Origin of the sequence: Bizionia saleffrena (genome assembly GCF_008086175.1) — a bacterium.
GTDB lineage: Bacteria > Bacteroidota > Bacteroidia > Flavobacteriales > Flavobacteriaceae > Bizionia > Bizionia saleffrena.
In genome coordinates this window covers 173,014-230,684 of sequence record NZ_VSKM01000003.1, presented here as the reverse complement: position 1 = coordinate 230,684, position 57,671 = coordinate 173,014, and the positions used below count along the sequence as shown (strand labels likewise).

The 57,671-nt window shown below is 34.6% G+C and carries 47 protein-coding genes and 1 riboswitch (2 of these 48 only partly in view); of the genes, 18 read left to right on the top strand and 29 right to left on the bottom strand.

Features of this window, described 5'->3' with window-relative positions:
* Positions 1 to 262: the 5' portion of a superoxide dismutase family protein gene (locus ES676_RS03955; RefSeq protein WP_148368745.1), read on the bottom strand. 320 nt of this gene lie to the left of the window's left edge; 262 of the gene's 582 nt are visible here — the first part of the coding sequence; it begins with the start codon at positions 260 to 262; its stop codon lies beyond the left edge, outside the window.
* Positions 263 to 478: 216 nt separating this feature from the next.
* Between ES676_RS03955 and ES676_RS03950 the strand changes: the two genes are divergently transcribed.
* Positions 479 to 1,606: a vWA domain-containing protein gene (locus ES676_RS03950; protein WP_148368744.1), complete on the top strand. Its 1,128-nt coding sequence runs from the start codon at positions 479 to 481 to the stop codon at positions 1,604 to 1,606.
* Between the two features lie 111 nt (positions 1,607 to 1,717).
* Complete coding sequence (locus tag ES676_RS03945; RefSeq protein WP_148368743.1) at positions 1,718 to 3,184, top strand: sigma 54-interacting transcriptional regulator; 1,467 nt, start codon at positions 1,718 to 1,720, stop codon at positions 3,182 to 3,184.
* A gap of 171 nt (positions 3,185 to 3,355) precedes the next feature.
* Here the strand turns inward: ES676_RS03945 and ES676_RS03940 are convergent, their stop codons facing one another.
* From ES676_RS03940 to ES676_RS03930, 3 genes are all read right to left on the bottom strand, one after another.
* Entirely contained in the window at positions 3,356 to 4,567 is a 1,212-nt protein-coding gene (locus tag ES676_RS03940) for a bifunctional alpha/beta hydrolase/OsmC family protein (RefSeq protein ID WP_148368742.1), read from the bottom strand.
* Positions 4,568 to 4,584: 17 nt separating this feature from the next.
* Positions 4,585 to 6,228: a M1 family metallopeptidase gene (locus ES676_RS03935; protein ID WP_148368741.1), complete on the bottom strand. Its 1,644-nt coding sequence runs from the start codon at positions 6,226 to 6,228 to the stop codon at positions 4,585 to 4,587.
* Positions 6,229 to 6,351: 123 nt separating this feature from the next.
* Positions 6,352 to 7,269 carry a helix-turn-helix transcriptional regulator gene (locus tag ES676_RS03930; protein ID WP_148368740.1) on the bottom strand — a complete coding sequence of 306 codons (918 nt, stop codon included), beginning with the start codon at positions 7,267 to 7,269 and terminating at the stop codon, positions 6,352 to 6,354.
* A gap of 151 nt (positions 7,270 to 7,420) precedes the next feature.
* On the opposite strand from ES676_RS03930, the gene ES676_RS03925 reads away from it, so the two are divergent.
* Positions 7,421 to 8,512 carry a hypothetical protein gene (locus tag ES676_RS03925; RefSeq protein WP_148368739.1) on the top strand — a complete coding sequence of 364 codons (1,092 nt, stop codon included), beginning with the start codon at positions 7,421 to 7,423 and terminating at the stop codon, positions 8,510 to 8,512.
* A 41-nt stretch (positions 8,513 to 8,553) separates the two neighbouring features.
* Entirely contained in the window at positions 8,554 to 9,186 is a 633-nt protein-coding gene (locus ES676_RS03920) for a hypothetical protein (protein ID WP_148368738.1), read from the top strand.
* Positions 9,187 to 9,271: 85 nt separating this feature from the next.
* Here ES676_RS03920 and ES676_RS03915 read toward each other — a convergent pair whose 3' ends face one another.
* The 5 genes from ES676_RS03915 to ES676_RS03895 form a co-directional block, all read right to left on the bottom strand.
* Positions 9,272 to 11,080: an acyl-CoA dehydrogenase family protein gene (locus ES676_RS03915; protein WP_148368737.1), complete on the bottom strand. Its 1,809-nt coding sequence runs from the start codon at positions 11,078 to 11,080 to the stop codon at positions 9,272 to 9,274.
* A gap of 174 nt (positions 11,081 to 11,254) precedes the next feature.
* Positions 11,255 to 12,445, bottom strand: coding sequence for an acetyl-CoA C-acyltransferase (locus ES676_RS03910; protein WP_148368736.1), 1,191 nt, complete (start codon positions 12,443 to 12,445; stop codon positions 11,255 to 11,257).
* A 118-nt stretch (positions 12,446 to 12,563) separates the two neighbouring features.
* Complete coding sequence (locus ES676_RS03905; protein ID WP_148368735.1) at positions 12,564 to 14,972, bottom strand: 3-hydroxyacyl-CoA dehydrogenase/enoyl-CoA hydratase family protein; 2,409 nt, start codon at positions 14,970 to 14,972, stop codon at positions 12,564 to 12,566.
* A gap of 5 nt (positions 14,973 to 14,977) precedes the next feature.
* On the bottom strand, positions 14,978 to 15,427 hold the full coding sequence (locus tag ES676_RS03900; RefSeq protein WP_148368734.1) for a MarR family winged helix-turn-helix transcriptional regulator: 450 nt from the start codon (positions 15,425 to 15,427) through the stop codon (positions 14,978 to 14,980).
* A 118-nt stretch (positions 15,428 to 15,545) separates the two neighbouring features.
* Positions 15,546 to 17,315 (bottom strand): AMP-dependent synthetase/ligase, encoded by a 1,770-nt coding sequence (locus ES676_RS03895; protein WP_148368733.1) that lies wholly within the window; start codon positions 17,313 to 17,315, stop codon positions 15,546 to 15,548.
* 667 nt (positions 17,316 to 17,982) lie between these two features.
* On the opposite strand from ES676_RS03895, the gene ES676_RS03890 reads away from it, so the two are divergent.
* Together ES676_RS03890 and ES676_RS03885 are read left to right on the top strand one after the other, a co-directional pair.
* Complete coding sequence (locus tag ES676_RS03890; RefSeq protein ID WP_246130292.1) at positions 17,983 to 18,396, top strand: hypothetical protein; 414 nt, start codon at positions 17,983 to 17,985, stop codon at positions 18,394 to 18,396.
* A complete protein-coding gene (locus ES676_RS03885; RefSeq protein ID WP_148368731.1) occupies positions 18,396 to 18,842 on the top strand; it encodes a hypothetical protein in 447 nt (148 codons plus the stop codon). Before ES676_RS03890 ends, ES676_RS03885 begins: the two co-directional genes overlap by 1 nt.
* A 224-nt stretch (positions 18,843 to 19,066) precedes the next feature.
* On the opposite strand, the gene ES676_RS03880 is transcribed toward ES676_RS03885, so the two are convergent.
* The 3 genes from ES676_RS03880 to ES676_RS03870 form a co-directional block, all read right to left on the bottom strand.
* The gene (locus ES676_RS03880; protein ID WP_170234420.1) at positions 19,067 to 19,870 is read right to left on the bottom strand and encodes a helix-turn-helix domain-containing protein; all 804 of its coding nucleotides are present in this window, start codon (positions 19,868 to 19,870) and stop codon (positions 19,067 to 19,069) included.
* Between the two features lie 198 nt (positions 19,871 to 20,068).
* Positions 20,069 to 23,734, bottom strand: coding sequence for a phosphoribosylformylglycinamidine synthase (purL, locus tag ES676_RS03875; RefSeq protein WP_148368729.1), 3,666 nt, complete (start codon positions 23,732 to 23,734; stop codon positions 20,069 to 20,071).
* Between the two features lie 946 nt (positions 23,735 to 24,680).
* A complete protein-coding gene (locus ES676_RS03870) occupies positions 24,681 to 25,886 on the bottom strand; it encodes an RsmB/NOP family class I SAM-dependent RNA methyltransferase (RefSeq protein ID WP_148368728.1) in 1,206 nt (401 codons plus the stop codon).
* A gap of 174 nt (positions 25,887 to 26,060) precedes the next feature.
* Between ES676_RS03870 and ES676_RS03865 the strand changes: the two genes are divergently transcribed.
* A complete protein-coding gene (locus ES676_RS03865; RefSeq protein WP_148368727.1) occupies positions 26,061 to 27,167 on the top strand; it encodes a WD40/YVTN/BNR-like repeat-containing protein in 1,107 nt (368 codons plus the stop codon).
* Positions 27,168 to 27,209: 42 nt separating this feature from the next.
* Here the strand turns inward: ES676_RS03865 and ES676_RS03860 are convergent, their stop codons facing one another.
* The 7 genes from ES676_RS03860 to ES676_RS03830 all read right to left on the bottom strand — a co-directional run bounded on the left by ES676_RS03860 (position 27,210) and on the right by ES676_RS03830 (position 34,064).
* Positions 27,210 to 27,659 (bottom strand): hypothetical protein, encoded by a 450-nt coding sequence (locus tag ES676_RS03860; protein WP_148368726.1) that lies wholly within the window; start codon positions 27,657 to 27,659, stop codon positions 27,210 to 27,212.
* 1 nt (position 27,660) lies between these two features.
* Entirely contained in the window at positions 27,661 to 28,140 is a 480-nt protein-coding gene (locus tag ES676_RS03855) for a hypothetical protein (RefSeq protein WP_148368725.1), read from the bottom strand.
* Positions 28,141 to 28,173: 33 nt separating this feature from the next.
* Entirely contained in the window at positions 28,174 to 28,716 is a 543-nt protein-coding gene (locus ES676_RS03850; protein ID WP_148368724.1) for an RNA polymerase sigma factor, read from the bottom strand.
* A gap of 192 nt (positions 28,717 to 28,908) precedes the next feature.
* Complete coding sequence (locus ES676_RS03845; protein ID WP_148368723.1) at positions 28,909 to 30,750, bottom strand: ABC transporter ATP-binding protein; 1,842 nt, start codon at positions 30,748 to 30,750, stop codon at positions 28,909 to 28,911.
* The gene (locus tag ES676_RS03840) at positions 30,751 to 32,481 is read right to left on the bottom strand and encodes a phospho-sugar mutase (RefSeq protein ID WP_148368722.1); all 1,731 of its coding nucleotides are present in this window, start codon (positions 32,479 to 32,481) and stop codon (positions 30,751 to 30,753) included.
* 86 nt (positions 32,482 to 32,567) lie between these two features.
* Positions 32,568 to 33,515, bottom strand: a complete 948-nt coding sequence (locus ES676_RS03835; protein ID WP_148368721.1) for a glycosyltransferase family 2 protein — start codon at positions 33,513 to 33,515, stop codon at positions 32,568 to 32,570.
* 39 nt (positions 33,516 to 33,554) lie between these two features.
* The gene (locus ES676_RS03830) at positions 33,555 to 34,064 is read right to left on the bottom strand and encodes a DUF4199 domain-containing protein (RefSeq protein ID WP_148368720.1); all 510 of its coding nucleotides are present in this window, start codon (positions 34,062 to 34,064) and stop codon (positions 33,555 to 33,557) included.
* A 158-nt stretch (positions 34,065 to 34,222) separates the two neighbouring features.
* Between ES676_RS03830 and ES676_RS03825 the strand changes: the two genes are divergently transcribed.
* From ES676_RS03825 to ES676_RS03815, 3 genes are all read left to right on the top strand, one after another.
* The gene (locus ES676_RS03825) at positions 34,223 to 34,474 is read left to right on the top strand and encodes a type B 50S ribosomal protein L31 (protein ID WP_148368719.1); all 252 of its coding nucleotides are present in this window, start codon (positions 34,223 to 34,225) and stop codon (positions 34,472 to 34,474) included.
* Between the two features lie 102 nt (positions 34,475 to 34,576).
* Positions 34,577 to 35,752 carry a GlmU family protein gene (locus ES676_RS03820; protein WP_148368718.1) on the top strand — a complete coding sequence of 392 codons (1,176 nt, stop codon included), beginning with the start codon at positions 34,577 to 34,579 and terminating at the stop codon, positions 35,750 to 35,752.
* Positions 35,753 to 35,839: 87 nt separating this feature from the next.
* Positions 35,840 to 36,487 (top strand): lysoplasmalogenase, encoded by a 648-nt coding sequence (locus ES676_RS03815; protein ID WP_170234419.1) that lies wholly within the window; start codon positions 35,840 to 35,842, stop codon positions 36,485 to 36,487.
* Here the strand turns inward: ES676_RS03815 and ES676_RS03810 are convergent.
* Positions 36,484 to 38,049, bottom strand: coding sequence for an ABC transporter substrate-binding protein (locus tag ES676_RS03810; RefSeq protein ID WP_246130291.1), 1,566 nt, complete (start codon positions 38,047 to 38,049; stop codon positions 36,484 to 36,486). The genes ES676_RS03815 and ES676_RS03810 overlap by 4 nt on opposite strands.
* A gap of 551 nt (positions 38,050 to 38,600) precedes the next feature.
* Between ES676_RS03810 and ES676_RS03805 the strand changes: the two genes are divergently transcribed.
* A complete protein-coding gene (locus ES676_RS03805; protein WP_148368715.1) occupies positions 38,601 to 39,455 on the top strand; it encodes a T9SS type A sorting domain-containing protein in 855 nt (284 codons plus the stop codon).
* A 62-nt stretch (positions 39,456 to 39,517) separates the two neighbouring features.
* Here the strand turns inward: ES676_RS03805 and ES676_RS14920 are convergent, their stop codons facing one another.
* Together ES676_RS14920 and ES676_RS14915 are read right to left on the bottom strand one after the other, a co-directional pair.
* On the bottom strand, positions 39,518 to 39,796 hold the full coding sequence (locus tag ES676_RS14920) for an integrase core domain-containing protein (RefSeq protein WP_262712301.1): 279 nt from the start codon (positions 39,794 to 39,796) through the stop codon (positions 39,518 to 39,520).
* A 143-nt stretch (positions 39,797 to 39,939) separates the two neighbouring features.
* Positions 39,940 to 40,599, bottom strand: a complete 660-nt coding sequence (locus tag ES676_RS14915) for a hypothetical protein (protein ID WP_215731633.1) — start codon at positions 40,597 to 40,599, stop codon at positions 39,940 to 39,942.
* A gap of 334 nt (positions 40,600 to 40,933) precedes the next feature.
* Between ES676_RS14915 and mtaB the strand changes: the two genes are divergently transcribed.
* Positions 40,934 to 42,262 (top strand): tRNA (N(6)-L-threonylcarbamoyladenosine(37)-C(2))-methylthiotransferase MtaB, encoded by a 1,329-nt coding sequence (gene mtaB, locus ES676_RS03795; RefSeq protein WP_148368714.1) that lies wholly within the window; start codon positions 40,934 to 40,936, stop codon positions 42,260 to 42,262.
* A 36-nt stretch (positions 42,263 to 42,298) separates the two neighbouring features.
* Here mtaB and ES676_RS03790 read toward each other — a convergent pair whose 3' ends face one another.
* Positions 42,299 to 42,595: a GNAT family N-acetyltransferase gene (locus ES676_RS03790; protein ID WP_148368713.1), complete on the bottom strand. Its 297-nt coding sequence runs from the start codon at positions 42,593 to 42,595 to the stop codon at positions 42,299 to 42,301.
* Positions 42,596 to 42,709: 114 nt separating this feature from the next.
* Here ES676_RS03790 and ES676_RS03785 point away from each other — a divergent pair, with 114 nt between their 5' ends.
* The 3 genes from ES676_RS03785 to cls are packed head-to-tail and all read left to right on the top strand — an operon-like array spanning position 42,710 to position 45,811.
* Positions 42,710 to 43,372 carry an alpha/beta hydrolase gene (locus ES676_RS03785; RefSeq protein ID WP_148368712.1) on the top strand — a complete coding sequence of 221 codons (663 nt, stop codon included), beginning with the start codon at positions 42,710 to 42,712 and terminating at the stop codon, positions 43,370 to 43,372.
* A gap of 52 nt (positions 43,373 to 43,424) precedes the next feature.
* Positions 43,425 to 44,354, top strand: a complete 930-nt coding sequence (locus tag ES676_RS03780) for a lytic transglycosylase domain-containing protein (protein ID WP_148368711.1) — start codon at positions 43,425 to 43,427, stop codon at positions 44,352 to 44,354.
* Positions 44,351 to 45,811: a cardiolipin synthase gene (gene cls / locus ES676_RS03775; protein WP_317130818.1), complete on the top strand. Its 1,461-nt coding sequence runs from the start codon at positions 44,351 to 44,353 to the stop codon at positions 45,809 to 45,811. Before ES676_RS03780 ends, cls begins: the two co-directional genes overlap by 4 nt.
* 56 nt (positions 45,812 to 45,867) lie before the next feature.
* On the opposite strand, the gene ES676_RS03770 is transcribed toward cls, so the two are convergent.
* On the bottom strand, positions 45,868 to 46,440 hold the full coding sequence (locus ES676_RS03770) for a DUF2892 domain-containing protein (RefSeq protein WP_148368710.1): 573 nt from the start codon (positions 46,438 to 46,440) through the stop codon (positions 45,868 to 45,870).
* Between the two features lie 302 nt (positions 46,441 to 46,742).
* Between ES676_RS03770 and rpmH the strand changes: the two genes are divergently transcribed.
* Both rpmH and carB read left to right on the top strand, forming a co-directional pair.
* A complete protein-coding gene (gene rpmH, locus ES676_RS03765; protein ID WP_092133229.1) occupies positions 46,743 to 46,904 on the top strand; it encodes a 50S ribosomal protein L34 in 162 nt (53 codons plus the stop codon).
* Between the two features lie 97 nt (positions 46,905 to 47,001).
* On the top strand, positions 47,002 to 49,854 hold the full coding sequence (gene carB, locus ES676_RS03760; RefSeq protein WP_148368709.1) for a carbamoyl-phosphate synthase large subunit: 2,853 nt from the start codon (positions 47,002 to 47,004) through the stop codon (positions 49,852 to 49,854).
* A 790-nt stretch (positions 49,855 to 50,644) separates the two neighbouring features.
* Here the strand turns inward: carB and ES676_RS03755 are convergent.
* The 5 genes from ES676_RS03755 to ES676_RS03735 all read right to left on the bottom strand — a co-directional run bounded on the left by ES676_RS03755 (position 50,645) and on the right by ES676_RS03735 (position 55,689).
* Positions 50,645 to 51,199 carry an acyl-CoA thioesterase gene (locus ES676_RS03755; protein WP_148368810.1) on the bottom strand — a complete coding sequence of 185 codons (555 nt, stop codon included), beginning with the start codon at positions 51,197 to 51,199 and terminating at the stop codon, positions 50,645 to 50,647.
* Between the two features lie 50 nt (positions 51,200 to 51,249).
* Positions 51,250 to 52,641 carry a DNA recombination protein RmuC gene (gene rmuC, locus ES676_RS03750; protein WP_148368708.1) on the bottom strand — a complete coding sequence of 464 codons (1,392 nt, stop codon included), beginning with the start codon at positions 52,639 to 52,641 and terminating at the stop codon, positions 51,250 to 51,252.
* 69 nt (positions 52,642 to 52,710) lie between these two features.
* The gene (locus ES676_RS03745; RefSeq protein ID WP_148368707.1) at positions 52,711 to 53,505 is read right to left on the bottom strand and encodes an ABC transporter ATP-binding protein; all 795 of its coding nucleotides are present in this window, start codon (positions 53,503 to 53,505) and stop codon (positions 52,711 to 52,713) included.
* A 1-nt stretch (position 53,506) separates the two neighbouring features.
* Positions 53,507 to 54,538, bottom strand: a complete 1,032-nt coding sequence (locus ES676_RS03740) for a FecCD family ABC transporter permease (RefSeq protein ID WP_148368706.1) — start codon at positions 54,536 to 54,538, stop codon at positions 53,507 to 53,509.
* A 2-nt stretch (positions 54,539 to 54,540) separates the two neighbouring features.
* Positions 54,541 to 55,689, bottom strand: coding sequence for an ABC transporter substrate-binding protein (locus ES676_RS03735; RefSeq protein WP_148368705.1), 1,149 nt, complete (start codon positions 55,687 to 55,689; stop codon positions 54,541 to 54,543).
* 68 nt (positions 55,690 to 55,757) lie between these two features.
* A riboswitch (cobalamin riboswitch) is annotated at positions 55,758 to 55,986 on the top strand.
* A gap of 31 nt (positions 55,987 to 56,017) precedes the next feature.
* Here ES676_RS03735 and ES676_RS03730 point away from each other — a divergent pair.
* On the top strand, positions 56,018 to 57,671 hold the 5' portion of the coding sequence (locus ES676_RS03730) for a TonB-dependent receptor plug domain-containing protein (protein WP_148368704.1). 197 nt of this gene lie beyond the right edge of the window; only the first 1,654 of its 1,851 coding nucleotides appear in the window; its start codon is at positions 56,018 to 56,020; its stop codon lies beyond the right edge, outside the window.

Below are 57,671 nucleotides of genomic sequence, written 5' to 3'. Positions count from 1 at the left end.
TAGCGTGTGTTCCTTTATCTAACCCTTCTAAAATGGCAACCATTTTTACTTTACCATCTACTTGGGTAAAGACTGCATTACCAGTTACCTTACTGTCACTTTTAGACTCTAAAATTACTTTTACTTTTATAGCCGTTTCAGTTTTTGTTACCATTTCTGTTTCTTTCTCCATTTCTGGTGCAGCTGGTGTTTCTTTTTTCTCTTTACAACTTGCAGCAAAAATGAAAGTTAATGCTAATGCTAATTGAGTTATTTTTTTCATTGTATGTTCTTTTTAGTTTATTAAAATACCTTTTAAATGTAAGTAGATATTAATCGTTATGCAAGTTCTAAATCTATAAATCCATATTGTGGATGCAAACCGATGTATAACACGGTCATTTTTAAAATAAAACAATGTTGTTAGCGTAGTGTTAAAAGTACAGTTTTAACGAAACTTTACTTATTTTTTGCTTTAAAAGTCTTATTTTTATAAGGTATGAAAACACATCATAATTTTAAAAAAGGCTTTGTTTTTAAAACGTACGAAGCTCCTACACAGTCACCATTCGATAAACTTTTCGAAATTTTTAAAGAACTTATAACACATACTTCCGGAGATTTCGATGAGGCGATAGAATGGTTACGAGAATTAGACAAAGAATATAAACTAACAACTTCTGAGTATACCATAGACGATTTTATTGAAGATTTAAAGACGAAAGGCTATATCCGTGAGGAAATTAAACCGGATGGTAAAGGCGGTATGGCAATTACGGCAAAAACCGAGAGAGCGATACGGCAGGCAGCATTAGATCAGATTTTTGGAGCAATAAAACGTAGTGGTTCTGGAAATCATAAGAGTAAACAAATGGGTCAGGGTGATGAACATACGGGCGATTTTAGAAATTATCAGTTTGGTGATGGGTTAGACAAAGTATCAATGACCGAGAGCTTAAAAAATGCACAGATTAATAACGGTATTGGCGATTTTAGTTTAACCGAAGACGATTTGGTAGTCGAAGATACTATGCATAAATCGCAAATGAGTACGGTGTTAATGATAGATATTAGCCACAGTATGATTCTCTATGGTGAAGACCGAATCACGCCAGCCAAAAAAGTAGCGATGGCGTTGGCCGAATTAATTACTACCAGATATCCAAAAGACACCTTAGATATTTTAGTGTTTGGTAACGATGCGTGGCCAATTAAAATTAAAGATTTACCCTATTTAAACGTTGGCCCCTATCACACAAACACAGTGGCAGGCTTACAATTAGCGTTGGACTTATTACGCCGAAAGCGAAATACTAACAAACAAATTTTTATGATTACCGATGGAAAACCGAGTTGCTTACGACTTAAAGACGGAAGTTATTATAAAGATAGTAATGGATTAAATCCGCATATTACCAACAAGTGCTATGCAATGGCACAGCAAGCTCGTAAACTACATATTCCAATAACCACGTTTATGATTGCGGAAGATCCTTATTTAATGCAGTTTGTTCAAGAATTTACGAAGGCTAATCAGGGAAAAGCCTTTTATACCGGGATTAAAGGTTTGGGTGAAATGATTTTTGAAGATTACGAAACCAATAGAAAGAAACGAATTAAAGGCTAATTATCCTGAGAGAATAATTGGTGAATAGCAAGAAGAATAATATTGAAGCAGAAGAAGCGAATCCATTATTCCATATTATAATAAGAAATAGCTCAAAAGCTTAAACTACATATGAAAGTAAATACAATTAAAACTATAGGTGAATTAAAAAAGGCTAAGTACAAAAGCAAATCTATAAAAGATGAATTAAGAGATAATTTAATTGAAAAAATAAAAAATAAAGAGACCACATTTGAAGGCGTACACGGTTACGAAAACACTGTGATTCCAGAATTGGAACGCGCTATCTTATCGCGGCATAATATTAATTTATTAGGTTTACGAGGCCAAGCAAAAACACGTTTAGCACGATTGATGCTTAATCTTTTGGACGAATATATCCCTGTGGTTGAAGGTTCTGAAATTAATGACGATCCTTTACAGCCTATTTCTCGACTTGCTATAGAATTAATCAAAGAAAAAGGAGACGACACACCTATTTACTGGATGCATAGAAGTGAGCGTTTTGCCGAAAAATTAGCCACTCCCGATGTTACTGTTGCCGATATTATTGGTGATGTAGACCCCATAAAAGCAGCTAATTTAAAGCTTAGTTATGCAGACGATCGCGTAATTCATTACGGTATGATCCCAAGAGCAAACCGCTGTATCTTCGTTATTAATGAATTACCAGATTTACAAGCTAGAATACAAGTGGCTTTGTTTAATATCTTGCAAGAAGGTGATATTCAAATTAGAGGATTTAAGCTGAGGTTAAATTTAGATATGCAGTTTATATTCACGGCAAACCCTGAAGATTATACCAACCGAGGAAGCATCGTTACGCCTTTAAAAGATAGAATAGGCTCTCAAATACTAACGCATTATCCGCAAGATATTGAAACTGCTCGTCGTATTACAGAGCAGGAAGCGAAGCTCGGAACACAACAAAAAGAGACCATAGCCGTACCAGATTTGGCTAAAGATCTTTTAGAACAAATTGTATTTGAAGCTAGAGAAAGTGAATATATCGATGCTAAAAGCGGTGTTAGTGCACGTTTAAGTATTACCGCTTATGAGAATTTAATGAGTACAGCGGAACTTAGAGCGTTAAAAACAGGAGATGAAAAAACGACGGTGAGATTAAGCGATTTTACAGGTGTTATTCCTTCCATTACTGGTAAAGTGGAGTTGGTGTACGAAGGCGAACAAGAAGGGGCTGCAAAAGTGGCTTATAATTTAATAGGTGAGGCTGTAAAAAGTTTATTTCCTAAATTTTTCCCTGAAATCGAGAAACTAAGAAAACAAGAAGAAGAAAGTCCGTACGACGATATCGTATCTTGGTTCTTTAATAATCGTGATGGTTTTGAATTGTTAGACGATTTAAGCGATAAAGAGTATAAAGACCTCCTAGATGCTGTAACGCCATTAAATGATTTATTAGAAAAACACCAACCGGAACTTTCTAAAGAAGAAAGTTATTTCTTAAAAGAATTTGTGCTTTGGGGATTGGTTGAATTTAAACAATTGAGTAAATTTAGATTTACCGAGGGCGTTCAATTTAAAGATCCTTATGGAAGTTTTATAAACGACTTATAATCTTTTAAATCAGTATTTCTAGATAAAGGCGATAGGACAGCTTTGCTTTTAATACTACGAAGCAGAAATCAAGACTTAATTTTAAATTAAATAAGCATAGAAAAGGAGTGAATTATCACTCCTTTTTTTTTGTGCCTCATATTTATATAAACTTTTGTAATCAACCTGTTTTTAAAGCAAATTCGTTATAATTTGTGTAGCACTATGCAATGTTTTGTGTACTGGACATTTATCTGCTATTTGTAAGAGGCGCTCTTTTTGTTTGTCGTCTAAGTGACCCGTTAATTTAATATCGCGTGTAAACGTATCAATTTTGGCTGAAATATCCTCAGAGTTTTCACAATCTTCAGCGTGCGTTTTAGAATAGCTTGTGTGTACCTCGATATTTTCTAGATCCCATTTTTTTCTTTTCGCATACATTTGCACGGTCATAACCGTGCAAGCCGAAAGTCCTGCGCTTACATATTCGTAGGGCGACGGACCGAAATCATTCCCGCCAAAAGAAGTAGGTTCGTCTGCTATTAAGTTATGATTTCCAACTCTTAGTTGCGTTGTAAAACCTTCCTCTTTATCCAAACTAGCAATAACGTGATGCGTTGTGTTCAAGGTTTCGATTTCTGGTAAATTAAGATAGCGTTTCGCCCAACTCGCAATTAATTCACCGGCATACATAGAATCTTCTTTCTTTAGTAATAAATGATCTGCACCATCTAAAGAGACAAAACTTTTAGGGTGTTTTGCGGCTTTATAGAGCTCTTCAGCGTTTTTAATTCCTACTATAGCATCTTGCGGCGAGTGTAAAATAAGTAATGCTTTGTTGAGGTTTTTGGTAACTTCAGGAAGCGCGTTTGTTTTTAAATCGTCTAAAAATTGTTTCTTAATAGTAAAATCTCTCCCACTTAAATTAACAACTGCTTTGCCTTGCTTATTAATTTCGTCGAGATTACTTTTTAGTAGATTTTCTACGTGACTGGTGTTGGAAGGCGCTCCTATGGTTGCGATGGCTTTAATATTTTGGAGTTCGTTTGCAGCAAATATAGCGGCTGCACCACCCAGTGAATGCCCAATTAACAGCGTAGGGGCGGTGTAATTTTCTTCGAGATATCTTGAAGCTTGAATTAAATCTGAAACATTCCCAGAAAAATTAGTGTTCTCAAAATCTCCGTTGCTTTCTCCCAAACCAGTGAAATCGAAACGTAGAACACCAAATCCTTTAGACGTTAGAGCTTTGCTTATGTTTCTAACGGCTGATAAATTTTTATTACACGTAAAACAATGCGCAAAAAGAACAAAATTATGTGGTTTTTGTTGCAGAGGAAGTTCTAGTCGTCCTTTTAACTCTAACCCGTCCGTATTTTTAAAGGTAACTTTTTGAATATTCATTTTACGGCGTATTTATTTTAAAGCTTTTTTACTTCAATATAGAAGTTTTTATTCACTTTAAAGTCAGGGTTTGTAGATTTTAATTTTAATATTTTAGTGGTTGCAGAAGGTTTTATCCATTGTGTTTTTCCATCAATTTCAATTTGAATCGGCATTTTAAACCCTTCAACAGTATTGCTCCATCTATACTTTAATTCTCGGTCTTTAATAGTATATTCTAACACCGGAATACGGATATCTCTTAAATACTGATTAAAAATGAGGTGAAGGTTTAACCCTGTATTTTCTATCAGATAATTTTCAATTTGTTGTGTGGTTACCGTTTTATGGTAAAAGTCTTTATTTAAACCACGAAGAATAGTTCTCCACTTATTGTCGTTATCTAAAAGCGTTCTAATAGTGTTAAGCATATTCGCACCTTTGTAATACATATCTCCAGAACCTTCGCTATTAACATTGTAATTTCCAATAATTGGTCGTTCGTTTTGTATGCCTTTTCGGGTTCCAATAACATATTCTGAACCTGCTTGTTTGCCATAGTAATACTCTACAAATAAGCTTTCTGAATAGGCTGTAAAACTTTCATGAATCCACATATCTGCAATGTCTTTGCTGGTAATGTTATTCGCAAACCATTCGTGGCCCGCTTCGTGAATAATAATAAAATCGAATTTTAAACCCCAACCTGTTCCCGATAAATCGCGTCCTAAATAACCGTTTTTAAATTGATTGCCATAGGTTACAGAGCTTTGGTGTTCCATTCCTAAATAAGGCGCTTCAACTAACTTAAAACTATCTTCGTAAAAAGGATAAGGACCAAACCAGTGCTCGAAAGCTTCCATCATTTTCGGCGCATCTTTAAATTGCTTTTTTGCTTTTTCTAAATTATAATCGAGTACGTAATAATTCATATCTAAATCACCGTTTTCTCCTTTGTAGACTTCAGAAAAGTTAACGTAGTTACCAATATTAATATTTACACCATAATTATTAATAGGATTGTCTACAAACCAATGATACGTTGTTGTATTGTCTTTTTTAGGTTCTATTTTACGAAGTCTACCGTTAGACACATTCACTAATTCTTTCGGCACATTTACGCTAATCAGCATACTGTCGACCTCATCGTACATATGGTCTTTATTTGGCCACCACACACTAGCGCCAAGACCTTGGCAAGAAGAGGCTATAAAATGATTTCCGTTCGTGTCTTTTTTCCAAGAAATACCACCATCCCAGGGCGCATTAATAGCTTCTTTAGGGTAGCCTTCATAAAACACATCTACAGATTTCAAGTCACCAGTTTTTTGTTTGCTTTTTAATGTTATAAACCATGCATTACCCTCTTGTCTTACTTGTAGTTCTTTAGTATCTTGAACTGCTTTTGTGATTTTAAGTGGTGCCTGCAAGTCTATTTGCAAAACATTATTGGCTAGTAGCACCTTGTATTGCACTGTGTTTTTACCAGAAATAAATTTCTTATCTGGGTGTACAGCAATATCTAAATGATAGTAAGTTAAATCCCACCATTCGCGTTCTGGCGTAATAGAACCACGGAGTGTATCTTGATGAGTGAAGTTGTTTTTTTCTGAAAGTAAGCCTTGGCTATAACTGTTTAGAGTTAAAACGAGAAGCAATGGTATAAGGACTGTTTTTTTCATTTAAAAGATAAAGTTTAATCAAAAATACAAAAAAATAAAGCCGTTTCTGGGGAAGAAACTGCTTTAACACCTTAAAAGGAATCCTTATTGAGTGCTTTTATTTTTCCTGCTTAGTAAATAGGTTTAGTTATACAGCTGATACATTTCACTAATGTGTTTTTTAATTTTATCTCTAAACCATTGCGGTTTTAAAACCTCGACCATATTGCCCAGTTTTAAAATCTGTATTTCAAACTCGTAATTCGGTTTTAATTTAAAAGTAACGGTACCCCAATCGTTATTTATTCCATTTACACATTCTTGAGATTTATGCAGAGGCAAACTGCGTAAATATTTAAGTTGATTATAATGGGCTTTAATGACAATGTTTTCCACCTTTTTGTTTGGATATTCACTGTAGTTTAAACCGACCACAGTGTCGTATTGTTTTAATTGCTCTTGGAAATCTTCAATTTTTAATGATTTAGAGTTTAGAATCTCAATTTTTGAAAGTCTATCAATGCCAAAATTTCTGATTTGCGTTTCACCTTCTGCTACTGCAATTAAATACCAGCGGTTGGAATATTCTTTAAGACATAATGGAGAAACAATGTATCGCTTAATGGTGTCACCGTAATAATTTTCCTTTATAAAAGAAACTTTACGGAGTAAAGAGATGGCGTAAATTAATTCTTTAAAATGTCGTACACCGCTAAACCCAGAACTATCTTCTGGAATTATCCGTTTTTGAAAGGCCTTATAATCCTTAATACCACTTTCGTAAATCTCTGCCATAGAGGCGAATTTGGCAAACTTAAAAAACTGATTTAAAGCGTCTTCACTCTCTTCTATATTGTAGCCTCGCGTTTTATAATTATACATAATTGCAATACCAAAATACAATTCTAAATTACGCTTGTCGCTTTCAAAAGTGCGCATAGCGACATCTAAAGCGTAGTCATTTTGCAAACGCTCTAAAATTTGTGTTTTATTGAGACCTGGGTAGGAGTCCACTAATTTTACAATGCAATTTAGTCGCTTTAATATTTTATAGTTAGACATTGTAAGATTTTACTTCAAAAATAGAAGATCATTAGTTTAAAACAAGAGGTTTAGAACAATTTTATTATAGATTTTAAAAATTCTTTTTTGGTCCGCCTTCATTTGGCGGAGTGCGTAGCGTAATTTGTTTTTAATCACTAAAATTGCTATTATGAAAAACGATTATTTACTCCAAAATGAATTTAACGAATGGTTAAAATTAAGATTTTCAACACTGCCTTTTAAGTCTGCTTTCTACGATTCTCAATTATTAAAACTTAATAAACTCACTGTTTTTAGTGAGGGAAATGCAGGTCTGTTCGATGCTATAGAAAATGAAATTCTTTGTGACAATAACGAGGGTGTTGAAGTTCTAATTTTAAACGTTCTAGAAAAAATGGAGCAAAGAGGAATTAAAGATGACTTAAAGTTAAATACTAAGGTGTTGGATGGGTTACGAATTGGACTATTAAAATACAGGCTTCTTCTTTTCGATTTTTTAGCCCTACGAAGTATTAAATATCAATCTGCATATGCTACCGCAAATCACTTATGGGAGATAAAATCTTTACAACTGGAAGCTGTTTTTAATAGCGATAGTCGCTATTCGCTTCCCATTTATGGAGACAATTACACGTATAATAAAGGTGAAATTGATACACTATGGGAGCACGTTTTATCGGTTAACACGAGTAATGAAAGAGGACTAATTGACGAGCCAATACAATTGGAAAGTATTTTAGAATGCATATTAGTGAGACCACGAGGAAAAAACCAATTGGAGGTTGTAGATGGGGGGAATACTTTAATACTATTATCATTACTACTGCATACGCTCTATGAGTTTTCAGAAAGCATAAATAATAGATATTCTTTTGAAGGAAAAGCGAAAAATTTACCTCAGCTCTTGTCAATCAGTACACAGTTAAATGAGCAGAGATTGTTTAGGGTTCTAATTCATAACGGCATTAATAAAAAGGCCACAACTCCCAACACAATTAGTAAAGGAATTGTGTATAAATGTGAAGAGCCTGGGTTAAATATGGGCTTTCATTTTTTGCAAACCACCTTTCGTTTTGTACAATTAATACAAGCTTCTAAAATCCCACAATCGGAACATTATATTAAGAATATGGATGTGTTTATAGAGCGTCTACTTAAAACAGTTTGTATAAATAGAAAACAATTAACCGTTGAAAATTGTAGCCAAACGTATTTAAATAACAACACCATTTTATTGAAAAATGTAATGGAGTGGTTGTAATAAAAGCTTCATATTTAATCAAAATAAAATTAATCAAAGTTATGAACACAAGTATTCATTATCAAGTAGAAACCAAATATTGGCGAAGAGACGTACCGTATGTTCACGATGAATTTCAGGATGCAACACCTACTTTTGCCGATCTAGCAGAAACGAACACTATCTTTAAAAACGGGCCTCCGCTTATGGCTAGAGAGGCAGCTTTTAACCATTATTTCAGCATTTTAGACGTACTATATGAAGGCTTGGGTAAAGAGCATACAACCGATGCCCAAGCGCGGATAGATCTACAACGTTATTTTGACTCTGGGAATGCGATAGAGCTGGGAGGGAAGGGGGCTACATTTAAATCGTCTCCAGATAATAATAAAGGCATTGAGATTTATATGGTGATTGAAAATGTTTCAGATAAAACTACTGAGAAGATTTTAATTCACGGCATTCGTTATTTAGATTATCTCGATCGGTTTGATGCCGGAATACAAGAGTCGCTTGAGGGGCTCATTAAGGAATTCAACCATTACAAACAAAACGGTTCTGCACTACATAAAAATGTTGAAGATTTAAATTTGGAAGCGAATGGTGGCGAAAAGGTGTCTATTATAAAAACGCCTTTTAATTGGGGGCAATTAATTTTAGATTATAAGGGATTGAATTTATTTGAAGTGTGGTAAGTCTATTAAAAGTAATACTATATAACAAAAAAAAAGCCGTTTCTGGGGAAGAAACGGCTTTAACAATTTAATAAAAAAACGCAACTTAAAAGCAGTACTTGTTCTCTGCTTTAACTTTTTCAGCAATTTCGTTACGTAAGTCAACAATATCTGGGTAGTTAGCATATTTAGTAAAACGCTTTAATCCCATAAGCATCATACGTTGCTCGTCGCCTTCAGCAAAAGAAATAATACTTTCTTTTCCTTTTTTCTCTATAATATCTACGGCGTTATATAAGTATAATTTAGACATTGCTATTTGCACAGCTTGTTTGTCTTCGCCAAAACGTTTTGCATTTTTCTCTGTTCTTAAAATTGCAGATTCAGCCATATAGATTTCAATTAAAATATCGGCAGCAGCAATTAATAATTGTTGGTGTTGCTCTAAATCTGGACCAAATTTTTGAACCGCTGCTCCAGCAACCATTAAGAAGGTTTTTTTAAGCTTCTTAATCATTTCTTTTTCTTCTGAAAATAATTCAGAATAATCTGGCGTATCGAAAGACGGAATCCCCATTAACTCTTCTTGAACTGCTTGTGCAGGGCCTAATAAATCAACATGGCCTTTCATTGCTTTCTTTACTAACATCCCTACGCAAAGCATACGGTTAATTTCGTTAGTTCCTTCATAAATACGAGCGATACGTGCATCTCTCCAAGCGGCTTCCATTGGTGCTTCTTCTGAGAACCCCATACCTCCAAAAATCTGGATACCTTCATCTGCGGCGTGTTGTACATCTTCTGAAACAGCGACTTTTAAAATAGAACATTCAATGGCATATTCTTCTACCCCCTTTAATTCTGCTTCTTGATGTGTATTTCCAGACGATTGGCGCATTGTAATGCGGTCTTCAATGTTTTTAGACGCTCTATAGGTTGCTGCTTCTCCAGCATAAGCGTTGGTAGCCATTTCAGCGAGTTTAATCTTTATCGCGCCAAAGTCAGCAATAGGCGTATTAAACTGTTTACGCTCTTTAGCATAGTTAACAGCCGTTGTAAGAATACGTCGTTGAGAATCTAAGCAGGCACCAGCCAGTTTAATACGGCCAATGTTAAGGGCGTTCATAGCGATTTTAAATCCTTCGCCACGACCGGCTAACATATTATCGGCAGGCACAACGGTGTCGCTAAAAAATACTTGACGGGTAGAAGAGGCACGAATACCAAGTTTGTGTTCTTCTTCACCCATAGTAATACCGTTAGGGCTGTTTTTATCGTACTCTACAATAAAACCAGTAATATTTTTGTCATCTTCAATACGTGCAAAAACGATCATCAAACTACAGAAACCTGCATTCGAAATCCACATTTTTTGTCCGTTTATCTTGTAGTTTTTTCCATCTTCCGATAGTGTCGCTGTTGTTTTTCCTGAATTCGCATCAGACCCTGCACCTGGCTCTGTTAAGCAGTAAGCCCCAAACCATTCTCCCGTAGCTAATTTAGGAACGTATTTTTTCTTTTGTTTTTCGGTTCCATATAAAGTAATTGGCATAGTACCAATTCCGGTATGTGCACCAAACGCGGTACTAAAAGATCCTGTTCCACTTGAGATGTAATCGCAAGTTAATAGCGTAGAGACGAAGCCCATTCCTAACCCCGAATATTCCTCTGGAACCGCAACACCTAAAAAGCCAAGATCACCAGCTTTGCGCATTACTTCTTCGGTAAGTGCATAGTCTTTCGCTTCAAAACGAGCTTTGTGCGCAATGATTTCACGTTCGTTGAACTCCATTACGGCTTCCTTCATCATTATTTGTTCCTCCGAAAAATCTTCAGGAGTAAACACATCTTCACAGTTTGTTTCTTTTACTAAGAACTGACCTCCACGAAGGATATCTTTTTCAGTTGTTTCCATTTTTTGTTTAAGATTTATAGATTCAAGAATTAGGAATCAAGACATAATTACTCCAGATTTAAAACTTGAAATTATTTTTTATATTTGTTTTATTTTTTGCTTTAATTTTTTACATTTTTTATTTCTTAAAATTTAGCATACTCTTGTTACGCTTCACTCTAAGAGTCTTGATGTTTAAGATAAAAATTCAAAAACTCCACAAGCCCCTTGGCCGGTACCAACACACATTGTTACGGCACCGTATTTACCTTTCATATCGCGTTTTCTCATTTCATCAAATAATTGAACAGACAACTTAGCTCCTGTACACCCTAGTGGGTGACCAAGTGCAATGGCGCCACCGTTTACGTTCACAATGTCTGGGTTTAAGTTCAACTCACGGATTACGGCTACAGATTGCGAAGCAAAAGCTTCGTTTAATTCAATAAGCTCTAAATCTGATTGTTTTAAACCCGCTTGCTTTAAGGCTTTAGGAATCGCTTTAACGGGGCCAATACCCATAATGCGCGGCTCTACACCAACAGCTGCATAGTTTACTAAGCGAGCAATAGGTTCCAAATTTAATTCTTTTACCATCTCTTCACTCATCACCATTACAAAAGCAGCGCCATCACTCATTTGCGACGAGTTTCCAGCCGTGACACTTCCGCCAGCGGCAAATACCGCCCTTAATTTAGATAAGGCTTCTAAGTTCGTTCCTTTACGAGGTCCTTCGTCTTTTGTTACGGTGTAGGTTCTTGTCGCTTTTTTCCCGTTGTCATCTACATAAGTTTCGTCAACTTCTATAGGTACAATTTGGTCTTGAAAACGATTTTCGGCTTGCGCTTTTAAGGCTTTCATATGTGAATGGTAAGCAAATTCATCTTGATCCTCGCGAGACACATTAAATTGTTTTGCTACCGCTTCCGCAGTATTGCCCATTCCCCAGTAATAATCTTCGTGACCCGCTTTTACGATATCGTAGTTTAATTCTGGTTTAAACCCCGACATAGGTACGGCACTCATACTTTCGGCACCACCTGCAATAATACAATCGGCCATACCAGATTGTATTTTTGCTGTGGCCATCCCGATGGTTTCTATTCCCGAAGAACAAAAACGATTAACGGTAACCCCAGGAACATCCACAATATCTAATCCCATTAACGAGATTAATCGCGCCATATTTAGCCCTTGAGCTCCTTCGGGCATTGCATTACCAACCATAACGTCGTCTATGCGTTTCGGGTCTAAGTTTGGCAGTTCTTTCATCATATATTTTATGGTTTCTGCTGCTAATTCGTCGGTTCTTTTAAAACGGAACACGCCTTTAGGTGCTTTACCAACTGCGGTTCTATATGCTTTTACTATATATGCTTGTTTCATTTTGTTTCTTTAAGATTTATAGAACCAGGCGTCAAGAATCAAGAGCGTAGTCTTGAATCTTTTGGTCTTGTTTCTCGTTTCTAATTTACTCAATACTAATACTTCACTACTTAAAAAACTAATTTCTAAGTGGTTTCCCTTTAGTTAACATGTGCTGAATTCTTTCTAACGTTTTACGTTCTGTACATAAACTTAAGAAAGCTTCGCGCTCTAAGTCTAATAAATATTGCTCGCTAACTAAAGTCGGTTCAGATAAATCGCCACCAGCCATAACGTAAGCTAATTTATTAGCGATTTTCATATCGTGATCAGAAATATAGTTACTATCATTCATTGCGTCTGTTCCTACTAAAAACATACCTAGCGCTTGTTTACCAAGTACTTTTACGTCATTACGACGAACAGGTTGCGTGTATCCCATATCGGCCATTAATTTTGCGTGTTGCTTTGCAACGGCAATTTGTCGGTCTTTATTGACAACAACGATATCTTTTCCTTTTTGTAAAAGTCCTAAATCGAAAGCTTCATAGGCCGAAGTTGATACTTTTGCCATAGCAATAGTTAAGAAGTATTCTTGCAATGTATTTAATTGCACATCGCCTTTTTTGAAAGTGTCTGATGCTCTTAAAGCCATTTCTTTAGAACCACCACCACCAGGAATAACACCAACACCAAATTCTACAAGTCCCATATAGGTTTCTGCAGCAGCGACTACTTTATCAGCATGTAATGAGAGTTCACAACCACCACCTAAAGACATACCGTGAGGAGCTGAAACTGTAGGGATAGATGAGTAACGCATACGCATCATTGTATCTTGGAAGTGTTTAATAGCCATATTAAGCTCGTCATATTCTTGTTCGGCAGCCATCATAAAAATCATTCCTATGTTTGCTCCAACTGAGAAATTCGCTCCTTGGTTACCCACCACAAGTCCAGCAAAGTCTTTTTCGGCTAAATCGATAGCTTTATTTAAACCCGCTAATACGTCGCCTCCAATAGTATTCATTTTAGATTGGAATTCGCAATTAAGAATGCCGTCTCCTAAATCTTCAATAACAACACCAGAGTTTTTAAAGACTTCTTTTGTTTTTCTAATATTATTTAAAATGATAAACGAATCTTGTCCTGGAATTTTTTCTTGTTTTTTCTTCGGAATATCGTAGCAGTAAGTGGCGCCATCTTTAATGGTGTAAAATGAAGAATTACCAGAAGCAACCATATCATTTACCCAAGCAGCAGGCTCTAAACCTTCAGCTTTCATTAATACGATTCCTTTTTCAACGCCAATAGCATCCCAAATTTGAAATGGCCCGTGTTCCCAGCCAAAGCCCGCTTTCATAGCATCGTCAATTTTATATAAATCGTCTGTGATTTCTGGAATTCTATTAGACACATAAGCAAATAATGCCGTGAAGCTTTTTCTGTAAAACTCTCCAGCCTTGTCTTTTCCATTGATAAGAACCTTAAATCTATCAATAACCTTATCGATTGTTTTTGTTAATTCTAAAGTGGCAAATTTAGCGCGTTTAGAATCGCGATATTCTAAGGTGTTGAGGTCTAAAGTTAATATTTCTGAAGACCCATCTTTATTTCTAACTTTTTTATAAAATCCTTGTCCTGTTTTACTTCCTAACCATTTCTTTTCCATCATTTTCTCGATGAAGTCTGGTAGTTTAAACAATTCTAAACGTTCGTCTTTAGGACAATTCTCTCTAATACCATTGGCAACGTGTACCAAAGTATCTAACCCTACAACATCTACTGTTCTAAAAGTAGCCGATTTTGGGCGCCCAATAACAGGGCCTGATAATTTGTCGACTTCCTCTACCGTTAAGTCTAATTCTTTTACGGCGTGAAATAAACTCTGAATACTAAAGATTCCAATTCTGTTACCAATAAAAGCAGGGGTGTCTTTTGCAACTACCGATGTTTTACCTAAGAATTGCTCGCCATAATCGTTTAAAAACTCTAAAACAGAAGCCTCTGTTTTAGGACCAGGAATGATTTCGAATAATTTTAAGTAACGTGCTGGGTTAAAAAAGTGGGTGCCACAAAAATGTTTTTGGAAATCCTCAGAACGACCTTCACTCATAAAGTGAATGGGAATCCCTGACGTATTAGAAGTAATTAATGTGCCCGGAGTTCTATGTTTTTCAAGCTTTTCGAAAACCTGTTGTTTTATATCTAGCCTTTCAACAACAACTTCCATAATCCAGTCGACATCTTTAACTTTCGCGATGTCGTCGTCTAGGTTTCCTGTTGTAATCCTTTCGGCAAAAGACGGATGATAAATAGGAGAAGGTTTCGATTTTAAAGAAGCGGTTAACGCCTCGTTTACCAATCTATTTCTTACTATTTTATCTTCCAGAGTTAACCCTTTCGCTTTTTCTTTATCATTTAGTTCTCTAGGAACAATGTCTAACAACAGGACTTCTACACCAATGTTAGCAAAGTGACATGCAATACCGCTTCCCATAATTCCGGAACCAATAATTGCAATTTTTTTTATTCTACGTGTGCTCATATTATTTATGATGTTAACTTTTGATTGTAAATTTTTTTATTTGAAATTAGCTCTGTAATAGTTTCACTCACTTCTTGAAAGTGTTTTAACTGCTCTTCAGAGACGTGATTTCTAATCGTGTTATTAAACGTTAACACACGATCTCTAGAATATTCTCGTTTTTCTTTACCGAACTCGGTTAAATAAATGAGAACACCGCGCCCGTCTTCGGGGTTTGGTTTTCTTTCAATTAATCCTAACTCTTCCATTTTTTTTAAGATGCGAGACAAACTAGTCGCTTCCATACCCATTATAGGACCTAACGAAGTGGAAGGGGTTCCTTTTTCTGGATCTATACTTAGTAATGTAAACCCAGTTGCCATTGTAGAATCGAACTTAGCGGCTTCTTCATTATACATTTTATTCACAGCTAGCCAAGTTGTGCGTAATAAATAATCAATGGTTTTTTCTTTCATTTTTTGATGCCCGTAATTGTATGATTACCAAATATAAGAAAAAATACTATGCACGCATAATAAATTGTAGTTTTTTTTAAGGTACAAAAAATGCCTCGAGTTCGAGGCATTTTAACTTTTATGATCTGTAAATTTTTTCTATAAGGTCTTTGTAAATTTCCTTAATTACTTTACGTTTCATTTTCATTGTTGGAGTAAGGTGTCCATCCTCAATTGTCCAAGAGTCTGGAGTGATTTCAAATTTTTTAATTTGTTCCCAATGGCCGAAACATTTGTTAACTTCATCTATTTCTTCCTGAATTCGCTCCCTAAGTTTTGGATTAGAGGTTAACTCTTCTTTTGTTTTTAAGGCATATTTATGTCTTTTAGCCCATTCTTCGACAAACTCATAATTAATCTGTATAAGAGCTGCTGGCATTTTTTCACCTTCGCCAATAACCATTATTTGTTCGATAAAGCGGGATTGTTTAAACTTGTTTTCTAATAGAGCAGGAGCTACATATTTTCCACCAGAGGTTTTAAACATTTCTTTTTTTCTATCGGTTATTTTCAAGAATCCATCACTATCTATTTCTCCAATATCACCTGTATAGAAATAACCACCTTTAATAACTTCGGCTGTTTTTTCTGGGTCTTTAAAATAGCCTTTCATAACATTCGGACCTTTTACCAGGATTTCACCGTCTTTAGCTATTTTTACTTCTACATTGTCTATGGTTTTTCCAACGGTTCCAACTCTAAAACCACCATCTCTCATATCATTTACAGAAATAACTGGAGATGTTTCGGTTAGTCCGTAACCTTCCATAATAGGTAATTCGGCAGCAGCAAAAACACGGGTAAGTCTTGGTTGTAGAGCAGCACTACCAGAAACCATTAAATCTAATTTTCCTCCTAAACCTTCTTTCCATTTACTAAATATAAGTTTTCTTGCTACTTTTAACTGGGTTTCATACCACCAACCGTTAGCGCCGTATGGTTCGTATTTTAATCCTAAATTTACAGCCCAAAAGAAAAGTGCCTTTTTAACGCCTGTAAGTTCGGCGCCTTTCGCAACAATTTTATCAAAGACTTTTTCGTATAAACGAGGCACCGCAGTCATAACATGAGGTTGAACTTCTTTTAGATTGTCGCTCATTTTTTCAATGGATTCGGCAAAATAAATTTCTACACCGCAATATTGGTATAAATAAAGAATCATTCGTTCAAAAACGTGGCAAACAGGAAGGAAACTTAAAGCTTTTGATTTTCCGTAATCAAAAGGGACACGTTTCTCACTATTTAATACATCCGACACAATATTTTGGTGCGACAGCATAACACCTTTAGGCTTTCCGGTGGTTCCAGACGTATAAATTAGGGTGGCTAAGTCGTCTGTTTTTATTGCTATTTTTCTGGCTTCAACCTCATTTTGGTTACTCGTGTCTGCACCTAATTCTAAAACGTCATTCCAACTTTTTTCATTAGCAACATCATCAAAGGTATATATGGCTTTAAGCTTTGTATTAGCTTTAATTAAATTTATTTTTTCTATAATACTAATATCTGAAACAAAACAATAAGTAGCTTCAGAGTGGTTTAAAATATAATCGTAATCTTCTTTCGAAATTGTAGGATAAATAGGTACGTTCTGGGCTCCAGTTTGCAAAATACCAATATCCATAATATTCCATTCCGTTCTATTGTTGGTTGAAATAACTGCAATTTTATCATTCGGTTGTACGCCTAAGCGCAGTAAGCCTCGACTAATAGTATTGGCTTTATCAATATATTCTTTAGTTGAAGTTTTAATCCATTTACCATTGTATTTAGTAACTAAAGCAGCATCCAAATTGTATTTTTCCAACTGGTAGTAGGGAAAATCGAAAAGTCTCGTGATTTCTTGCATAGGGTTATGTTATATTGTAGAGTTGCAAATTAAGAAAAGGAATGGTTATTTTAAAATTAGATTGATAAAAACATTTCACACTGTATTTTTTACGCTAAACCCGTTTAATCGCTTTTGTTATAAAGAGTTAAGCCGTGATTTTACTTTCGCATTTGCGTTTATTTGATTGATTAAATTTACAAATCTACTTTTAAATTAAATAAAATGGCATTTTAAAGCTGAAAAGTGTTTCGGCATTATCAAATTCGCGACATAATTTAAAAATACGTTGTAAATTACTACAATTATCTCTTTTACGTTGGAAAATTATAACTAAGTTATCCTTTTTATCTCATTATCGAAAGATTGCTATTTAATTCTGTGTTTGACACAATGAAGATTGCTATTTTTTTTATTAACGTCAATTGTTAAAGTCTTCTTTAATTGCTGTGTATAAGCTTAGATATAACGTAGTTTTGTAACCAATTTTTTTTATCGAATACTTTCTAGGCTTGTTCTAAATAACTCAAATTAGATTACATTTTAAATGGTTAAAAAACGAGTAAAACAAGTCACCTTTATTTTAATATTACTTATACATTTCTCTTTTTTAGGCTGGGTCCTTTTCGAGAAACAGAGTAATGGTTATGTAATACTCTGCTTTTTTATTATTACACTATTACTCGTTGTGACTTATGTAAAAAAGCCGGTGCGCCCACAACACCATAATTTAGATGAATTAAGCGCCATAATTTATGTGTTTATTGGCGCCATTTCTACGTATTTTTTACATACCTCTTTAAGCTTAAGTACTGTTCTTTCGGCTAGTATTGTTGGATTAACGGTTAGTTTTTTACCGAGCATTCTTAAAAATGATACCGTTGTAAAATCGATACCAGCGTCAATATATTGTGGTACTTTTGTTGGAATGACCAGCACTACGTTGGCTGCGGGTTATTTGTTTATTGTACTAGCGAGTGGCATAACAGGTCTTTTATTGGTGAGCGCTAATGGTGTTTTTCATAATATAGGCGGCAAGTTGGGGACCCTAGCTTTTGGTGGGGTTCTTGTCGTTTTTTTAATAACCTTTTTATTATCGTAATGAATTTAGAACTCTTATTATTAGTTGGATTGGGAGCTTTCTCTGCTATTGTGACCTTTATTTTACACACTAAATATAAGCAAAACACTGTTAGAGCCTCTGCTTTGGTCGGACTGTTTTCGAGCTTAGTGGTACTTATTTTTCCTGATGCTCTTTCAGCCTATCTTATTAAAAATATTCCATTAGTCGCTTTTGGAGCGTCATTTATAGGTATGGTGTCGTCTTCTGTTGTATCCAATTACTTTTTATTAGCGTGCTCTGGAAGTGTTTTTACCTTTGTGTTTTTAAAAGCCAATTCTGTATTTAGTGGCTTTGGTGGAGGTTTAGGAGTTGCTGCGTGTATTTCATTATTAGTTGTTTTAGCGCTACCCGTAATTTTTAAAAAAGCAATAAGATCCATTGTGTGGGTACACGTAAGAAAAAGCGTTACAAAATTTAAGGATTAGTTTACTTCAACATAAATTATGCAAAAAAAAAGAGCTATTTAGAATAGCTCTTTTCATCAATAGATTGATAACAAAACGTTACGTGTATATAAATTTATTTAATTATAAGTATTAAATGAATCCCTTAACTTTCATTCAATTTAAATAAACTTCACATAAGTTTGTCCAAAAATATGTAGAATTATACAGTTATTATTGTAAAAAATCGTAAATGTGAAAATATTTTAACGTTTAATATATTTCTTAAGAAATTCGTTATCTTTTTTAAAGAAATTTTTAGGTGTATCGTTCATAAATAGTTTGAAATCCTTATAAAAGTGAGCCTCGTCGTAATAGTTGTATTTAAAAATTAAAGTTTTTAAATTAATATCTTGGTTTTCGTACTTTTGCATAAGATTTAAAAAACGCGTTAATTTAATAAAGCGACCTGGCGTAAGACCTACCATTTTTTTAAATTTAGACTCTAACGTTTTTTGAGAAATCGCCATATCCTTGATTAACTGTTTAACGCTAATAAGTCCTTTTTTCTTAATAATTACATTGACGGCTTGATCGATTTCCTTAATATTAACATCTTTAGATTTAACTAAAATTTTGAGTGCTTTTTCGTACGCCAATAACGCTTCTCTTCCGTTACTTTCTGAATCTAAAACAGTAGCAACCGCATCATATAGCGGTCGTGAGACACTCTTTAAGGAGAGGTGTTTATGGCTTAATTTGGAAATATCTTTATTTAATAGTTTATAAAGTGTGGTAGGATGCAACACGATACCAACACCTTCATAGGCTTCGTTTGCCTCTATATTATAAGATCTAAAAAACTGTCCGGTTAAAACAAAGCCCTCAAGATTATAATCGTTTTCTGCAGTTTTAGCTTCAAGTTTTCCTTTCTGTCCAAACGAAATGGTTGGCTTCGCTATGGGTAATATAGTAGACTGGAAAGGAATTACTGAATTTGAAAAAGTAAGTTCAAAATACTCGTGTATTAATGCCGATTTATTTGCGGAATGATAAGTTTCGTAAGTCATTATTGGTTGGTAATTTAGAGTAACAGCGAATAACAAAAATACCATTTATTTTGTGGGGAAATTATTTAAGTAATAAAAATCTTACTTTTATGTGCGATTAACGGAATTTACCCTTTCTCTTATTGACTTCATCTCAAATTAAGGCAAAAAAAAAGGAAGCTTAATTAAGCTTCCTTTTCCTATTAAATGATATGTATTTTATTTCTGGTCCTCAATCCAAAGTCTAGCATTTACAAATGCTTCTAACCAAGGTGAAACTTCGTCTGTTCTGTTTTCTGGATAATTGGCCCAGTTCCATTCAAAGGTAGAGCGCTCTATGTGCGGCATCGTAACTAAATGTCTACCTGTTGTGTCGCACAGCATTGCTGTATTATAATCAGATCCGTTAGGGTTGCTAGGGTAGTTGTCGTAACCATATTTTGCCACCACATTATAGTGATTTTCTTCTTTTGGTAAGTTGAATTTTCCTTCACCGTGAGAAATCCAAACCCCTAAAGTAGCACCTTCTAAAGTGGATAACATTACAGAATTGTTCTTCTGAATATTTACAGAAGTAAAAGCGCTTTCGTGTTTTTTAGAGTCGTTATGAATCATTTTACCGTGCACATCGTGTTCTGGATTAATAAGATCAAGTTCCATAAATAATTGGCAACCATTACAAATACCAACCGATAGGGTGTCTTCTCTTTTAAAGAAATCTGTAATAACTTCGTTTGCTTTTTCGTTGTATTTAATAGCTCCAGCCCATCCTTTTGCCGATCCTAAAACATCACTGTTCGAGAAACCACCAACAGCTCCAAGAAATTGAATATCTTTTAAATCTTCGCGACCAGAAATTAAATCAGTCATATGTACATCTTTAACATCAAAACCGGCTAAGTACATTGCATTAGCCATTTCGCGTTCACTATTACTTCCTTTTTCTCTAAGAATAGCGGCTTTTGGTTTCTGCTTAGCGTGTTCTGTTTTTGGTAATTTACCAGTAAATTGTTTTGGGAAATTATATTTAAGTGGTTGCGTAGCATAGTTTTTGTAACGCGCTTCAGCTAACCCATTGGCGGTTTGCTTTTGATCTAATAAAAAGGACGTTTTATACCATACATCTCGTAATCTTGATACCGTTAACGTATGTACTTCATCTGTATTGATAATACTTAACACATCGCTATTTGTTGGTTTTCCAATGTTGAAAAACTCAATATTTGCATCTGCTAATACTTTTTCTATTGATTTGTCTTTCGCTTGAAATACAATTCCACAATTTTCAGAGAATAATAATTTTACCGAATCTTTTTCGGCTACGGCAGTTAAATCTAATTCGGCGCCTAAATTCACTTCAGCAAAACATAATTCTAATAACGTTGTAATTAATCCGCCCGAAGCCACGTCGTGCCCAGCGATTATTTTTCCGTCCTTAATTAATTGCTGTATTGTATTAAACGTCGTTTTAAATTGAGATGCATTCTTAATGGTCGGTGTTTCTTTTCCTACTTTATTTAGAATTTGTGCAAAAGCACTTCCTCCTAATTTAAAAGCATCTTCCGACAAATTAATATAATAGATATCACCTCCGTTTACCTTTAAAACAGGCTCAACAACTTCAGAAATATCGTTACAGTTTCCAGCCGCAGAGATAATAACAGTACCGGGAGAAATCACTTCCTCACTAGGGTATTTCTGCTTCATAGATAAAGAATCTTTTCCTGTTGGAACATTAATCCCTAAGTCTATAGCAAATTCTGAAACAGCTTCTACTGCTTCGTATAATCTTGCATCTTCACCTTCGTTTTTACAAGGCCACATCCAGTTTGCCGATAAGGAAACCGACTGTAAACCGTCTTTTAACGGTGCCCAAATTATATTGGTAAGCGACTCTGCAATGGCATTTCTACTTCCTGCTTTAGGACTAATTAATCCTGAAATAGGAGAGTGCCCAATAGCGGTTGCAATACCTTCTTTACCTTTAAAATCTAACGCCATTACACCACAGTTGTTAAGTGGTAATTGTAAGGTTCCAGCACATTGTTGTTTGGCAACTTTACCTCCAACAGATCGGTCTACTTTATTAGTTAACCAATCTTTACAAGCTACGGACTCTAGCTGCAATACTTGATCGATATAATGTAATATCTCGTCTGGATTGTAGGTTACCTCTTCGTAATTTCTATTTACAGTAACGTCGTTCATTATTGTTTTTGGCGAACTTCCAAACATATCCTCAAGCGCTAAATCCATAGGCTTTTCGCCAGTAGTTTTAGACTCAAATGTAAATCTATTATCAAGTGTTACATCGCCAACAGTATACATTGGGGAGCGTTCCCGTGCGGCAATACGGCTTAGTGTATCTAAATGTTTTTCAGCAATAACTAATCCCATTCTTTCTTGAGACTCGTTACCAATAATTTCTTTAGCCGATAATGTTGGATCGCCAACGGGAAGTTTATCTAAATCGATTTTTCCTCCGGTATCTTCAACCAATTCCGACAAACAGTTTAAATGTCCTCCAGCGCCGTGATCGTGAATAGAGACTATAAAATTTTCTTCGCTTTCTACCATTCCTCGTACAGCATTGGCAGCACGTTTTTGCATTTCAGGGTTAGAACGTTGTACTGCATTTAGCTCAATTCCTGAAGCAAATTCTCCAGTATCGGCACTAGAAACTGCAGCGCCACCCATTCCTATTCTATAGTTTTCACCACCAAGAATTACAATTTTATCACCTTCTTTTGGTGTGTCTTTTAAAGCTTGATCTGCTTTGGCATAACCAATTCCACCAGCTTGCATAATCACTTTATCGAAACCTAATTTTCTAGCGTCTTCTTCGTGCTCGAAAGTGAGTACAGAACCGCAAATTAATGGTTGTCCGAACTTGTTTCCAAAATCCGACGCTCCATTACTGGCTTTAATTAATATGTCCATTGGCGTTTGGTATAACCAATCGCGTTCTTTCATTTGTTGTTCCCAAGGTCTAGTGTCTTCTAATCGTGAATAAGATGTCATATAAACCGCTGTTCCGGCTAATGGTAACGATCCTTTTCCTCCTGCTAAACGGTCTCTGATTTCTCCGCCAGATCCAGTTGCAGCACCATTAAAAGGTTCTACAGTTGTAGGAAAGTTGTGCGTTTCTGCTTTTATAGAAATTACAGATTCGTACTCTGTAGTGGCGTAAAAATCTGGCTTATCGGCAGTTTTTGGCGCAAATTGTTCGACTACAGGGCCTTTTACAAACGCTACGTTATCCTTGTAAGCAGAGACAATAGTGTTGGGGTGTTTTTTAGACGTTTCTTTTATTAATTTAAAAAGAGAGGTTTCTTTTTCTTCGCCATCGATAATAAAAGTACCATTAAATATTTTATGTCTACAGTGTTCTGAATTGACTTGGCTAAAACCAAAGACTTCAGAATCGGTTAATAGACGACCAATTTTTGCAGAAACGCCTTCAAGGTATTGTACTTCTTCGTCGTTTAGCGCTAAGCCTTCTTTTTCATTATAAGCTGAAATATCGTCGATGTATAAAATAGCTTCAGGCGTACTATTTATGGTGAAAGACTCTTGGTTTAAGCCTTTATAGAGCTCAGAAATCATAGGGTCGAACTCTAAAAAACCTTCAGTTGAAGCTAAAAATTCTTCAATTCTAATTATTCCAGAAATTCCCATATTCTGAGTGATTTCTACTGCGTTTGTACTCCAAGGTGTTATCATCGCTACTCTTGGTCCAACAAAAAAAGCATCTAAAGATGCGTGGTCAATTTTTGGTTGGTTCCCAAATAACCACGTTAATTTTAAAATGGTCTCAGTCGATAATTCTTTTGCTGTTTGTACTGCAAATACTTTGCTGTTTACGTTTCCAAAGAAATGAATCATTGTATGTTAAATTGTGTTGTTGTTTGTAAAATGCAAATTTAGCTTTTTTAATGATATAGTATATTAAAAAATCACGCATTATTTTATAGGTTATTCACGTGGTTATTAACCATAAAAAGCGACACAAAAATCGCTATTTAATTAATGTAGTACTAGAGGTGTTATCAATTAAATTAAATACACTCCTTGTTAGAGGTTATAAACAGCCTAAAAGAGTGAAATGTAGGGATTTAGTAATAATGGTTAGCGCATATCCTATGCGTAGAATTTGGGTGCACCCTTATTTTGAGAGTTGTTTTAGAAGGCGAATTGATTTGTGTAGAGTAACGTGTTCAAGTTAAATGGTTTCTCTAAACACAATCGTTACCAGTAGTGTTTAAAATAATTACAGCCATAATGGTGCCATCGAAATTACAACAACAAAGTGTAGTTGTTTTTGCCCTAGCCCTGTAAGATATTCTGGCTTTTAATTAACCATTAATGATAGATTTACCTTAAAAATGGATAGTAGGTTAATGTTGTATCGTCATTATTAACTGTTCTCTAACTTAAAGAACTTTAGCGGAAATTAATGTTGCAAATTTAGAGTTTCTTACGTCTAAAATGATTGGTTTTCTATTAAAATATTTATCAGCTAATGATAATTGTACGCTCTATGTTAGGGTGTAAACTAGTACTGTACCTTATTTTATTCCATTGTATAAAAGTAGGTGTCTAGAGACGACTTAAGATACTTATAAACCCATAACCGTTATTTATTGCAATAAAACAAGTGGATAAAATGTCTTTTGTGGTACCAATACTCCCTTGTAAATGCATTTTTAGAGTAAAGCTTATTCCTGCGGTAAAGTCGTAACTACCAGCAGGAATTTTGAGCTATTGAATAACGTTAATCACTAAAGAGATAAAAGCTCGTAATAGCGTTTCATCGGTATTAAGGATACCATTATTTTCTTTCTAATAGGGCCATATAAAACCCATCAAATCCAGATTTGTGCGACAATACTTTTTTGTCTTTTATAAAAGTAAATTCTTTATTCGATTCTAAAAAAGTTTTTACTTGGTTTTCGTTTTCCGAAGGTAAAATAGAACACGTGGCGTACACTAATTTCCCCCCTGGTTTTACCATTCTAGAATATTGTTCTAAAATTTCTTGTTGTGTTACTTTTATTTTTTCAATGAATTCTGGTCTTAATTTCCATTTGGCATCGGGGTTACGTCTTAATACCCCAAGTCCAGAACATGGAGCATCAATTAAAACACGGTCTGCTTTATCGTGCAATTTTTTAATAGGCTTTGTAGAGTCTATTACACGAAATTCTATATTATGAGCTCCAGCACGTTTTGCACGACGCTTTAATTCTTTAAGCTTGTTTTCGTAAATATCCATTGCAATTATTTGGCCTTTATTTTCCATAAGTGCTGCCATATGCAATGTTTTTCCTCCCGCTCCTGCGCAAGTGTCTACCACTTTCATTCCTGGTTTAACCTCTAAAAATTCGGCAACTAATTGCGAAGAAGCATCTTGAACTTCGAACCATCCATTTTGAAACGCGTTGGTAGTAAATACATTGGAGCGTTCTTTTAATTTTAAAGCATCAGGGTATCCTTCAATAGATTCCGTTTCTACATCTAAATCAAAAAGTTCGGTTTGTAATTTTTCTTTTGTCGTTTTAAGTGTGTTAGTTCTTAAAATAACATCGGCTTGTTCATTTAAGGCTGTTGCTTCTTTATTCCATACGGCTTCACCAAGTTCGCTAACAATAAGCTCGTCCATCCAATCGGGAATAGATTCTTTTATCTTTCTAACTTTAGAAAGCTCGTCGAAACGTCCTTTTATTTTACGTAAAGGTGTCCCTTCAAAGTATTTCCAGTCTGGCAATTTAATACCTCTTAACGTCGCCCACACTGCGAACATTCTCCAAACATCGTCGCGACTAAATGGTTCTTTTACATCTGCAATTTCTGCGTACAAGCGTTTCCATCTTACAATGTCGTAAGTCGTTTCAGCAACGAAACCTCTATCGCGACTTCCCCAACGTTTATCTCTTTTTAATAATTGTTGTACAACTTTATCGGCGTACATACCCTCGTTAAAGATTAGTAATAAACCGTCAACCGTTGCAAAACATAAATTTCTATGTAATCTCATTTTTGTGTATTCGTTGTCAATCTTCTATAATTAGAAGCGTATTTTTCTGTAAAATTGATTTGAATTAAAGCGGTTAACGCTTCAAATTCAGCCTGCAAAGTTACATTAAAAGCTTCGAATAGACGACTATTTTTTAATTATCTGTATTATATTATCTTCACCAAAAATATAAAAATGAAGACTAAATTACTAGTATTACTAACAATTGTATTATGTTACGGTTGTAAGAAAGATTATAAAAATGAAGCCTCTGGCGTAAGCGAAAGACCTTCGGAAATAGTTAAAAAATCATTTTCTGAAGTTGAAATTGCTGTGTTACTTAACGATTCGATATTAAATATCAGGGCTTTAGAATTGCTTAAAAATGATGCTGGTTGTTATTTCTTAACTTCGGAAGGCCTAGCAGGACAAATAAAAACGCCCGATTTAAATAACGTGTTCTTAGATGAAATTACGTATCCAATTACAGTAGACGCTGATAAAAAGGGCTTAAATTTTAGAGCGTTGGCGGTGACTACAAACGCTAATTTTGGAGTTACAGTGGGGAGTCCAGCGTATGTATATAAAATTGACGATTCCGGTGCATCATTAGTGTATCAAGAAAACCATAAAAACGCATTTTACGATGCTATGGCTTTCTGGAATGACAACGAAGGTATTGCCATTGGAGACCCTACCGATTTGTGTATGAGCATTATTGTGACCCGTGATGGTGGGGAGACGTGGACTAAAATAGAATGTGGCAATTTACCAAGGGCTAAAGACGGTGAAGCAGCTTTTGCAGCAAGTAATACCAATATTAAAATTATAGGCGATAACACGTGGGTAGCGACAGGAGGGAAGTCTAGTCGCGTGTTGTTTTCTTCGGATAAAGGGCAAACGTGGAGTGTCTTTGAAACACCAATTGTACAAGGCTTACAAACCACCGGAATGTATTCAATAGATTTTTACAACGATAAAATAGGGTATGCCATTGGTGGTGATTATACAAAACCTGATGGCAATGCGGTAAACAAAATTAAAACCAACGATGGCGGCAAAACGTGGCAAGTAGCTGCAAAGAATAAAGCGCCGGGCTACAGAAGTTGCGTACAATATGTGCCAAATAGCAACGGTGAAGGTTTAGTTGCTGTTGGTTTTAAGGGTATTGATTACTCTAATGATAGTGGTGAAAATTGGATGCATTTAACGAACGAAGGGTTTTACACCATAAGGTTTGTTAATGATAGTATTGCATATGCAGCTGGAGATAAACGCATAGCAAAACTTAATTTTAGATAATAATTAGAAAGGCAAATAAAAAAGCAGCCATTGGCTGCTTTTTTATTTTTTAACTTCCTTTTTATGGCGCTCTTTAAACTCATCGATCATTTTTTTTCGGAAAGAGCGATTCGCTTGAATGACTTTAATAATTTTTTTAGCGGACAAAACACTTTCTAATTTGGCATAATACTCTTTTTGATTGGAGTAATAATCGTCCTCAATTTTAAGAAGGGTATTTAAATATTTCTTTGCGGCAATCTCAGAGATGCCTTCTAAGTTTTCTTTTTTACGCTCTTTAGACGCTTCGTGAAGCGTATTACGTTGTGCTTCGTAAGTATTATATAGCGGCCAAAAGGCTTGTGCTTCTTGTTGCGTAAAACTTACTTGCTCTGTAATATGTGCAACTTTTAGTGTTTTTAATTTATCTCTATCTATTTTGCCATCGTGGTGTTGTGCAGAAACGTGATGAGTAAAAAGGACGAGCAGTGCTGTTATGAGTAGGTATTTCATTTTAGTCTAAAATTAATTCATCAAAATCTTCATTATCTAATAAAGAGTCTATGGTATCTATATTCAAATCGTAATCTATAAATTGAGATTCGGTTAATTCTGAGTTAGAAAAAAGGTGCGATAATTCGCTGCTATTGGCTTCTTCTAATAAATAACTATCTAAAGTGGCTGTGCTTAGAGCGTTGAAATTTAAGTCTTTTTTAAATAGGTTCAAGCTGAAAAACACCAATAAAGCTGCGGCAATACTTCCAAAAGATAGTATTACTTTTTTATACAGTGGTAATACTTTTGTTTCCTTTTTTAGAGTAGGTGAAATAACCTTAAACGTTTCAAAATAATGGTCTGGAGTTTTAAAACCAGATTGTGGCACCTCTTTTTTTAAGCGTGCAGTAGTTTGTATATTGATTTCGAACGCTTCAAAGTAATTTTGAGGCGTTTTAAATCCGGTATTTTTTATAGTATGTAATCCTTTGTTTTTCATTCTATTACTAAGACTGATAAAAAGTCAAAAAGTTTAATGTGCTATTAAATACGCTTCAATTTTTTTTGATGCTAAATGGTAAGAGGCCTTTAAAGCACCTTCGCTCGTCTCTAATATTTCAGACAATTCCTTATATTTTAAATCTTGAAAATATTTCATATTAAAAACCAACTGCTGTTTTTCGGGTAATGTGGCAATAGCTTGTTGCAATTTTAATTGAATCTCGCTGCCTTCAAAATATACATCCGATTGTAAATTATTTAGGGCTAATTCCTGAGCTTCTTCATTAGAAATATGTAAACGTTTCGCGTTTTTGTTAATTAATGTTATCGATTCGTTAGTTGCAATACGGTACAGCCACGAATATAACTTGCTGTCTCCATTAAATCCATTAATGTTTTTATACACTTTAATAAACGTGTTTTGTAAGACATCGTCGGCATCATCATGAGATTTTACAATATTACGTATATGCCAATACAAACGCTCTTTGTAAAGCGTAACTAACTCTTTAAAAGCGGCGTCTCTATTGCTGTTAGACTGTAATTGTAATAAAAGCTTTTTTTCTTGTGTCACAAACACTATTTTGCTTTAGACTTTACTTTTGTGTAAAAGTTTAAATATTATTTAATTATTTCCCGTGTAAAATTCAGTTTCTTTTAAAATTGTGTAAATACTGAACTATACATTTTAGTTGATATAAAAACAGAAATGATTTTTTATTACAAACGATCTCGGTAAAAGTTTCAATGCGTTTGCTTTTTAATCTTATTCAAAACTCTGCATTTCTACAAGACGTTTATAAATACCATTTTTAGCAATCAATGTGTCGTGTGTTCCTTGTTCTGCAATTTCTCCTTTTTGCATCACAATAATTTCGTCTGCATTTTGAATTGTCGATAAACGGTGGGCAATTACAATTGATGTTCTGTTTTTCATCATATTGTCTAAAGCCACTTGCACTAAACGCTCACTCTCTGTGTCTAACGCCGAAGTTGCTTCGTCTAGAACCATAATAGGGGAGTTTTTAAGTACGGCTCTCGCAATACTTAAACGTTGTTTCTGTCCGCCAGAGAAATTATTACCAGCATCGCCTACATTAGTTTCAATGCCTAAAGGTAAGTCTTTAACAAATTCCCAAGCATTTGCTATTTTTAAGGCATCAATAACTTCTTTATCGGTAGCGTGTTCTTTGCCAATAAGTATGTTGTTTTTAATGGAATCATTAAACAAAATAGAATCTTGAGTGACTAAGCCCATTAGATCGCGTAACGAATGAATGTCTAAATCTTTAATATCTATATCATCAATTAAAATACTGCCTTCATTTACATCGTAAAAACGCGTTAATAGATTGGCAATCGTACTTTTTCCACTTCCCGATTGGCCAACCAAAGCAACGGTTTTTCCTTTAGGAACAGTTAAGCTGAAATTTTTGAGTACGTTGTCGTTGTCATATCTAAACGTGATATTATTAACGTGTATTCCTTTTGTAAAATCGGTTTTATTGATAGCATTAGGCTTTGCTGCAATGGCATCTTCCTGTTCTAATATTTCAAAAACACGCTCGGCTGCTGCTAAACCGTTTTTTACAGAATACGACGCTTTAGAGATGGCTTTTGCAGGGGTTAAAATATTATAAGCTAATAATAAATACACCAAGAACAGTTCTCCTTCTAAGGTTTTATCCACAAGAACCAAATTACCACCATACCACAATAACGTCGCAATAGTAACAATACCCATAAACTCACTCATTGGTGAGGCTAAGTTATTTTTATTACCAATACTATTCGATAATTTTAACAAGCGATCTACCGAGCTATTAAATTTAGTTCTAAAATTGGATTCGGCGTTATAACTCTTTACAACTTTAAGGCCGGTTAAACTTTCTTCGACTATAGAGATTAATCGACCCGATTCTTGTTGCGCTCGTGTAGATTTAGATTTTAGATTTTTACCAATTCTAGAGATTATAAAACCAGAGATTGGAATAAAAATAAACACGAAGAGTGTAAGTTCTACACTAATACTTAGCATTGCATAAATGGCGAATAAAATGGTTAAAGGTTCGCGAACAATAAGCTCTAAAATAACGAAAAATGAACTTTGTACCTGCCCGATATCGCCCAACATTCTAGCCATTATATCCCCTTTACTACGTTTAGAATAAAACGGAATTGGTAAACTGATGATTTTATCGAACATTGTTTTACGTAAATCGCTTAAGACACCATTTTTTAGATGCATCATATGTAACGATGCTAAGTAATTAAACAGATTTTTTAATAAAAACGTAGTGATTACTAAGCCAACGGCCAACAGTAAAGAGTAGTGTGGGCCGTAGTTCTCGTTTAGATTTGAAATATGATAGAAAAACGATTCTTTGGCGTAATCTGCAATGTTCCAGAGGTCTGTGTATTCTGGTTTTGTTAGTATTTCGGGTGTAGCGTCAGTTTTTTTTTGAAACAACACTTCTAACAACGGAAACATCGTAATTAATGATAAGGTGCTAAAAAAAGCGTAAAGCACATTAAATATAACATTCCAAACAATATTAGTTTTATACGGTTTAGTATATGGAATTATTTTTTTTAGATTTAAATCCATTTAGTTTAATTGCATATCTTTTATGATAGCCTCAATTTTGGTTTCTAATTCAGTTTCTTTATCTTGAAAATCTATTGCGGCTTCTAAAACCGTATTTACACTGATGTAAAATTTAATTTTGGGTTCGGTGCCACTTGGTCGAAGTGCAATTTTACTGCCATCTTCGGTATAATATATTAAGACGTTAGATTTAGGGATGTCTAACGCTTCTATTGTATTAGTTGCAGTATGTATTGCAGTTGATGATTGATAATCTTCAATTTTAATCACTTTTGAACCATTCACGGTTTGCAACGGATTTTCGCGTGCAGTAATCATCATTTGTTTAATGTCTTGAGCGCCTTCAATTCCTTTTTTGGTCATTGAAACTAAACGTTCTTTAAATAACCCGTAATCCACATATAAATCGATTAATTTCTTATATACCGAGCTGCCTTCCGCTTTAGCTTGAGCAGCCATTTCGCAAATTAATAGCGTAGCAGTAACGGCGTCTTTATCGCGTACAAAATCGCCAACCATAAACCCAAAACTTTCTTCTCCACCACCAATAAAATCTAGCTCTGGGAAGTCTTTAATCATTTTAGCAATCCATTTAAAGCCCGTTAAACCTACTTTTAATTCCACATTATAAGCATCGGCAATATTTTGCATCATTGGTGTAGAAACGATGGTGCTGGCAATAAACTCTTTACCTTTAATTCTGTTACTCTTTTTCCATTGTTCGGTTAAAAACGCGGTCATTAACACCATAGTTTGGTTGCCGTTAAGTAATACCAATTTGTTATCAAGGTTTCTTACGGCAACACCTAAACGGTCGCAATCGGGGTCTGTACCAATAACGATATCTCCGTTGGTTTTTTCTGCTAATTCTAAAGCCATTTTTAAAGCTTCAGGTTCTTCGGGGTTTGGTGATTTAACGGTAGGGAAATCGCCATTTGGAACACGTTGTTCTTCAACAACAGTAACGTTTTTATAGCCTGCACGTTTTAAGGTTTTGGGAACTACTGTTATAGAAGTACCGTGCAGCGAGGTGAAAACAATATTTAAATGGTCTTTGTCGGGCTGAGGCGTGTTGAAACTACCATTTTTAACCGAGGCATTTATAAAAGCATCGTCAATAGCTTCACCTATATATGTTATTAGTTTTTCGTTTGGTTCAAATTTAATTTCGGCGTAATCAAGTGCGTTAATTCGCGCAATTATTTCAGCGTCTTCTGGCGGTACTAACTGTCCGCCATCTTGCCAATAGACTTTGTAGCCGTTATATTCTGGTGGGTTGTGTGATGCAGTTAAAACAATACCACAATGACAATTTAAATGTTTTAAAGCAAAAGATAGTTCTGGAGTAGGGCGTAAGTCTTCAAATAAAAAGACCTCTATATTATTGGCCGAAAACACATTGGCAACCACTTTAGCAAGTGCTTTACTATTGTGTCTACAGTCGAAAGCAATTGCTGCTTTTAATTGTTCTCCAGGAAATACGGTATGCATATAATCGCTTAGTCCTTGGGTGTTTTTTCCTAAAGTATATTTATTAATACGATTGGTGCCAATGCCCATAACACCTCTCATTCCACCAGTTCCAAACTCTAAATTTTTATAAAAACTTTCTGTTAATGTTTGTGAGTCTTCAGCAATAAGATGTGTAATATAATCTTGGGTGTCTTTATCGAAAGTGGGCGTTAACCACGTGTTTACTTTTTTTAAGACTTCAGGCTCTATGTGTATCATATTATAATAGTAAGGCGTATTGAGATAAACTAAATATGTGTTTTTTGTGCTAAAATAAGCATAATAACACGGTTAGTAAAGGAGGTTTAAAAATTAAGCTCTTTTTTAACGAGGTAGCGTTTTTTATCGGGTCTGTTTCGTAGAATGATCTCACCTAAAAAGCCTGCAATAAAAAATTGAGAACCAATTACCATAGTGATTAAGGAGATGTAAAATTGAGGTTTTTGGGTGATTAATCTACCGTAAGGGTGCAAAAATAATTTATCGATACCTAAATAAACGGCAAAACTTAAACCAATAGCAAACATAATAACCCCTAAAGCGCCAAACAAATGCATAGGGCGTTTACCAAAGCGCGTAATAAACCAAATAGTGATTAAATCGAGGAATCCGTTTATAAAACGCTCCATTCCAAATTTCGTTTCCCCGTATTTCCTGGCTTGGTGTTGTACGACTTTTTCTCCAATATTTATGAAGCCTGCATTTTTTGCCAATACAGGAATGTAGCGGTGCATTTCACCATTAACATCAATATGTTTTACCACGCTGTTGCGGTACGCTTTTAAGCCGCAATTAAAATCGTTAAGTGTAACACCCGATGTTTTTCTCGCTGCCCAATTAAATAATTTAGAAGGTAAGTTTTTAGTCAGTTTATTATCGTAGCGTTTCTTTTTCCAGCCGGAGACCAAATCGAATTTATCGTTTACAATCATATTGTAAAGCCCAGGTATTTCTTCTGGATTGTCTTGTAAGTCGGCATCCATTGTAATAACAACGCTGCCTTGTGCTTTTTCAAATCCGGCATGCAGGGCTTGAGATTTCCCAAAGTTCTTTAGAAATCGAATTCCTTTAACGTTATTATCTTCCTTAGAAAGTGTTTCAATACGTTTCCAAGAGCCATCGGTGCTACCGTCATCTATAAAAATGATTTCATACGAAAAATGATTGGACTGCATAACTTTAGCGATCCAATCATATAATTCTTTTAAAGATTCTTTTTCGTTAAGTAGTGGTATGACTACTGATATATCCATGCTGTGCATTTGAAATTTAATGCTTCAAATATAAGGTTATTATGCGTTTTTAACTATTAAACCAGTTATTAACGATACAACAAGTCCGAAAAATATAGAGCCTATCAAACTAATCGTACTAATGAAACCCGGAGAAGTAAAAATATTCATCAACGACAAGGCTTGTTCTTCTGCGTCTGCAGTCATCTCTGTACCAGATTTATAGATATCTTCTAAGGCGTTTTCTCTAATGGTTGTAATAAATTCAGGATTAATAAATGAATAATGAATATATGTAAAAAGAGCAATTAAAAGGCCCCCAATTGCAGCCGTAGCTAATCCCGCTTTCATTGATTGACTTAAAGTAATAGCATTTCCATTTTCCTTTTTGTAGGCAATTACAGAATACGCTATAATCCCTACTGTACCCAACACATTAACGATGGTTAAGATTATATTGCTATCCGTTTCCATAATATATAAAGAAACGATCATAGCGATACCCAGAAGCGCATAATAGACTCCGTAGGTATATGCAATTGATTTAAATGATTGTTGTGGAGATTCCATATTTTTCGTAGTTTTGTAGTTAATTATAGTTGATTAGTAATCAAAGATAAGCAAACGTTACAGAAAAAGATTAAATATTTTTAAAGAAAAGGTTGGTAATAAGTAAAATTTACTTAAATTTGCACCTCGAAATTAGAATACAATTAAAGCATTTAGCGATGAAAAAAGATATACATCCAGAAAATTATAGATTAGTAGCATTTAAAGACATGTCTAATGAAGACATATTTTTAACTAAGTCTACGGCTAACACGAACGAAAAAATTGAGTTCGAAGGTTCAGAATACCCATTAATAAAAATGGAGATTTCTAGAACATCTCACCCGTTTTACACAGGTAAGTCTAAATTAATTGATACCGCAGGTCGTATCGATAAATTCAAAAACAAATACGCGAAATTTAAAAAATAATTTTAGCAGTTTTACCATATTAAAAGCCTTTCATTTACTGAAAGGCTTTTTTGTTGTGCGTAATATATTTACTTTTGGAATACATAACCAACTCAACACCCAATGAACTATATTCTTTTTGACGGCCCAGCAAGAAATCAATTACTGCCTTTTACTTATACGCGTCCGGTGGCCGATATTAGAGTTGGTATTTTGACGATTAGAGAAAAATGGGAGCTGCATCTAGCAACTACCACCACCACAATTACCGAAGAATTTTTATCTGACAAATACCCAATGGTGGAGCTGCCAGAAAATGTACTCATTAATTCTTCATATTGTCCTACGCCTCAATTAGTAGAATTGGTTAAAGGACTAAAAGAAAATCAAGCCATTTTTAAAGACGAAGATGTTATTGCTTTTTTTACCAAAGAGTCGCAAGAGGATATCAATTTAGAAACTTTTGAAGCTATAGAGTTTACAGATAACTGCCTGAAGATAGAGTATACTTGGGACATTTTTTCTAAAAATGCCGAAGCCATTGCTTTAGATTTTGCGTTTTTAACACAGAACAGACAGTCGGAACCTATTCCGGCATCAAACAATGTCATTGCGCCAGAAAACGTATTTATAGAGGAGGGAGCTAAACTAGAATTCACCACTTTAAACGCCAGTTCGGGGCCTATTTACATCGGTAAAAATGCTGAAATTATGGAAGGCTCTGTTGTACGAGGTCCGTTAGCTTTATGTGATAATGCGACTTTAAAATTAGCATCAAAAATTTATGGCGCGACGACGGTTGGTCCGTTTTGCAAAGTAGGAGGAGAGGTTAATAACTCTGTTTTAATGGGCTATTCTAGTAAAGGACACGATGGTTTTTTAGGAAATTCGGTATTAGGTGAATGGTGTAATATTGGCGCAGATTCTAATACTTCTAATTTAAAAAACAATTATGCAGAAGTAAAACTTTGGGATTACGACACCGAGAAATTTGCTAAAACAGGACTACTGTTTTGCGGTTTAATGATGGGCGATCATAGTAAATGCGGAATCAATACGATGTTTAACACCGGTACTGTAATTGGTGTGAATGTTAATATCTTCGGAAGTGGCTTTCCTAGAAACTTTGTACCGAGTTACAGTTGGGGCGGTAGTGCAGGATTTACCACTTATAAAACCGATAAGGCCTTTGAAGTAGCCAAAGTAGTAATGTCTAGACGCACTATGGAATTCTCCCAAAAAGATAAAGCGATATTAGAATTCGTATTTGAAGAGACTAAGAAATTTAGAAGACAATAGTTTTAAGAGTTAAATAATTGCCTGTTTATGATCTTCTTATTTAAGAAACAGTACTATTTTGGTTTAGTGTTTTTTACACTATTATTTTTGGATATTTATATAAAATTGGAAATAGAAATACCGTTATTAAGAGTGGGGAGTAAAATACTACTTATTGCCTCTTTGATTATTTATTACCTTATAAACGAAAATGAAAAAGTAAGACATAATAAAAAATGTACTGTAGCAGCATTGTTGCTTTTCATGATGGGCGATGTGACCTTTGTATTTGATTATTTACCTGTGTTTTTTTTAATCTCAACGCTGCTATTTGTGTTGGGAAAATGCTTTTATTTACGGCGTTTTAGAAATCATGAAATCTTTGAAATTTCTAAAATAGTACCATTTCTATTGATTTCTTTCTTATTTATGGTGTCACTTTTATATGTTATTTATCCGCAATTAGGGAGCTATTTTATACCGATTCTAATTTATTTTTTTATAGCTCTTTTATTGTTTTTATTTGCCTTTTTAAGAAAACAGGCAGTTAATAAGATAAGTTTTATAGTGGTACTGTGTGGTGTCTTTTCATTTAGCTTATCAGAAACCATTACAGCTTTAAAGATGTTTAGTTCTGGGTTGCCTTACGATGACTTCTTTATTATGGTTTTTTACGGAGTTGCTCAGTATTTAATTGTTTTAGGGTTACTGGCTGAAAATAGAAAAGAAACTACCCCTTTAAAAACGGTACTTTAATGAGTCGTTTTTTGTACTCGTTTTAAATCTAATAAATTGATAGGGTTATTGCCTAACCCCGTAATTCCTTTTCTAGTAAATCGTATCACTTCGTCGTAATACAACGGTACAATTGGTGCTTCCGACATAACTAAACTATCCATTCTCGCGTATAAGCGTTCTCGCGTTTTATTATTAGTTTCTTTAAAAGACTGGGTATACCATTTATCGAAAAGCGGGTTTTTATAGTGGGTATAATTGGGGCCATTTGGAGCAAAATTCTGACTGTAATATAATGATAAATAATTTTGAGCATCTGGGTAATCGGCAACCCAACTAGCTCTAAACATATCTAGTTTACCGTTGGCTTTAGCGTCTTTTAAAGTTGCCGGTGGCATCACATCTACAGCAACCTCCAAACCTATTTTTTGTAATTCTCGCTGTATATATTCGCAGAAATTAAGATAATTACTTGTGGTAGTGATCGCTATTTTTGGAGAATCGTTTCCGGTTTCTTGTATATAACGTTTTAATAAGTTTTTGGCCTTTTCCGGATTATAACTAAAACCAATGGTCTCATTAAAACCGGGTAACCCTTTAGGAATAAAACCCCCATTAGCAGGAATCCCAACGCCATTACGTAAGTAAATCATCATCTTTTTTCTATCAAATCCATAATTAACAGCTTGTCTTAATAGTTTTGATTGCATTTCAGAACTTTCAGAATCCATAAAGAAAGCTAAGTATTCTGTGTTTAAATAAGGGCCTCTAATAATATCGATTTGGTCTTGATATTTTGTTCTTAATTCTCCTGTTGTCGTTAAAATGTCGTCTTGATATGAGGCATCGAGAGAATTTAAGAAATCTAAATTACCTTGAATAAACTGAAGAAATTCACTTTGTTTATCTGGTAAAAAAGTAATAGCAACAGCTTCTAAGTAGGGAAGTGTCTTTCCGTTGGTATCGGTTTCGAAATAATTATTGTTCTTACGTAAAACTAATTTAATGTTTTCTATCCATTTTTTAAACTTGAAAGGACCTGTTCCAATGGGGTGTGCTCTAAAATCGCTACCATAATGTTCCACAACTTCCTGGGGTACTACCGAGCAATATTTCATTGTTAGTTTTCCTAAAAATGACGGGTCTGGTGTTTTTAAAGTAATATGAAGAGAATCAGAAGTAACAGCCTCAATATCATAAATATTATTAACCACCCAGCTGCCTGGCGATGCTAAATTGGTGTCACAATTTCTAAACAAACTGTATTCGAAATCTTCGGCCACAACGTTTCGTGTAGAATCTTTACCAAATACCTCGTGTTTATGAAAAAAAACGTCCTTTTTTAATTTAAAAGAATAGGTGAGTGCATCGTCAAAAATTGTCCAAGATTTAGCTATGCAAGGTACCACATTTAAATTCTCGTCCATTTGTATTAACCCATTAAATAACTGATTAACAGCCCAGATATCAGCATTATCTTTAGCAAATGCAGGATCTAAAGAGCCAATGTTTTTATGTTCGTTATAACGAAAGACCATACCTTCCTGTTTCTGGTCTGGTTCATTTCGGCAGGATAGAAACATAAAAAGAAAGCAACTGGTTAGAAAAAAGTTGGTTACTGTGTAACATTGTTTGGCTGTCGGTTTTATCATATTGTAAATAAGTTGTAAATTTTTATCGTGGGTAAAAATACGAGAATGAATGCTAGAAAAAAAGGCGACATTTACTCTTTTGGAGGTAAACTTAACTTCTATAATTGATGAAAATTTTTAGTAGCGAGAATGTGTTCGTGGCCATCTATCTAAAGGGGGTGTTTTAACTAATAAAATCGATTTTAAATCCTGAGCTATTACTTATTGTTAATACCTATCTAAATTAGTTAAAGGCTCATCAAGTGATAAAACTTTAGTGATATCATAACTTGAGTGCATAAATTTCAGAAGGTGTTTTAAGCAAATGTATCGATTTTATTTACGCTTCGAGATTTAAACAGTCATTTGGGGTGTAACAGCGCTATCTTATAAAATCTAATTAATTTTTATCTAAATTAGAATAGATAGATCTAAAAGACTTTATTGCGTAATGATTTTTATTTTTCTATATTCGTTGTTATTAACAACTTAAAAATAATATTATGAAAAAAAATTACATTTTAGCTCTATTAACTTTGTTTGCCTTTTGTGGATCTTACGCACAGGTTACTTTATCGCAAACTACAGATAATACAATTGTATCCGCGAATTCTGTTGCCTGCTCTGGTGATGGTGTTGTGTCAGATAATATTTTTTATCGTGTTTACGATTTAACATCTTATGCATCAACTTTTAACGTGCAGGAAGTCTCTTTTGCAGTAGAAGCTGTATCAAACGCTTCACCAAATTTTTCTGTGGACGTAATTATTTATAGTAATACAGGTGGCGCATTTCCAGCAGGAACGTTAACAGAGATTTCAAGAGTCACTGTACCATTAACAGATGCAGCCACTGGAACCATTGTAGATGTTGCAATTTCTGCCAATGTATCAGCACCAGAATTAGTGTTTGGTGTAGAAACTCCAGACGAATCTAATGGTGCTATGCCCGCAAATACTACAGGTTTCCAAATAGGAAGTAATCCTAACGGAGAAACTAACCCAGGTTATATTTATTCTGTTGCTTGTGGTATAACACCTCCTTCAACGTTAGCAAGTATTGGTTTTGGAACGATGCATATGGTAATGGAAGTCAGAGACTTTAGTACGTTAAGTGTAGATGAATTTTCTATTAATGACTTATCTATTTCACCTAACCCAACAACAAGTAAAGTTAGTCTAAGCTTACCTAATTCAATTAAAGAATTTACTACAGAATTATATTCTGTAACTGGGCAACTAGTTAATAAGCAATCAAATAACAGTACTTTAGATCTTACCGATTTAACTTCTGGAATTTACATATTAAAAATTGAATCAAATTTAGGTTCAATTTCAAGAAAGATTGTTAAACAGTAGTCTTTTCAAAATGTCTAGTCCTGACTAATCGCTACAGATTGATAAAGGATTAAATTTAATATTTAAAGCTGAACAATAACTCCATTGTTCAGCTTTTTTGATTTATAAGTTTTCATTTCTATTTTACATTGTTTGTGCATTTGATTTGGAGTCAACATATGATTTGATAAATGAGGTCTTTCTTGGTTATAAATTTTGATTGATTCATTAATGATTTGTTTCTTTATTTTTAGGTTTACCTCATATTTAGCGATATTAAATTCTTGCTTTAAAATTCCATTGATTCTTTCTGCTACTGCATTTTCGTAAGGATCATATTTTTCTGTCATACTTGTATTGATTCCATTTTGATCAAGTAATTCTTGGTAATCATTTGAGCAATATTGTAAACCTCTATCTGAATGATGAATTCTTATAGCATCTGTTTTTTATAGCTATACCTAATGCTTGTAAAGAACCTTCAACAGATAAACTATTGGACACGTTAAACCTCTACAATTTTCTTGGAATAAGCATCCGTAATTAACGCTAAATAACTTGGGTTTTCTCGCCTTCGAACATAAGTAATATCACTAATCCAAACTTGTTCTGGTTTATTAATCTTTAGATTACAAACTTTGTTTTTATGTTTTCTAAATCTATGGTGTGAGTCTGTTGTAATATGATATGATTCTCTTGGAATAATTAATAAATGATTGGCTTGAAGTATTCTAAAGAGCTTATCTCTTCCTATTTTTATTTTTTTTAAATCCTCTTCTAACAAATAATATAGTTTTATTTTACCTAAACGTGGCATCTTCATTCTTAATACACGAACCAAATCGATGACTTGTTGTGCTAAATTTTGCTTACGCAGTTTTGATTTTTTAGTTCGGTAATACACCTGTCTATTTACCCCAAGTAATCCGCAAGTAGAAACTATTGTTTCTTTGGTTTGCTCTCGGTATTGATCGATAACTTGGGTGTGTAATTTTTTCTTATTTTGAATATCATACTCTCTTTCAGCCATATCAACCAACATATCAAAAATAATAACCTTTTTGTCTGCTCGTTCTGCTAAATGTTCCGCTCTAGCTTTTTGTTTTTCTAACAGCTTAACTTTTGCTTCTAGCTCAAGTATTCTTTGTTCAGGTATTTTAGACATAGTAACGGGTGTTTGATTTGCCCAATCAAAATTACCCTATTTTCTTAACCATTTAGTTACAATAGAGTCACTTTGAATGCCATATTTGGTCTGTGCTTAACTTTTTGTAAGAAGTCCTTGTTCAACTTCTTGAACAATTTGTAGTTTAAAAGAAAGTGAGTAATTTTTTTGGGTCCGCTTTACGTGCCCGGTGTTTTCTATGCGTTTCATTACACTATTGTTTTAGTGTATCGCTATTTCAGGACGGGACAAAATATAGAATTAAAGAGTGTAGCAATAGTTACACTCTTTTTTTTTTGCTAAATTTGCACGAAAATTTAGAATCACTATACATATGTCGAGCAAGAAGAAAGTCGCTTTTTACACTTTAGGATGCAAACTTAACTTTTCTGAAACATCTACAATTGCAAGACGTTTTGAGGAGGAAGGATTCGATCGTGTAGATTTTGCCGAAGCGGCCGATATTTATGTCATAAATACGTGTTCGGTTACAGAAAATGCCGATAAACGTTTTAAGACTATTGTAAAACAAGCACAGAAAAAAAATGCCGATGCTTTTGTTGTAGCTGTAGGTTGCTATGCGCAATTAAAACCGCAAGAATTAGCCGATGTTAATGGTGTAGATTTGGTGCTTGGCGCAACCGAGAAGTTTAAAATTACTGATTATTTAAACGATTTATCTAAAAATGATTTTGGCGAAATTCATTCTTGCGAAATCGAAGACGCCGATTTCTATGTTGGTAGTTATTCGATTGGCGATAGAACACGTGCTTTTTTAAAGGTGCAAGATGGTTGCGATTATAAGTGCACCTATTGTACCATTCCTTTAGCCCGAGGAATTTCTAGAAGTGATGATTTACAGAATGTATTGAAGAATGCGAAAGAAATTTCTGAAAGAAATATAAAGGAAATCGTTTTAACCGGCGTCAATATTGGTGATTACGGTAAAGGTGAATTTGGTAACAAGAAACACGAACATACGTTTTTCGAGTTGGTAGAAGCTTTAGATACTGTTGAAGGTATCGAGCGGCTACGTATTTCTTCTATCGAGCCTAATTTACTAAAAAATGAAACTATAGATTTTGTTTCAAAAAGTAGAACGTTCGTGCCGCATTTTCATATTCCGTTGCAAAGCGGAAGTAATGAAATCTTAAAATTGATGCGCCGTCGTTATATGTCGGAATTATATGAAGATCGCGTTAATAAAATAAAAGAGGTAATGCCTCACGCGTGTATCGGGGTGGATGTTATTGTTGGTTTTCCAGGCGAAACAGACGCACTGTTTTTAGAAACGTACAACTTCCTAAATACACTTGATATTTCCTATTTACACGTTTTTACATACTCTGAAAGAGATAATACTGTTGCTGCCGATATGGAAGGTGTTGTGCCTAAAAAGGTACGCGCTAAGCGCAGTAAAATGCTTCGTGGCTTGAGTGCTAAATTACGTCGCTCGTTTTACGAGAGTCAGTTAAACACGACACGACAAGTGCTTTTTGAAAGTGAAAATAAAGAAGGATATATTCGCGGTTTTACAGAAAACTATGTAAAAGTAAAAGCGCATTGGAACCCAGAATTAGTTAATACGTTACATACTGTAGAATTAACACATATTGACGACGACGGTTTAGTGCGACTTGAATTTGCTAAAGATTTGGTATAAACAAAAAAGTCAAGCATTGCGCTTGACTTTTTTTGTTTAAATTCTTAAACCTACCGGAAGCAGGCTTTTGTATTCTCTGTTTCGCCTTACAAATTTTGCGATTTCGGGGTTTGTTGGTACTATGCTTAAATTGCGGTCTTTAATGCTCTCGAAAACGAGTCTTAAAAAATCATCCTGAAAGTTTTCATTAGTAATCCCTTCTGGAATAATTAATTTCGTTAAGAAAATTTTACGTTCTTGTAAAGAGTATTCAATTTTCGCAAAATGGCCATCAATAGTTAATTCAAATTGACGTTGAAATTCATTATCAACGAGTTCATCAGCATCTAACATAATTATGGGTTTTTGTGAGTAGAGATTCAAAAATAGTGCGCACTATTTTATAAATTTATATCCCAAATTTACGCATAATTATCATCATTAGTTAGTCTATATTGTTAAAACCTTATGAATCACGATTTAATCCATATCTATTTAATGCCAGGAATGGCCGCCAATCCTTCAATATTTGATAACCTATCATTACCTTTAGACCAATTTCAGCTACATAAATTGCATTGGATTACTCCGTTGGATAACGAAACATTAAAAGACTACGCATTACGTATCATTAAAGATATTAAACACGAAAACAGTGTGTTATTGGGCGTGTCTTTTGGAGGTGTTTTAGTTCAAGAAATGAGTAAGCACATTAAATTACGTAAACTTTTTGTGGTCTCTAGTGTTAAAACAAAACAAGAAATGCCAAGGCGATTAAAAGTCTTAAGAGCTACAAAAGCCTATAAATTATTGCCCACTCAATTGCTGGCTAATGTCGATCTTTTAGCGAAATTTGCCTTTGGGGAGACTGTTACAAAACGTGTGGAGTTGTATAAGAAATACTTGTCTGTAACCGATAAAAAATATCTAGATTGGGCGATTGAGCAAATGGTTTGTTGGGATCAAGAGGAACCGTTACCCGAAGTTATTCATATTCACGGCGATTCGGATCTCGTATTTCCCCACCATTATTTAGGGGATTGTATTACTGTTAAAGGCGGCACACACATAATGATACTTAACAAGTACAAATGGTTTAACGAAAATTTACCTAAGCTAATATTAGGTTAAATATAATGACAGTTAAAATATTTGTTTTAAATTTATGCAAAACTATATGAAGATGAAATACGTGCAAAAAGGATTAATGGTAGTGGGGTTGTTGGCTGTAGGTGCAGTTTCAATTAATGCATTTAAGGAAGCGCCTACCGATGAGTTTATAGAAAAGAAAATAAAAAACGAATATAATGTATATGCACTTCAGGTGCCGGAAAAACTAGATTTTGCCGGTGAAGCTTTACCGTTGCACAATCCAGATATTTTAGAACGCATTGATCGCGAATTGTTGGTGAATACGTATTGGCAATCTAATGGACTGTTAATGTTTAAGCGTGCTAAAAAGTATTTTCCTATTATTGAGCCTATACTTAAGAAAAACGGAATTCCAGAAGATTTTAAATATCTGGCAGTGATAGAAAGCGGCTTAACAAATGCGCGTTCTCCTGCGGGAGCAAGTGGTTTTTGGCAAATTATGGCGGCTACAGCAAAAGAAAACGGACTAGAAGTTAATGATAATGTCGATGAACGCTACCATCTTGAAAAAGCGACCGAGGTGGCTTGTAAATATTTAATAGACTCTAAAGAACGTTTAGGATCTTGGACCCTTGCGGCGGCAGCTTACAATGCTGGTAATTATGGTATTTCAAGACGCTTAGAGGAGCAAAAAGTAGAGGGATATTACGATTTATTGTTGGGAGAAGAAACGGGGCGTTACATCTTTAGAATTGTTGCTCTTAAAGAAATTTTATCGCATCCAGATACGTACGGGTTTAACTTTAGACCAAAAGATTTATACAGCGCCGTACCCACTTACAAGGTGAAAGTGGACACGGTTGTCTCCGATTTTGCTCAATTTTCGAAAGATTTAGGTTTAAATTATAAACTATTAAAAATTCATAATCCTTGGTTAAGAGAGAGCAATTTAAATAATAGATCTAATAAACTATATTATTTAGACATCCCGAGAGAAGGATATTACATTAATAAGCCTTGATACTCAGTTTTCTACAAGACAATATTTGGTACGTTTTAATAATAATTAACTATTTGCTCGCCATCTCGGCAGTAATAGCTCTCTTATTTAGAAATGTAAACCCAACAAAAACACTATCCTATATTATAGTTTTAGTGTTTTTTCCTTTTTTAGGCCTATTGGTTTATTATCTATTCGGACAAGAATATAGAAAGAATAAAATATTTAATAGAAAAAATATTTTAAATCAAAAGGTCGTTAAGCAGTTAAACGACAGTTTGGAGCAATCAAAATCAGAATTAGATGCTCTAGAACACAGTCTTTTAGAGGACAAAATAAAGCTAGTAAAACTACTTCAAAAGAGCGATAAAGCGCCGTTAACAAAACGTAATACAGTCGATATTTTACTTAATGGTGAAAATAAATTTAAACGCCTAATAGACGATTTAAAAGCCGCTGAATACCATATTCATATTGAATATTATATCGTTAGAGATGATAAAATAGGATCTAAAATTTTAAACCTTCTTTGCGATAAAGCGAAAAGTGGTGTAAAAGTACGATTAAGTATAGATGACGTTGGAAGCAGTATTACGCGAAAAATGAAATCTAAACTTAGAGATAGCGGCGTTGAGTTTTATTCGTTTATGCCGGTGCTCTTTCCTCAGTTTACAGGGCGAATGAATTACAGAAACCATCGTAAAATAGTGGTTATAGATGGCGTTATTGGCTACCTTGGCGGTATTAATATTTCTGATGCTTATGTAAATTATGCAAATAACGATACGTATTGGAGAGATACGCATTTAAGATTAGAAGGGGAATCTATCGTTACGTTACAAGTGCAATTTCTAATTAATTGGAATTTTGTTTCCGGTAGTGATTTAAAAATTTCGGAAAGCTTTTTTCCTAATAAGCCGTGTAAAAGTAATGTTGCGGTACAAATAGCGGCAAGCGGTCCAGATACTGATTGGGCTAATATAATGGAAGTTATTTTTTCGGCCATAACCACCGCAGATAAATATATTTATTTAACCACTCCTTATTTTATTCCAAATCAACAAATAATAACAGCCTTACAAGTGGCTTCTAGAAGCGGTATCGATGTTAGACTACTAATACCAGACCAATCCGATTCGTTTACGGCAAAGTACGCTACAAATTCGTATTTAGGTAGTTTGTTTGATGCTGATATAAAAGTATACCGTTATGAAAAAGGATTTATTCACGCAAAAACAATAGTAGTAGACGATATATTTTGCACTATTGGCACGACCAATATGGACTATAGAAGCTTTAATATTAACTTTGAAATTAATGCTGTTATTTACAACGAAAAAGTGAGTAAAGACCTTAAAGCGATCTTTTTAAACGATTTAGAATCAGCTAGACTAATGAATCCTAAAGAATGGAGCAAGCGCTCTAAAACAGAAAAAATAAAAGAATCTATTTGTAAATTATGGGCACCACTATTATAGAGTTAAGCACTTAATATTAGACATAAAAAAACGCCTTAATTAAGGCGTTTTTGTTTTTATCTTCTCGTTGCTCTGCGCTGCTGGCGACCACCACCGTAATGTTGGTTTGGCATTTGCGCTTTCTTCATATTCTCTTTCATCTCCTTTATTTGGTCTTTAAGCATCCCCTGCTTATCTAATTTCTGAGCTTCGTTAATAAGTATCGTCGCTTCATGTTTTCTGCGTTTTGAAAAAGCAATACCTGCTAAATTTAATTTAGCCATCGCCATATCTTGATCCATAGATAAACCTAAAACAATGGCTTTTTTAAAGTAACGTTCGGCCGCATTCATATCGGTTTGAGAGACCATTATACCGTTTAGGTAATTATAATATCCTTGTTGTTTTGAGGTTAAGGCGGTTTCTGGTGTTTTAATTTTATCCAACCAATTTTTAGCACTTTTAAAATCTTGTTTTCTTAATTTTAAAAAGGCTATTAAAATAAACTCATTTTTAAAATATAAGAATATAAATATCAGAGAGATTAAAATAAGCATAATTCCATTTCCTATGCCTCCCTGTATGAATTGCCATACAGCGGCAGCAATAATTAGTGCTGCGATTACTAATTTTAAATTTTTATTGTACATATTTATGTGTTTTATATAAAGTTGAGCGCTTTTATAAGCTTGATTTGCTTTAAAAATATCGTCAAGGTGCAAAGAAACTAATTTTTATCTAAAAATGAAGCTAAAGAAAATCTAAATCTCATTACTTTGTACTGTATTTCAAGGTTTTTTTATTTTAAAAAGAAAGGAAAACAGATCTATTGAAAAATAATTTTAAATAAGGTTTGCGAAATTAAAAAGTCGTTGTATATTTGCGATCAGTTTTGGAGAAATACTAGGACACATAAAATAAATTACATTTCAGACTTTAAAGATATTATAAAATGAGTAAAAGAACGTTTCAGCCATCAAAAAGAAAGAGAAGAAACAAGCACGGTTTCAGAGAAAGAATGGCTTCTGCTAATGGTAGAAAAGTATTAGCTCGTAGAAGAGCAAAAGGAAGAAAGAAAATATCTGTTTCATCTGAAACTAGACATAAAAAATAATGATTAACAATTGTTAATATATTAAGGCGTTACTTAGGTGTAACGCCTTTTTTTGTATCTAATTTTTATTATTTTTGCCACACAATAAAACAATGCAATGCCTAAAAATTCAAAATTAAAATCAATCCTTATTATTGGATCAGGACCCATCGTAATTGGTCAAGCTTGTGAGTTCGATTATTCTGGAACTCAGGCTTTAAGATCCTTGAGAGAAGACGGAATTGAAACCGTTTTAATAAACTCTAATCCAGCAACAATTATGACCGATCCGTCTATGGCAGATCACGTCTACTTGTTACCGCTAACAACGAAATCTTTAGTTAAGATTTTAAAAGAACATCCGCAAATTGATGCTGTGTTACCAACAATGGGTGGTCAAACAGCATTAAATCTATGTATTGAAGCAGATGAAAAAGGAATCTGGAATGACTTTGGCGTCGAAATTATAGGGGTCGATATAGATGCAATAAATATTACCGAAGACCGTGAAAAGTTTAGAGAGTTAATGCTTAAAATTGGAGTGCCAATGGCGCCTCAAGCAACAGCAAAATCGTACTTGCAAGGTAAAGAAATCGCTCAAAAATTTGGTTTTCCTTTAGTGATTAGAGCCTCTTTTACTTTGGGTGGAGCTGGCGCTTCAATTGTATACAAAGAAGAAGATTTTGACGATTTATTAACGCGCGGATTAGAAATTTCTCCAATCCACGAGGTGATGATCGATAAAGCGTTAATGGGTTGGAAGGAATATGAATTAGAATTACTTCGCGATGCTAACGATAACGTCGTTATCATTTGTACTATCGAAAATATGGACCCGATGGGAATTCATACTGGAGACTCTATTACGGTTGCTCCTGCAATGACCTTAAGTGATAAAACGTATCAAAGAATGCGTGACATGGCTATACATATGATGCGTAGTATTGGAGATTTCGCCGGCGGTTGTAATGTGCAATTTGCCGTTAGCCCAGACGAAAAAGAAGATATTATCGCTATCGAGATTAATCCTCGTGTGTCGCGTTCTTCGGCGTTAGCAAGTAAAGCTTCAGGATATCCTATTGCAAAAATTGCTGCAAAATTAGCGATTGGCTATCATCTAGATGAATTAGAAAATCAAATTACTAAATCAACTTCAGCGTTATTTGAACCGACTTTAGATTACGTTATCGTAAAAATACCACGTTGGAACTTTGATAAATTTGAAGGATCAGACCGTACGTTAGGACTTCAAATGAAATCTGTTGGAGAAGTAATGGGTATAGGCCGTTCGTTTCAAGAAGCCTTGCACAAAGCCACACAGTCTCTCGAAATTAAACGTAACGGTTTAGGTGCCGATGGAAAAGGATATACAAACTACGATCAAATAATAGAAAAATTAACGTACGCCAGCTGGGATCGCGTATTCGTTATTTACGACGCCATACAAATGGGAATTCCGTTAAGTCGTATCCACGAAATCACGAAAATTGATATGTGGTTCTTAAAACAATACGAAGATCTTTATAAATTAGAGAAAGAGATTTCAACGTATAAAATTAATTCTATACAAAAAGATTTATTGCTGGAAGCGAAGCAAAAAGGATATGGCGACCGTCAAATCGCGCACATGTTAGGATGCTTAGAGAGTGAAGTGTATAGTAAACGTGAAGAATTAGGCGTTAACCGTGTGTACAAGTTAGTCGATACGTGTGCTGCCGAGTTTAAAGCGAAAACACCTTATTATTATTCTACCTTCGAAAACGATGTGGAATTGGCAAATGGCGAGCGTTACGCAGATAATGAAAGTGTTGTTTCAGACAAGAAAAAAATTATTGTTTTAGGTTCTGGGCCAAATAGAATTGGTCAAGGTATCGAGTTCGATTACTGCTGTGTGCACGGTGTTTTAGCTGCCGCAGAATGTGGTTACGAAACCATAATGATTAACTGTAACCCCGAAACGGTATCTACCGATTTTGATACCGCCGATAAATTATACTTCGAACCTGTGTTTTGGGAGCATATTTACGACATTATTAAGCACGAAAAACCGGAAGGTGTTATTGTGCAATTAGGTGGCCAAACTGCTTTAAAATTAGCAGAAAAATTAGATCGCTACGGCATTAAAATAATAGGAACTACTTACGAATCTCTAGATTTAGCTGAAGACAGAGGAAGTTTTTCTAAATTGTTACAAGAAAATAATATCCCTTATCCAGAATTTGATATCGCTGAAACGGCGGAGCAAGCCTTAGCAGTATCAGATAAATTAGATTTCCCAATATTAGTGAGACCCTCTTATGTTTTAGGAGGTCAGGGAATGAAAATTGTGATTAATAAAGCCGAGTTAGAAAAACACGTCGTTGATTTACTAAGAAGTATTCCTGGTAACAAATTGCTTTTAGATCATTATTTGGATGGTGCTATTGAAGCGGAAGCCGATGCGATTTGCGATGGAGAAAACGTGTACATAATAGGTATAATGGAACATATTGAACCTTGTGGAATACACTCTGGAGATAGTAACGCAACATTACCGCCGTTTAATTTAGGTAATTTAGTGATGCAGCAAATTAAAGACCACACAAAGAAAATTGCCTTAGCATTAAACACGGTAGGTTTAATAAACATTCAGTTTGCCATTAAAGACGATATAGTATATATTATTGAAGCGAACCCAAGAGCCTCTAGAACTGTGCCTTTTATTGCTAAAGCGTATGGTGAGCCGTATGTAAATTACGCCACGAAAGTTATGCTGGGTGAGAAAAAAGTAACCGATTTTAATTTCAATCCGCAATTAAAAGGATATGCTATTAAACAACCCGTGTTTTCTTTTGATAAGTTCCATAATGTAAATAAGCAATTAGGACCAGAGATGAAAAGTACTGGAGAAAGTATCTTATTTATAGATGATCTAAAAGACGATGAATTCTATAACTTATATGCACGACGACAAATGTATTTAAGCAAATAAAATAAATTATTCTTAAATTTTTAACAAAAACCCTCTATATATTAGAGGTTTTTTGTTTTAATTAACATTTTGGTATTATTAAAAATTGTAGATTAAAGAGAATCCCTTAACTTTTTTTTTATGACTAAAATGCTACTATTTGTATTTATGTTAGTGTTCTGATTTAGTGGTAGCTCATAAACCGAGACATTCAATTAAATTCAGTTTTCTGGTAATGGCTCGATCCAAATTTAATTATAGAAACAAGAGAATCTGTTATATTAAGATTTGGACGCGCCTAAACCATTCACTTCATTAGAAAGTGATCTGTAAAAACAAATGTGAAGTCTTTAACGAAGATGTTGTGGTGCACACGGATTTACATTTTTAAGAACCTTTATAATTTTAGTTACCAGCCATTATTATGGGGTGTTCAGGGTGCAGCGAATAGGTCTGGAACAATTACTGTTGTTACTGAAGGAACGAACGTTGCGTACACCTCAATTTAAAACACCATCCTCTTTTTCAATGACTCCTAATCCTGAGAGTATTCTTCTATATGTTGATGTGTCCAGTATAAATAAAAACGGAGTGCTTTTCGAAGTGTTTGATGTTTAAGGAAAATGTATTTATGCGCAGCGTTTAGCCATACTAAATTCTACAAATGGAGTGGTAATATGGAAGAGTGGCGTGTATTTCATTCGGCTAACTGTTATAAACAATGCCGGGTAATTAACTAAGTGCGCTGTTAAAAATTAACACATTATTTTAAGTAGAAAAGCCTTCACATTTTGTTGTGAAGGCTTTTTTATTACTCGTTAGGCAATTCTATTTGAACTTTATACCCTTCTAAATCGGGAATATAATCGTCTAAAGAAAAATCTTGATGATCAAATTCTATCGTACGTTGTTGTTTTGTTTTATTCCGTATTACGGCATTTAAAAATCGTTTTACTTCCTTTTTATCATTTAAAATTAAACCGGGCACTTTCACCGATTTTCCGTGGTCGTCTTTAGCAACCATTGTAAAATAAGACGAGTTACAATGTTTGGTTACACCCGTCTGAATGTTTTCTGCTTCTACGCGAATACCAACAACCATCGACGTATTACCAACAAAATTCACAGACGCTTTCATCGTTACTAATTCGCCAACCTCTATGGGGGCCAAAAAATTCACTGTATCTACAGACGCTGTAACACAGTACATTTTAGAGTGTTTAGAAGCACAAGCAAAGGCAATCTGGTCTAATAAACGAAGAATATGGCCTCCGTGTATTTTTCCGCTAAAATTGGAGTGTGATGGTAACATCAATTCCGAAATACTAATGCGCGAGGCATCTACTGTTCTAAAAGTGCTTTTCATCATATAGGTCTTCAATTATCTTATTATAGTAATATTTTTCAATTTAAAAACTATTCGTCCTCGTCATTTTTAGCACGCTTTATTAGTTTTTCGGGTAGTGATTTTTTAGCTTTCGCTCCCATTATTTTAAGTTTCTCGACGCTCGTTATTAGGTTTCCACGCCCATCGACCAGTTTATTCATAGCGGCAGAATAGTCTTTTTTTGCATCATCAATTTTTTTACCAACACCTGTTAAATCTTTTACTAAACCATCAAATTTATCGTACAATGCGCCTGCCTGTCGCGCTATTTCAATGGCATTTTGTTGTTGCTTTTCGTTGTTCCACATGGTATCGATAGTACGTAACGTTGCTAATAATGTCGATGGCGTTACAATTACAATATTACGCTCGAAAGCTTTGTTATATAGCGAGTTGTCTTCATTAATAGCAATAGCGAAAGCAGGTTCTATAGGAATAAATAACAACACAAAATCTGGAGATTCGATATCGTATAAATCTTGGTAATTTTTATCTGAAAGTTGTTCGACGTGGCGTTTTATCGAATTAATATGTGCTTTTAAATATGGCGCACGATCGTCGTCTTCTGCATTAACAAAACGCTCGTAATCGGTTAACGATACTTTGCTATCAATAATCATACGTTTGCCGTCTGGTAAATGTAGTACAACATCTGGCAATACGCGAGAGCCATCGGCGAGTGTAAAACTTTGCTGCACAAAATATTCTCTATCTTTCTCTAATCCCGATTTTTCAAGCACGCGTTCTAACACTAATTCGCCCCAATTACCTTGCATTTTACTATCGCCTTTTAAAGCGCGCGTTAGGTTGGTGGTTTCCTTAGTCATTTGTACATTTAGGTCTTTTAAACCCAATAATTGCTCTTTTAAAGCGCTGTGCATACTAATACTCTCCTTTTGCGTATCGTCTACTTTTTTCTCAAAGACTTGAATGCGTTCGTGTAACGGATTCAATATATTTTTAATATTTTCTTTATTCTGAAGTGTGAATTTCTCCGATTTCTCGTCCAGAATTTTCGTCGCTAGCAATTCAAAATCCTTTCGCAATTGCTCTTGTCGGAGTTCTATTTCGTGCTCTCGCGTTTGGCTATGTTGTTTTAAATTATCGTATTCTGAAGATTTTCGGGTAAGTTCCGTCTGTAAAAACTCTTTTTTTCTACGAATATCTTCGCGGTCACTTTCAATCTTGGAAAGCGTTTCTTTTAAGTCTATAAGTTGCTGATTAAATTGAAGCTCTTGTTTTTGTACTTCAGCTTCAGAAGTTTGCTTATATTCTAGTAATTGCGCGCTTAGATTCGTGTTGCGTTCTTCCAACGTACTTTTTTCACCTCTACTTTTTAAGCGAGAAAAAAGCAGACCTAAATAACCGCCAATAGCAGCCGAAATAAAAATGGCGAGGATAAGAATAATGGTAGCGTTCATATATAAAACTGAATTTAATCAAATATATTATTTAAAATGAAGTCTACCATTTATAAATAACAATTGTTATTATTTCTTTACTTTAAAGCTTCCTGTAGCCGTATCAAAAACGATTAAATCGTCGGGGAATAAATTATTAAAAACACCTTGCGATATTAAATTACAAGGGGCATCGCAAACAATGCTATCTGTTTTCATTACAATGAGTCGGTCGCATAATTGAATCGCTAAATCGATTTCGTGAGAAGAAAACAGAATCGTCTTTCCTGTTTGCTCGACTAATTTTTTAAGCCACTTTAAAATATAGGCTTTATGGTACATATCTAAATGCGTGGTGGGTTCGTCGAGAATAATAAGATCGGTATCTTGAGCGAGTGCCCGCGCAATCATTACTTTTTGGAGTTGTCCGTCGCTTAATTCGTAGCATTTTTTATGCTTTAAAGACTCTAAATTTGTTTGAGAAATAGCCGCATTTATTGCATTTGCATCGGCCGTTGTAAGTGTTCCCACCCAATTGGTATAGGGTTGTCGTCCTAAAGCAATCAGCTCAAAAACCGATAAGTTTTTAGACGCTATTGTTTCGGTTAGTACAATACTTAATACTTTAGCTAAAGTTAAATTATCGTAGCTTTCTATAGTTTTTCCGTGCAATAAAACGCTTCCTTTTAATGCGGGTTGTACGTTTGTTAACGTACGCAACAAGGTCGATTTACCAATACCATTACCACCAACCAAGCCTATAAGTTCGCCTTTGTTTAGGGTTAAATTAATGCCAGAGGCGATACTAGTTTCGGTTTTTTTAGAACGATACCCTATGCTTAAGTCTTCCGTTTTAAGAATCGTGTTTTGATTGTTGTTTTTCATATTAAAAGACCATTTTACGTTTTCTAATTAACAGCCAAATAACAACGGGTGCTCCAATTAACGACGTTATAGCATTAATAGGTAAAGTATAATCAGAGGTTGGTAACTGAGCAATACTATCGCAAATAAGCATAATTATAGCCCCAAATAAAAAGACGGCAGGAATTAATATTTTATGGTTTGCCGTATTAAAAACTAAGCGTGTAATATGCGGAATAGCCAAACCAATAAAGGCAATCGGACCAGCAAAAGCAGTAATAGTTCCTGCTAATAAACTTGTGGCTATGATTATGATTAGTCGGCTTTTTTTAATATCTAACCCTAAACTTTTAGCGTAATTTTCTCCCAATAATAAAGTATTTAATGCTTTTATAGAAGCGATGCTAAACAAGAGACCAATGGCATAAATAGATGCAAAGACGGCCAATTCGTTCCATTGTAGATCGCCTAAACTACCAAAGCCCCAGAAAATATATTGTTGTAATTCTTCGGCCGAACTAAAATACGATAACACGCTTACAATTGCCGAAGTGATACTGCCAAACATTAAACCAATAATAAGAATAGCCATTGTATCGCGCACTTTCGACGAGACGATTAATACGGTAAGCAGTACTATAAAACTACCCAAGCTGGCGGCAATAACTAAGCTCCATTTAGAGATTAATACTGCGGTAAACACACCACCAATTACCGACGAACCCATAATAACTAGAGCAACCCCTAAACTAGCGCCCGAAGTTATTCCTAAAACAAACGGCCCCGCTAACGGATTCCGAAATAGGGTTTGCATTAACAATCCAGAAATACCGAGTCCTGAGCCTACCAAAATGGCGGTTAAAGCTTTTGGTAATCTGTAATTTTGAATAATGTATTCTTTGTTGGTGTATTGTGAAGCGTCTGCAAAAAAGCTGTTAAAAATGTCGCTAAAAGGAATAGAAACCGAGCCTAAACTTACATTGACGAGAAATAAAAGTACGACGAGAAGTAATAATATAAGAAAAGTGACGGTATATGTTTTTTGCGGATTCAAAATTACTTTAAAAGTTTAAAAAAGTAAGGTGTGTAGTTTGGCAATACTCCCGGATGGCAGATTTTAATAATGTCTTTTAAAACCAAATCTGGGCGTGCTGTACCTAATTCGTAATAAGTGACACCACCAGTTTTCCCCGTTGTGTTAGCGAACGTGTATATTTTATTATTTTTAAAAGCATCAAAATTACTGTAATGCGCATTGGCTTTTTCTAAGGCTTCTTTGCTTGTGTAATACGACGGACTTAACCAAATATCTGCGTTTTTTGCGGTGTCGTAAACCACTTCAAAATTTAGCGATAAACTTCCTGTGCCTCTAGTCTCACTCCATAAATAATTGGTGTTGGCATCTTTTAAAAACTGTGCCTCGGTACTTTGACCATTAGGTAAATACCATGTGTCTTTATGCAAAGCGCCACTTAAAACACTTGGTTGTTTACTTGTGTTTAAGGCTAGTTTTTTCGCTGCGTTATAATCGGTTTCAATACGATTAAAGATTGAATCGGCTTGCCTTTCTTTATTGTATAAAACGCCAAAAAACTTAATCCATTCTGCTTTTCCTAAAGGCGATTTTTCTACCCAATCCCCATTATAGATAACAGGAATATTAGCTTTTTTTATGGTTTCTAAGGATTTGTTTTTACCATCTACTCCAAATGCAACGACCACATCAGGATTAATATCTAAAACGACTTCGGTATTTAAACCTTCAGTTTTACCTAACTCACGGACTTTATTGGCAGCGATTCTTGCGCGTGTTTTTTTAGACGAAATATAATCGGTGCCCGGAAACCCAATAAGTGTTTCTTCAACATTTAAAAGCTCTAAAGCGGGGATATGCGTTGTAGATGTTACGACTACATTTTTTATGGGTGTAATAATTATACCGTCGTATTGGTCTTTTAAAAACGTGGTTTTAGCTGCTTCTTCTTTGGAAATTAAAACATAATTAAAACTGTTTTTAGCAGTCGGCCACGGACTTTTTATCTCTAGAACCGAGTGGTTACCATATTTAGTAATTGCAAACCCTTCGGCATAAGATAACGGAACCGTCGTACTTTGTGTTTTAGGAAGTACAGTGTTTTTTTTTGTTTCATTTTTGCAAGACCATAATGAAAGGCTAACAAATAAAAATAATAAGAATGTTTTCAAAGCTTTAGTTTTAATGCTCCAAAAGTAATATTAATTAATCTTTTGCAATAACATAAACTAAAATGTTTACTTTTGCATCGAATTTTGGTTCGGTATAGAAAAGTATCAAAGCAGTTTTGAACTTTATGTATCGATTAAAAGGGAATTCCGTTAAATTCGGAAGCTGTTCCCGCAACTGTACTCTTTGTTCACGTTTGTGAATGCTTACTATTACACTTCAAGTCACTGGATATTTTTTCTGGGAAGACAAATAGTTAAGACGAAAGCCAGGAGACCTGCCATTTTTTAACATCTAAAACGACTTTCGGGAGAAAAGTCTTCAAGATTTATGAAAAATATAATTTGTCTATTCTTATTTTTAAGTGTGTGTGTAAGCGGTATCGCTCAAACACCAATCGATTCTATCCAAACATTGGATGAAGTGGTGTTGAGTGATAGTAAACTAAAACACTATGCTCCAGGTTTCAAAATTGAAGTTTTAAATGATTCTATTTTACGAACAAATGCGAACTCATTAACGGGGGTGCTCGCATTTAATTCTAATCTTTATTTTAAGGAAAACGGTTATGGAATGGTGTCTTCACCGTCATTTAGAGGAACAAACGCTTCTCAAACAGCGGTTATTTGGAATGGGATTCCTATTAATTCTCAACTTAACGGCCAAACCGATTTTAATACTATTAATACTACTAATTACGATGATATTGCTATTCGAAGCGGTGGCGGAAGTGTGCAATATGGAAGCGGTGCGATTGGCGGAAGTATTCACCTGAATAATACGCTTAATTTTAAATCTCATTTTGATACGCATATACGTACAGGTTACGGCAGTTTCGATACAAAAAAGGGAAGTGTGTCTTCTTCTTTTGGAAGTAATCGCTGGTCGGCTAAGGTGGGCGTTGCTTATGTTGATTCTGAAAATGATTACGAGTATCTAGACACTTCCAAAAAGAATGTAAATGGCGCGTTTAATAATTTAGACTTCAATTTTAATCTGGGATATTTTATTTTAGATAACGATGTGTTGAAGCTGTATCAACAGAGTTTTAGAAGTGATCGCGATTTCTCGGGAACGATAGCAACACCAGGGCAAAGCCGATATGAAGATAAAAATTACCGTACGTTATTAGAATGGTCGCACTTAGCGAAAATGTTTAATTATCAAGTTAAAGTTGCCCATTTGCAAGAAAATTTTAAATATTTTGGTACACAATCAACGGTTAACTATTCTTTCGGAAAAGTAAATACGTTTATAGTAAAACCGACTTTTAATTTTCGTTTTTCTGAAAAAATCAAACTTAAAACAAGTATCGATTATACCAAATACGAAGCTGAAGGTACCAGTTTTGGTTCACCTAGTAGATTTAATGTTTCGGCAACAGCATTATTAAATCATAAGGTGACGAAGGCTTTTAGTTATGGCGTAAACCTGAGAAAAGATTTTACTTCTACATTTAATAATCCTTTAGTGTTTTCAGTAGATACTGAGTATGCAGTAACTAATAATTATAAATTACAGCTTAATGGTTCTAGAAATTATCGTGTGCCAACGTTTAACGATTTGTACTGGCAGCCAGGTGGAAATTTAGACCTCATTCCAGAATCGTCATATCAAGTCGATTTCGGTCAGCAATTAGATTTGGGTTTCGGCCAATTAAAAGTAAACGGCTATTATATAACTACCAAAGATTTGATAGTATGGAAGCCTAATAAGGTTGGTATCTGGTCGCCCGTAAATATTGCGGAATCTAATAGTTATGGAGCGGAAGTAGAATTACATTCTCATTTTCATTTTAATTCTCATTATTTTAAAATAAATAGTCATTATTCTTATACTGTTTCTGAAGATGCAACAACAAAAAAACAGCTTATTTATGTGCCGTTTCATAAAGCAAATATCTCGGTAGCCTATAACTATAAACGGATATCACTATTCTTTCAACACGTTTTTAATGGTGAAGTCTTTACATCAGAAGATAATT

What these genes read in the sequence shown, in the direction of transcription:
- ES676_RS03905 (WP_148368735.1), bottom strand. Translation starts at nt 14,972, where the DNA reads ATGAGCACACGTAGAATAAAAAAAATTGCAATTATTGGTTCCGGAATT.
- ES676_RS03830 (WP_148368720.1), bottom strand. Translation starts at nt 34,064, where the DNA reads ATGGAATCTCCACAACAATCATTTAAATCAATTGCATATACCTACGGA.
- ES676_RS14915 (WP_215731633.1), bottom strand. Translation starts at nt 40,599, where the DNA reads ATGTCTAAAATACCTGAACAAAGAATACTTGAGCTAGAAGCAAAAGTT.
- ES676_RS03910 (WP_148368736.1), bottom strand. Translation starts at nt 12,445, where the DNA reads ATGAAACAAGCATATATAGTAAAAGCATATAGAACCGCAGTTGGTAAA.
- rmuC (WP_148368708.1), bottom strand. Translation starts at nt 52,641, where the DNA reads ATGAACGCTACCATTATTCTTATCCTCGCCATTTTTATTTCGGCTGCT.
- ES676_RS03920 (WP_148368738.1), top strand. Translation starts at nt 8,554, where the DNA reads ATGAACACAAGTATTCATTATCAAGTAGAAACCAAATATTGGCGAAGA.
- ES676_RS03865 (WP_148368727.1), top strand. Translation starts at nt 26,061, where the DNA reads ATGAAGACTAAATTACTAGTATTACTAACAATTGTATTATGTTACGGT.
- ES676_RS03895 (WP_148368733.1), bottom strand. Translation starts at nt 17,315, where the DNA reads ATGCAAGAAATCACGAGACTTTTCGATTTTCCCTACTACCAGTTGGAA.
- ES676_RS03900 (WP_148368734.1), bottom strand. Translation starts at nt 15,427, where the DNA reads ATGAAAGAAAAAACCATTGATTATTTATTACGCACAACTTGGCTAGCT.
- ES676_RS03885 (WP_148368731.1), top strand. Translation starts at nt 18,396, where the DNA reads ATGAATTTAGAACTCTTATTATTAGTTGGATTGGGAGCTTTCTCTGCT.
- ES676_RS03855 (WP_148368725.1), bottom strand. Translation starts at nt 28,140, where the DNA reads ATGAAAAACAAAGGATTACATACTATAAAAAATACCGGATTTAAAACG.
- carB (WP_148368709.1), top strand. Translation starts at nt 47,002, where the DNA reads ATGCCTAAAAATTCAAAATTAAAATCAATCCTTATTATTGGATCAGGA.
- purL (WP_148368729.1), bottom strand. Translation starts at nt 23,734, where the DNA reads ATGATTCATTTCTTTGGAAACGTAAACAGCAAAGTATTTGCAGTACAA.
- ES676_RS03825 (WP_148368719.1), top strand. Translation starts at nt 34,223, where the DNA reads ATGAAAAAAGATATACATCCAGAAAATTATAGATTAGTAGCATTTAAA.
- ES676_RS03785 (WP_148368712.1), top strand. Translation starts at nt 42,710, where the DNA reads ATGAATCACGATTTAATCCATATCTATTTAATGCCAGGAATGGCCGCC.
- ES676_RS03745 (WP_148368707.1), bottom strand. Translation starts at nt 53,505, where the DNA reads ATGAAAAACAACAATCAAAACACGATTCTTAAAACGGAAGACTTAAGC.
- ES676_RS03860 (WP_148368726.1), bottom strand. Translation starts at nt 27,659, where the DNA reads ATGAAATACCTACTCATAACAGCACTGCTCGTCCTTTTTACTCATCAC.
- mtaB (WP_148368714.1), top strand. Translation starts at nt 40,934, where the DNA reads ATGTCGAGCAAGAAGAAAGTCGCTTTTTACACTTTAGGATGCAAACTT.
- ES676_RS03770 (WP_148368710.1), bottom strand. Translation starts at nt 46,440, where the DNA reads ATGTACAATAAAAATTTAAAATTAGTAATCGCAGCACTAATTATTGCT.
- ES676_RS03805 (WP_148368715.1), top strand. Translation starts at nt 38,601, where the DNA reads ATGAAAAAAAATTACATTTTAGCTCTATTAACTTTGTTTGCCTTTTGT.
- ES676_RS03940 (WP_148368742.1), bottom strand. Translation starts at nt 4,567, where the DNA reads ATGAATATTCAAAAAGTTACCTTTAAAAATACGGACGGGTTAGAGTTA.
- ES676_RS03925 (WP_148368739.1), top strand. Translation starts at nt 7,421, where the DNA reads ATGAAAAACGATTATTTACTCCAAAATGAATTTAACGAATGGTTAAAA.
- ES676_RS03810 (WP_246130291.1), bottom strand. Translation starts at nt 38,049, where the DNA reads ATGTTTCTATCCTGCCGAAATGAACCAGACCAGAAACAGGAAGGTATG.
- ES676_RS03870 (WP_148368728.1), bottom strand. Translation starts at nt 25,886, where the DNA reads ATGAGATTACATAGAAATTTATGTTTTGCAACGGTTGACGGTTTATTA.
- ES676_RS03755 (WP_148368810.1), bottom strand. Translation starts at nt 51,199, where the DNA reads ATGAAAAGCACTTTTAGAACAGTAGATGCCTCGCGCATTAGTATTTCG.
- rpmH (WP_092133229.1), top strand. Translation starts at nt 46,743, where the DNA reads ATGAGTAAAAGAACGTTTCAGCCATCAAAAAGAAAGAGAAGAAACAAG.
- ES676_RS03915 (WP_148368737.1), bottom strand. Translation starts at nt 11,080, where the DNA reads ATGGAAACAACTGAAAAAGATATCCTTCGTGGAGGTCAGTTCTTAGTA.
- ES676_RS03945 (WP_148368743.1), top strand. Translation starts at nt 1,718, where the DNA reads ATGAAAGTAAATACAATTAAAACTATAGGTGAATTAAAAAAGGCTAAG.
- ES676_RS03835 (WP_148368721.1), bottom strand. Translation starts at nt 33,515, where the DNA reads ATGGATATATCAGTAGTCATACCACTACTTAACGAAAAAGAATCTTTA.
- ES676_RS03845 (WP_148368723.1), bottom strand. Translation starts at nt 30,750, where the DNA reads ATGGATTTAAATCTAAAAAAAATAATTCCATATACTAAACCGTATAAA.
- ES676_RS03880 (WP_170234420.1), bottom strand. Translation starts at nt 19,870, where the DNA reads ATGACTTACGAAACTTATCATTCCGCAAATAAATCGGCATTAATACAC.
- ES676_RS03780 (WP_148368711.1), top strand. Translation starts at nt 43,425, where the DNA reads ATGAAATACGTGCAAAAAGGATTAATGGTAGTGGGGTTGTTGGCTGTA.
- ES676_RS03790 (WP_148368713.1), bottom strand. Translation starts at nt 42,595, where the DNA reads ATGTTAGATGCTGATGAACTCGTTGATAATGAATTTCAACGTCAATTT.
- ES676_RS03820 (WP_148368718.1), top strand. Translation starts at nt 34,577, where the DNA reads ATGAACTATATTCTTTTTGACGGCCCAGCAAGAAATCAATTACTGCCT.
- ES676_RS03930 (WP_148368740.1), bottom strand. Translation starts at nt 7,269, where the DNA reads ATGTCTAACTATAAAATATTAAAGCGACTAAATTGCATTGTAAAATTA.
- ES676_RS03950 (WP_148368744.1), top strand. Translation starts at nt 479, where the DNA reads ATGAAAACACATCATAATTTTAAAAAAGGCTTTGTTTTTAAAACGTAC.
- ES676_RS03840 (WP_148368722.1), bottom strand. Translation starts at nt 32,481, where the DNA reads ATGATACACATAGAGCCTGAAGTCTTAAAAAAAGTAAACACGTGGTTA.
- ES676_RS03935 (WP_148368741.1), bottom strand. Translation starts at nt 6,228, where the DNA reads ATGAAAAAAACAGTCCTTATACCATTGCTTCTCGTTTTAACTCTAAAC.